Annotated in this window: 37 protein-coding genes and 1 riboswitch (2 of these 38 only partly in view); of the genes, 26 read left to right on the forward strand and 11 right to left on the reverse strand. The window is 67.5% G+C overall.

What is annotated here, in order from left to right; genetic code table 11:
• On the reverse strand, positions 1 to 1,324 hold the 5' portion of the coding sequence (locus OXG83_07755; GenBank protein ID MCY3964916.1) for a hypothetical protein. Its footprint begins 68 nt before the window's first position; the window shows 1,324 of its 1,392 coding nt (coding positions 1-1,324); the start codon lies at positions 1,322 to 1,324; its stop codon lies off the left edge, out of view.
• A gap of 425 nt (positions 1,325 to 1,749) precedes the next feature.
• Here OXG83_07755 and OXG83_07760 point away from each other — a divergent pair, with 425 nt between their 5' ends.
• The 5 genes from OXG83_07760 to OXG83_07780 all read left to right on the forward strand — a co-directional run bounded on the left by OXG83_07760 (position 1,750) and on the right by OXG83_07780 (position 6,655).
• The gene (locus tag OXG83_07760) at positions 1,750 to 2,952 is read left to right on the forward strand and encodes a YjgN family protein (GenBank protein ID MCY3964917.1); all 1,203 of its coding nucleotides are present in this window, start codon (positions 1,750 to 1,752) and stop codon (positions 2,950 to 2,952) included.
• A gap of 83 nt (positions 2,953 to 3,035) precedes the next feature.
• Positions 3,036 to 4,025 carry a M48 family metallopeptidase gene (locus tag OXG83_07765; protein ID MCY3964918.1) on the forward strand — a complete coding sequence of 330 codons (990 nt, stop codon included), beginning with the start codon at positions 3,036 to 3,038 and terminating at the stop codon, positions 4,023 to 4,025.
• Positions 4,026 to 4,121: 96 nt separating this feature from the next.
• Positions 4,122 to 4,970: a phytanoyl-CoA dioxygenase family protein gene (locus OXG83_07770; protein ID MCY3964919.1), complete on the forward strand. Its 849-nt coding sequence runs from the start codon at positions 4,122 to 4,124 to the stop codon at positions 4,968 to 4,970.
• A gap of 32 nt (positions 4,971 to 5,002) precedes the next feature.
• Complete coding sequence (locus OXG83_07775) at positions 5,003 to 5,968, forward strand: M28 family peptidase (GenBank protein ID MCY3964920.1); 966 nt, start codon at positions 5,003 to 5,005, stop codon at positions 5,966 to 5,968.
• A gap of 18 nt (positions 5,969 to 5,986) precedes the next feature.
• Entirely contained in the window at positions 5,987 to 6,655 is a 669-nt protein-coding gene (locus tag OXG83_07780; GenBank protein ID MCY3964921.1) for a hypothetical protein, read from the forward strand.
• Between the two features lie 16 nt (positions 6,656 to 6,671).
• Here the strand turns inward: OXG83_07780 and OXG83_07785 are convergent, their stop codons facing one another.
• Entirely contained in the window at positions 6,672 to 7,355 is a 684-nt protein-coding gene (locus OXG83_07785; protein MCY3964922.1) for a glutathione S-transferase, read from the reverse strand.
• Between the two features lie 73 nt (positions 7,356 to 7,428).
• Here OXG83_07785 and OXG83_07790 point away from each other — a divergent pair, with 73 nt between their 5' ends.
• Positions 7,429 to 8,373 (forward strand): hypothetical protein, encoded by a 945-nt coding sequence (locus OXG83_07790; GenBank protein MCY3964923.1) that lies wholly within the window; start codon positions 7,429 to 7,431, stop codon positions 8,371 to 8,373.
• A gap of 34 nt (positions 8,374 to 8,407) precedes the next feature.
• On the opposite strand, the gene OXG83_07795 is transcribed toward OXG83_07790, so the two are convergent.
• Genes OXG83_07795 through aceE form a run of 5 tightly spaced genes read right to left on the reverse strand, consistent with a single transcriptional unit; the run spans position 8,408 to position 16,470 of the window.
• Positions 8,408 to 10,240 (reverse strand): ABC transporter substrate-binding protein, encoded by a 1,833-nt coding sequence (locus OXG83_07795; GenBank protein MCY3964924.1) that lies wholly within the window; start codon positions 10,238 to 10,240, stop codon positions 8,408 to 8,410.
• A gap of 37 nt (positions 10,241 to 10,277) precedes the next feature.
• Positions 10,278 to 10,643 (reverse strand): S4 domain-containing protein, encoded by a 366-nt coding sequence (locus tag OXG83_07800; protein ID MCY3964925.1) that lies wholly within the window; start codon positions 10,641 to 10,643, stop codon positions 10,278 to 10,280.
• A 13-nt stretch (positions 10,644 to 10,656) separates the two neighbouring features.
• Positions 10,657 to 12,471: a dihydrolipoyl dehydrogenase gene (gene lpdA, locus OXG83_07805; GenBank protein ID MCY3964926.1), complete on the reverse strand. Its 1,815-nt coding sequence runs from the start codon at positions 12,469 to 12,471 to the stop codon at positions 10,657 to 10,659.
• Positions 12,472 to 12,484: 13 nt separating this feature from the next.
• Positions 12,485 to 13,804 carry a dihydrolipoyllysine-residue acetyltransferase gene (aceF, locus tag OXG83_07810; GenBank protein MCY3964927.1) on the reverse strand — a complete coding sequence of 440 codons (1,320 nt, stop codon included), beginning with the start codon at positions 13,802 to 13,804 and terminating at the stop codon, positions 12,485 to 12,487.
• Entirely contained in the window at positions 13,801 to 16,470 is a 2,670-nt protein-coding gene (gene aceE, locus OXG83_07815; protein ID MCY3964928.1) for a pyruvate dehydrogenase (acetyl-transferring), homodimeric type, read from the reverse strand. Before aceE ends, aceF begins: the two co-directional genes overlap by 4 nt.
• Positions 16,471 to 16,609: 139 nt before the next feature.
• Positions 16,610 to 16,741, forward strand: a riboswitch (TPP riboswitch).
• Between aceE and thiC the strand changes: the two genes are divergently transcribed.
• The 5 genes from thiC to OXG83_07840 all read left to right on the forward strand — a co-directional run bounded on the left by thiC (position 16,732) and on the right by OXG83_07840 (position 23,851).
• Entirely contained in the window at positions 16,732 to 18,636 is a 1,905-nt protein-coding gene (gene thiC / locus OXG83_07820) for a phosphomethylpyrimidine synthase ThiC (GenBank protein ID MCY3964929.1), read from the forward strand. It overlaps the preceding riboswitch by 10 nt.
• A 29-nt stretch (positions 18,637 to 18,665) precedes the next feature.
• Complete coding sequence (locus tag OXG83_07825) at positions 18,666 to 19,724, forward strand: phosphotransferase (protein MCY3964930.1); 1,059 nt, start codon at positions 18,666 to 18,668, stop codon at positions 19,722 to 19,724.
• Between the two features lie 39 nt (positions 19,725 to 19,763).
• Positions 19,764 to 21,062, forward strand: a complete 1,299-nt coding sequence (locus tag OXG83_07830) for an ABC transporter permease (protein MCY3964931.1) — start codon at positions 19,764 to 19,766, stop codon at positions 21,060 to 21,062.
• Positions 21,059 to 21,817 (forward strand): ABC transporter ATP-binding protein, encoded by a 759-nt coding sequence (locus OXG83_07835; GenBank protein MCY3964932.1) that lies wholly within the window; start codon positions 21,059 to 21,061, stop codon positions 21,815 to 21,817. The genes OXG83_07830 and OXG83_07835 overlap by 4 nt, the downstream gene beginning before the upstream one ends.
• A gap of 12 nt (positions 21,818 to 21,829) precedes the next feature.
• Entirely contained in the window at positions 21,830 to 23,851 is a 2,022-nt protein-coding gene (locus OXG83_07840) for an ABC transporter permease subunit (GenBank protein ID MCY3964933.1), read from the forward strand.
• Here the strand turns inward: OXG83_07840 and OXG83_07845 are convergent.
• Positions 23,844 to 24,632, reverse strand: a complete 789-nt coding sequence (locus tag OXG83_07845; GenBank protein ID MCY3964934.1) for a hypothetical protein — start codon at positions 24,630 to 24,632, stop codon at positions 23,844 to 23,846. The two genes, OXG83_07840 and OXG83_07845, sit on opposite strands and share 8 nt — an antisense overlap.
• Before the next feature lie 102 nt (positions 24,633 to 24,734).
• Here OXG83_07845 and OXG83_07850 point away from each other — a divergent pair, with 102 nt between their 5' ends.
• Entirely contained in the window at positions 24,735 to 25,328 is a 594-nt protein-coding gene (locus OXG83_07850) for an HDIG domain-containing protein (protein MCY3964935.1), read from the forward strand.
• The gene (locus OXG83_07855; GenBank protein MCY3964936.1) at positions 25,325 to 26,785 is read left to right on the forward strand and encodes a sulfatase; all 1,461 of its coding nucleotides are present in this window, start codon (positions 25,325 to 25,327) and stop codon (positions 26,783 to 26,785) included. The genes OXG83_07850 and OXG83_07855 overlap by 4 nt, the downstream gene beginning before the upstream one ends.
• A gap of 26 nt (positions 26,786 to 26,811) precedes the next feature.
• Here the strand turns inward: OXG83_07855 and ispG are convergent, their stop codons facing one another.
• The gene (gene ispG, locus OXG83_07860; protein ID MCY3964937.1) at positions 26,812 to 28,053 is read right to left on the reverse strand and encodes a flavodoxin-dependent (E)-4-hydroxy-3-methylbut-2-enyl-diphosphate synthase; all 1,242 of its coding nucleotides are present in this window, start codon (positions 28,051 to 28,053) and stop codon (positions 26,812 to 26,814) included.
• 100 nt (positions 28,054 to 28,153) lie between these two features.
• Between ispG and OXG83_07865 the strand changes: the two genes are divergently transcribed.
• The 6 genes from OXG83_07865 to OXG83_07890 all read left to right on the forward strand — a co-directional run bounded on the left by OXG83_07865 (position 28,154) and on the right by OXG83_07890 (position 45,534).
• A complete protein-coding gene (locus OXG83_07865; protein ID MCY3964938.1) occupies positions 28,154 to 31,177 on the forward strand; it encodes a sulfatase-like hydrolase/transferase in 3,024 nt (1,007 codons plus the stop codon).
• Positions 31,178 to 31,188: 11 nt separating this feature from the next.
• The gene (locus tag OXG83_07870; protein MCY3964939.1) at positions 31,189 to 34,185 is read left to right on the forward strand and encodes a sulfatase-like hydrolase/transferase; all 2,997 of its coding nucleotides are present in this window, start codon (positions 31,189 to 31,191) and stop codon (positions 34,183 to 34,185) included.
• Positions 34,186 to 34,328: 143 nt separating this feature from the next.
• Entirely contained in the window at positions 34,329 to 36,605 is a 2,277-nt protein-coding gene (locus tag OXG83_07875; GenBank protein ID MCY3964940.1) for a hypothetical protein, read from the forward strand.
• Between the two features lie 41 nt (positions 36,606 to 36,646).
• Positions 36,647 to 39,688 carry a sulfatase-like hydrolase/transferase gene (locus OXG83_07880; protein ID MCY3964941.1) on the forward strand — a complete coding sequence of 1,014 codons (3,042 nt, stop codon included), beginning with the start codon at positions 36,647 to 36,649 and terminating at the stop codon, positions 39,686 to 39,688.
• The gene (locus OXG83_07885) at positions 39,685 to 43,074 is read left to right on the forward strand and encodes a sulfatase-like hydrolase/transferase (GenBank protein ID MCY3964942.1); all 3,390 of its coding nucleotides are present in this window, start codon (positions 39,685 to 39,687) and stop codon (positions 43,072 to 43,074) included. The genes OXG83_07880 and OXG83_07885 overlap by 4 nt, the downstream gene beginning before the upstream one ends.
• The gene (locus OXG83_07890; protein MCY3964943.1) at positions 43,075 to 45,534 is read left to right on the forward strand and encodes a hypothetical protein; all 2,460 of its coding nucleotides are present in this window, start codon (positions 43,075 to 43,077) and stop codon (positions 45,532 to 45,534) included.
• Here the strand turns inward: OXG83_07890 and OXG83_07895 are convergent.
• Both OXG83_07895 and hutI read right to left on the reverse strand, forming a co-directional pair.
• Positions 45,509 to 46,690 (reverse strand): M20/M25/M40 family metallo-hydrolase, encoded by a 1,182-nt coding sequence (locus tag OXG83_07895; GenBank protein MCY3964944.1) that lies wholly within the window; start codon positions 46,688 to 46,690, stop codon positions 45,509 to 45,511. The two genes, OXG83_07890 and OXG83_07895, sit on opposite strands and share 26 nt — an antisense overlap.
• A 13-nt stretch (positions 46,691 to 46,703) precedes the next feature.
• Positions 46,704 to 47,933, reverse strand: coding sequence for an imidazolonepropionase (gene hutI, locus OXG83_07900; GenBank protein MCY3964945.1), 1,230 nt, complete (start codon positions 47,931 to 47,933; stop codon positions 46,704 to 46,706).
• 68 nt (positions 47,934 to 48,001) lie between these two features.
• Here hutI and OXG83_07905 point away from each other — a divergent pair, with 68 nt between their 5' ends.
• The 7 genes in view from OXG83_07905 to OXG83_07935 are tightly spaced (at most 56 nt apart) and all read left to right on the forward strand, a layout consistent with a single transcriptional unit that may run on beyond the window.
• Positions 48,002 to 49,360, forward strand: coding sequence for a formimidoylglutamate deiminase (locus OXG83_07905; protein MCY3964946.1), 1,359 nt, complete (start codon positions 48,002 to 48,004; stop codon positions 49,358 to 49,360).
• 14 nt (positions 49,361 to 49,374) lie between these two features.
• On the forward strand, positions 49,375 to 51,051 hold the full coding sequence (locus OXG83_07910; GenBank protein ID MCY3964947.1) for a urocanate hydratase: 1,677 nt from the start codon (positions 49,375 to 49,377) through the stop codon (positions 51,049 to 51,051).
• Positions 51,048 to 52,568 (forward strand): histidine ammonia-lyase, encoded by a 1,521-nt coding sequence (gene hutH / locus OXG83_07915; GenBank protein MCY3964948.1) that lies wholly within the window; start codon positions 51,048 to 51,050, stop codon positions 52,566 to 52,568. The genes OXG83_07910 and hutH overlap by 4 nt, the downstream gene beginning before the upstream one ends.
• A 39-nt stretch (positions 52,569 to 52,607) precedes the next feature.
• Entirely contained in the window at positions 52,608 to 54,470 is a 1,863-nt protein-coding gene (locus OXG83_07920) for a DUF3604 domain-containing protein (GenBank protein MCY3964949.1), read from the forward strand.
• Between the two features lie 56 nt (positions 54,471 to 54,526).
• Positions 54,527 to 55,588 (forward strand): hypothetical protein, encoded by a 1,062-nt coding sequence (locus OXG83_07925; protein MCY3964950.1) that lies wholly within the window; start codon positions 54,527 to 54,529, stop codon positions 55,586 to 55,588.
• Positions 55,589 to 55,636: 48 nt separating this feature from the next.
• The gene (locus tag OXG83_07930; GenBank protein MCY3964951.1) at positions 55,637 to 57,364 is read left to right on the forward strand and encodes a TldD/PmbA family protein; all 1,728 of its coding nucleotides are present in this window, start codon (positions 55,637 to 55,639) and stop codon (positions 57,362 to 57,364) included.
• Positions 57,365 to 57,366: 2 nt separating this feature from the next.
• Positions 57,367 to 57,671, forward strand: partial view of a metallopeptidase TldD-related protein gene (locus OXG83_07935; GenBank protein ID MCY3964952.1) — the 5' portion only. 1,498 nt of this gene lie beyond the right edge of the window; the window shows 305 of its 1,803 coding nt (coding positions 1-305); its start codon is at positions 57,367 to 57,369; the stop codon falls past the right edge of the window.

The following is a 57,671-nucleotide window of genomic DNA, read 5'->3' on the forward strand; positions in this document are numbered from 1 at the left end:
CGGCCCCGGCTTCAGCTTCCTGGATCCGCAACTCGGTGACGACCAGGCCCTCCACCGCGATCCGGATCTTCCCCGGCACCATCAACCCCCCAGCGTCCATGTAGTTGCTGATCGTCACTTCGATCTCTCCCGTCGACCCCAGGAACGACCCCTCGAAGACGATCCGGCGCTCCAGGAAGTCCTCCCCGCCGAGGTAGAGAGCGCGCGCTTCGCCGTCCGCGGTCGTGACGTCCAGCCGGTAGGCCTCGTCGCGCTCGACCTTCTCGATACCCGCCAGCGAGGCCTCGAAGCCCGATCCCTCGCTGTCGGCGAGCCGGCCCCACATGAAGTCGGAGAGGATCCCCAGGGCCCCGATCGTCTCCGACGGCAGCGGCGTCGGCTCGAGGGCACCCGTCATCGGCGACACGTTCCACGCCGTCTCGCCGTCGTAGGCGATGACCATCGGCAGACCCTGCATGTCGATGTCGACGCGGAGTGACTCGGGGCGCGCGAAGGCCGCCGTCATCGGCACTTCGAAGCCGAGCATGACGATCGTGCCGGCGGCGCTGAGGGTCTGCACCTCGGCGGCCGAAGCCCCGCGCGTGTTCCGGTAGCGCGACAGGACCTCGTCCAGGCCGAGTGAGGCGTCGGCCATCTGGCCCGGCATGAAGAAGATCTCGGGATCGATCTCCGGGTTGATCTCGAAGGAATCCAGGATCAGGGGCATCTCGCCGATCGCACTGCCCATGATCTGCCGGTGCGCCAGCATCAGGCCGTCGACCTCCCGGTAGTCCTCGAACCGGACCGTCGCGTCCTCCAGCCCGAAACCGAAGTCCGCCGGGTAGATCCTCTTCTTCTCGAGCCCGTCGTCGGTGCCGAGGAAGACCTGATGCGTCACGCCGCCGGGCGCGGTGACCACGAGCTTCCAGGCTTCGCCGCTCTCGATCTCCTCGCGGCCGGCGAGTTCCACCTGGTAACCCAACTCCGTGTACTCGAACCAGGGGCTGCTCAGCGCGGAGTCGGCGGCCTGCGCCGCCGCGGCCTCTCCTTCGAGCGCGCCCGGCTTGGCCTGGCCGGGCTGCTGGACCCACGCCTGCTGGCCGTCGAACGCCTGGATGAGGGCCATGCCGCCGAAGTCGCCTTCGACGCGACTCTGATTCGGCCGGCGCAGGTGAATCGTGAACGGGGCCTCCATGCCCTGCACCGACATCGTCCCGCTAGCCCTCACACTCTGAATCGAGCGCAGCTTCTCGAGACCACCCCGGGCCTCGTAGTGCATGGCCAGCACGCGGTCGAGTTCGCTGACCTCCTCCGCCTCCTGAGCCCAGACCGGCCCGACCGCCACGGCAAGCGCCACCAGCGCGAGACACGCCCGGACTCGATGCTCTCGCCACCTGTACCGTACGCCGCGCCCCGTTTCCGCGCGAGCTATTGAGCCGATCGGTGCAGATCCCTTCATCTCATCCTCCGCTGGCCGTCCGCCGCGAGGCCCGCCGGTGACCGCCAAGCCGGCTCGCTACCCCCAAACTGTGCCGGCATGATAACCGAACGGGGCTCGCCGCGAGCGCCGCAGCCAGTGCCTGCAAGCCCAGCATATCGATTCGGCGGCTTCACGCAACCGTTGAAAACAAAGAAGTTAACGCTCTCGCCGAGGTCACGGCGAAGATCGTCGGCCGACTCACCGGCGGAGTCACGGCCTGGACCTAGTAGGGTGGCCGACCGAAGCTCTGGGCGCGGAGATTCGGGCCCTGCATTCGCCTCAACCGACTCATGACGAACGAGCCCAGACACGACGCGTTCAACGAGCGGTCCGGCCGGGACAGCGCCAGCGGCGACGATCCCGACTCCATGTCGCTGGGCGATCTCCTCGATCAGGGCGGTGAGATCGGCGGACTCGTCGGTGAACCAAGCGAAGACGACACCAGCGGCGGTTCCCAAGCTCGGAAACTCCGCTTCACGGCCGACGGCCGGGAGTACTTCCGCATCTGGATCGTCAACGTCGCCCTGACGCTCCTGACGCTCGGGATCTACTCGGCCTGGGCGAAGGTGCGAGCCAGACGCTACCTCTACGGCAGCGTCTGGCTCGGCGACGCCGCCTTCGACTACACCGCGAACCCGGTTGCCATCCTGCGTGGACGGATCCTCGTTGCCACCGTCCTGGTGCTTCTCTGGGTCGCCCAGCTCTTCTCCATCGTCTACTACTACGCGGCGCTTCTCGCCCTGATGCCGCTCGTGCCATGGGTCGTTGTGCGCGCCCGGTCCTTCCAGATGCGCAACTCCAGGCATCGCGGTATCGCCCTCGACTTCCGCGGCAAGTACTGGGACGCCGCAGTCTGGTATCCGTTGTCCTGGGCCGCATCGCTCGCGACCCTGGGCCTTGCGAGACCTTTCACGGTCTTCGGGCGCGACCGTTTCCTGGTCGAGGAATCCCGTTTCGGCGCCGAGCCGTTCAGCTTCGCCGGCAAACCCCGGCCCTACTACGGGATGTACGTAGTCACCGCGATTGTCGTCGGCGTCCTGTACGTCGGCGGACTCGTCGCCCTGTTCGTCGCAATCACCGCGTCGATCATGGCTACGGGTTCCGATCCTGGCGATGCCTCACTCGACATGCGCCTCTTTCTCCTCGCCATGGTGGCCATCGCTGCAGCGATCAGCCTGTTCATCCTGGCCTACCTGCGCACCCGCCTGCTCAGCTACCGGTGGAGCAACACCCGGCTCGGCGAGGACACCTTCAGCCTGGCTCTCTCCTTCTCGAAGATGTTGTGGCTGTACGTGAGCAACGCCGCCCTGATCATCGGCACGTCCGGCCTGTTCATTCCCTTCGCCCGCATTCGGGTGCTTCGGTACGTCGTGGGCCAGTTCTCCGTCATCCAGACAGACACCGAACGGATGTTCGAGGCAGGCGAAACCCAAAGCGTAGCTGCGACCGGCGCCGAGGCCGCCGGCGAGTTCGGACTGGAGATCGGCATTTGACCGGGATTCCCTGTCGCTACTACGACGGGCGCACCTCGCGGTGCCGTGCCGCCACTCTCGCGCTCACGACTGGAGGCGGACTCGTGATCGCACGTGAGGGTCTGGAGGAACTTGTCGTCCACGAGAACGTCCGGATACCCGCTCGCGTCGCCGACACGCCGCGCTACATCCACCTGCCGGACGGCGGCGTGTGCGAAGTTCAGGACAATGACGCTCTGGACGCCGCGCATGCTCGCACCCGCCCTGACGCCGAATCGCGAGCCGATCGTTTCGGGCGCCTGCGCCATCGGCTGGACAGCACCTGGCGGGGCGCGGCGGCCGCACTGGCGGTTACCGCGGCGATTCTCTACTCGTTCACCGAATGGGGCGCGCCGGCCGTCGCCACAGTCGCCGTCGCGGCAACACCACCCGAAGTGGAAGCCGTCATCGGCGACAACCTCCTGACCCTGTTCGAACAGCTTCGGTTTCTCGAGCCATCCGAACTCTCGCCGAACCGTCGCAACGAACTCCTGGCCGCCTTCGAGGAGATGTGCAGGGAGACTGGAATCGAGAACGCGGACCTCCGGTTCCACTCCGTCGGAGCTCCCAACGCATTCGCCGTACCGGGCGGCACCGTCGTTCTCACGGACCTCCTGGTGGAGTTGGCCGAGGACGACGAGGAAATCATCGCGGTTCTCGCCCACGAATTGGGGCACGTGTCGGGCCGCCACGTGATGCGAAGGGTGGCCCAGACGTCCTCGATGCTAGTTCTGTGGACGGCGTTCACAGGCGACGTGTCGGTCGCCACACTCTCCATCCTGGGGCCGGATCGGTTGCTGGCCCAGCGCTACTCGCGCTCCTTTGAACGTGACGCCGATCGATTCGCCTTCGACTATCTGCTCAGCGCCGGGATTCCGCCGACCCGACTCAGCGACATCGTGGGTCGGCTCAGCGGTGCCGGCCGGGAAGCGGGCGCACGAGCGGGTGGCAGCCCGCTGGACTGGCTTTCCAGCCACCCGGGCGCTGCAGAGCGCGCCCGCAACGCGGAAGAAGCCGCGAAGCAAGCCGACGGCGGCGAACCTGCCGACGAGTGACCATCGCGGCCGAGCCGGCATACTCTCAGGAAACACGACCGAAGCAAGTGACACTGGCCCGGATCGCCCACGGGGCCCGAGCAGGAGGCAACCGTCATGGAGAAACTGACCCACGCCCAACGCGAACAATGGGCGATCGACGGCTACATTCGCGTCGAACAGGCGCTGTCACCGGACCAGGTCGCGTTCTTCGACGCCGAGCTCGACCGTGTCCGCCAACTACCAGGTTGGGAGCCGAGCCCGGACGGACCGTTGGGCCACTACGCCTGGCTCGACCACGCCGTCGACCGTGACCCCGAGGGCTTCATGGACCGCCGGGTCCTGCTCCACTACGACCAGGCCTTCCTCGACCTGATGGACGCGTCTCCCGTCTTCGACCTGATCAGGGACATCATGGGCCCCTACGTCGTGCTCAGCATGACCCAGGCGATCGTTCGACCGTCCAACCCGCGCTGGCCGGGCTACACCCACACCGACGGCGGTGAGGCGCTCCGCCGCATCCGCGTCACCGAGACCAGTCTGCCGCTGGCGATGAAGGGGATGTACCTGCTCTCCGACATCACGGACGAGGACTGCGGCAACTTCACCGTCTTCCCCGGCAGCCACATGCGCCCGTTCCCCGACCGGCCCTACCCCGCCCCGGGCCCGAAGACGCCGGGCGCCGTCCAGCTCAAGGGCAAGGCCGGCGACTGCATCCTCTTCCCGCACTCGCTCTGGCACGGTCCGTCCGTCAACGCGTCGCCTCGTGCCCGCAAGACGATCCTCTACAACTACTGCCAGTTGTTCCTGCGCACGTACGATCCGGAACCAACGCCCGAAGTCCTGGAACGCTGCACGCCGCGGCAGCGCCGCCTGCTCGGCGACCTCGGTTACGACTTCCGGCCGGGCTCGTACTTCTACGCGCCCCAGGACCAGGTCGACGTGATCGTCGGCGAGGACGCCTGACGGCCACGAAACGGGAGGATCTCACGAGCGCAGTGCACCCCGGCGGCCACTCCGCCCACCAGCGCCGGCTGGCAGGCGCCGCGCTGTGCGCTTGCATGGCGCTGGCGTGTTCCAGCATCGCCGGCCCGGGCCCGGAGCGCCCGGCGCTCCCCGCGGAACCACGGCAAGGCCCGCTGACCGGCCTGCTCGACGATCTGGGTCGGATCGTCGGCCGCGAGACGGTGGATCGCGGCGACGAACTGCTTCGCATGTTCCAGGAGCGCGGGCTCGAACCTTCTGTCCAGGAGTTTCCGGCTACCGCAACAGAGCGGCAGCCGCGAGAAAGCGGGAAGAACCTGATCGCCACGGTCGGTGAAGGTCCTCGCGACATCGTGGTCGGCGCGCACTACGACGTGGTCCGGCTCCAGGACGGCACGGTCGTCGGCGGCGCCGTGGACAACGGCGCTGCCTCGGTCGTCCTGACCAGGGTCGCGGAAACCCTGGGGCGACATGAGTTGAGCCACCGCGTCCGGGTCGTTCTCTTCGACCTTGAGGAAGCCGGGCTCCTCGGCTCTCAGGCCTACGTGCAGGCGGAAGGCGCCGCTCGCGTCGCCGCCATGGTCAACGTCGACGTGGTCGTCGGCGACGAGACGCTGATGTACGGACCGACCTCCCACGAGGGAAACGACACCGTCTACCGCAGCCTCCGCGTCGCCTGCGCCGCGCGCGAGATCGCGTGCATGGGTTTCCCCCGCTATCCCCCGAGCGACGATCGCCCTTTTCAGGCCGCGGGCATCCCCAACGTCTCGCTCGCCATGAACGGCGCCACGGCGTCGCATCAGATGTGGCTCGCCCTGAACGCGGGGCCCGAGTCCGGGCTCCGCGAGGGCTTCATGCCCGAGGTCTTCGGGATCATTCACTCGAGCAGAGACACCATCGAGCACGTCAGTGAAGCTGCGATGAACCATCTTCACGACCTGGTCGTCGCTCTCGTGCTTGAACTGGACAGGGCTCTCTGAGGAGGAGACGTGTCGGACATGGAGCGGCAGGAAACCGGGCAAGTCCCGCTCCGCGAGTGGCTGCGAAGCGGCAAGTGGCTGGCCGGCTTGGCCGGCGGCGCGATCGCCGCTCCCATCGGGATCCAGCTTCACGAACTGGGACACTTCGCCGTCAACGTCGCATGTGGATTCCCAGACAACGTCCTGCGCTACGCCTCGGTCAGTTGGACAGGTTCCAGCGAGTTCCGCCGGCTCTGGCGCGCCGGAGATGTCGAGGCGGCGGCCGCGATTGCCGAACCGTGGCAGGTGGCCTTGAGCGCCGCCGCGGGACCGATCGTCTCCTATCTGACGGCCATCGGCTTCGTGCTCTGGGTCCGGAGATACGGCCCCGGTCCGCTTTCTCTGGTTCTCGGAAGCGGATTCGTCGCTCCCCTGCAAGGTGTAGCGGCGATTCCGGTCATCGCCATCGACCTGTTTGGTGGCGGATTCAGGGGAAACCAGGACGAAGCCAACTTCGCGGCGATCACGGGAATCCCCGCGTCGCTCGCCGTCCTCCCCGGCCTCATCTGCCTGGTGTTCGGCTACTGGTTCCTCGTGACTGCGCTTCCCAGGGGCCAGAGATCGCGCGCCGTCGGCCCACCGCTGGTCGGCGTCGCCCTGGGCATCGCCCTGTGGGGCTCGGTTCTGGGGCCTCAGGTTCTTCCCTGATCGGCGGGCCGTCTCCTCAGGGCGGGTCGGCGTAGGGTTCGTCCATGGGCACGAACTCCGTCTCCAGCCGGGCCGCCGTGCTCCACCGGCGCATCGCCATCGTGTCGAGCAGGGCGCGGCAGTAGTCCTGGGCCTCCGCCGGCAGTGGCGGCTCGTAGGTCGCGAACCGTGAGGCGACCGGCAGGAAGTAGGCGTCGGCGGCCGAGAAGTTGCCGAACAGGTACGGGCTCCGCGTGCCGAACTCGGCTCGGGTATCGCGCCAAAACGCAGTCAGTCGTTCGATTTCGGCCATGACCTCCGGCTCCTGGCCCTTACCCGGATGGTGCGAGCGAATGTTCATCGGCATGGCCGAGCGCAACGCCGGGTAGCCGGAGTGGAAGTTCGCGACCAGGGACCTGGCGCGGGCCCGGGCCCGGGCATCCACCGGCCAGACGCCACGATCCGGATAGAGCTCCGCCAGCCTCTCGACGATCGCCGAGGTATCGAACGTCGCGAACCCCCGTCCGGGTTCACCCTCCCACAGCACGGGCACGAGCCGCGTGGGCGACAGGGTGTCGATGTTCGCCTCCCAATCGGCGGAGTCGAACTTCACCATTCGTTCTCCGAACGGAACGCCGAGCTCGGTCATCAGAGCCCAGGGTCGGAGCGACCAGGAAGAGTAGTTCTTGTTGCCGATGACGAGGGTGAGCGGCGCCGCCATCGCGCGAGCATAGAAGAGATCCGCGACGTCCGGGGATGACGGACGCGAGTCCAGGCGCTATCCTGAAAAACAGGTGCTCCGATCACGCAGCCCGGGCCTCCTGTTCGCGCTGGCCGCCGCCCTGGTGGCTGCGGCGTCGCTGAGCGCGCAGGCCGACCCGAACTGGACCCCGCCCGGCGACATCGACGGGCTGTGGGACTTCGCCACGGCAACACCGCTGCAACGCCCTTCCGCTCACGCCGACAAGGAGTACTTCACGGCCCAAGAGGCCGCCCAGTTCGAGCGCGACACGATCGCGCGCCGCGCAGAGGCCCAGAAGAGGAGCCCGAGCGTCCACGCGCCCTACTGGCTCGACCACGGGCGCCACGTGCAGGAGTCCCGCCGCACGTCGCTGATCTTCGACCCTCCGAGCGGCCGCATTCCGCCGATGACCGAGGACGGCCGGCGCCGCGCACAGGAACGGCGCGACGTGCGCGCCAGTCCGCCGACCGGACCCGAGGATCGGAACCTCTGGGAACGCTGCCTGATGGGTTTCAACGCCGGACCGCCGATGAACCCGGGCGGCTACAACAACAACGTGCTGATCCTGGTGACGCCCGACACCGTGGCGCTCCTCAACGAGATGGTCCACGACACCCGGATCGTCCCGCTCGACGACCAACCCCGACTGCCCGAGCACCTGCGCCAGTTCAAGGGCGATTCACGCGGCTACTGGGACGGCGCAACCCTGGTCGTCGAGACCCGCAACTTCGACCCGCGAATCAGCTTCGCCGGCTCCGGCGGCAACATGCGACTCGTCGAGCGCTTCACCCGCTTCGACGAGACGACTCTTATCTACGAGTACACGATCGACGACCCGGAGTCCTTCGAGCGCCCCTGGAGCGCACGGGTCGAAATGAAGCGGTCGGATCAGGCGATCTTCGAGTACGCCTGCCACGAGGGCAACTACGGCCTGCTCAACATCCTCGAGTACGCGCGCACCAACGAGCAGCGGGCTAACGAGGCTCCAGCAGAGTGACGCCAAGCAGCCGCGGGCGGGTCTAGCCGCCGCCTCAGCCGCCGGAGGCATACGCGGCGACATCGTCGCGGTGCGTCCACCAGCCGGGGCTGGTCCACCAGTCGCTGCCGGGGGGCGGTGTCGGCTGGAACAGGAAGACGCCGGAGGGCGCGAACTCGATGCCGCGGAGGCGCTTGCTGAAGGCGCGGATCTCGGAGTAGTTCCACATCATCGTGAACGGCTGGTCCTCGGCCACGACGTAGGCCAGTTCGCGGTAGATCGCGGCGCGGGCCTCGGGGTCGAATTCGCGCCGGCCGCGCTCCAGCAGATCGTCGACCCGATCGCTCTTGTAGCCGACGTAGTTGCGGGCGTTGTCGTAGCTCGTCGAGTGGAGCCGGATCGTCCACTGGTCCGGATCGGTCGTCACCTCGTCGGCGTCCGCGTGAGCCTGGAACTCGTGCTCCTGCAGGTGCCGCTCGTGGGTCGCGTTCTCGAACTGGCGAAGTGTCAGCTCGACGCCGATGCTGCGCAGATCCTCGCGGTAGATGTCCGCCATCTTGACCGCGTCCGCGAAGGTCTGGGCGATCTCCAGCTCGAACGAGAACCTGACCCTCTCGCCGCCGATCTCCTTGTAGCGCCAGCCGTCGTCCGAATCCGGCAACCAGCCGGCTTCGTCGAGTAACTCGCCGGCGCGCTTCAGATCGAACGGGTACTTCGGCACGTCCGGGTTGTAGCCCATGTGCTCCTTGTCCCAGAGCTGGTCGGTCTCCAGGTAGACCCCGTAGGCGACGTCCCGGATCACGCGCTTCTGATCGTAGGCGTGGGTCATCGCCCGCCGCACCCGCACGTCGGTGAAGAACGGGTTGCTGCCGTCCTGGTTCCAGCCGATTCGCGAGATTCGCCGCGCCGGCGCCCAGCCCTTGATGCCGACCCGCTCGAACTCCTCGTCGTTGCTCTGGGTGGCGAACTGCTGGGGCGTGAACCAGTACTCGTCGAGTTCGCCCTTCTTGAACAGCAACAGGCCCAGGTTGCGGTCGCTTTGCGGGCGGTAGATCACGCGCCTGAAGGGCGCGATACGTACCGCGTCGGGGAACTCGTCCCAGCGCTCGACCACGATCTTGTCGGTCAGGGTCCAGGACACGAACTTGTACGGCCCCGAGCCGATGACTTCCTCGCGCGCGTAGTGGTTGAAGTACTCGCTGCTCCACATCGTCGGGTCGTTCGCGAGCTCTTCCGGGTTGTTCCAGATGTGGCGAGGAATCGGGGGCACCCGCATGGCGAGCATGTTCGTGACCAGGGCGTCCTTGAAGTGGAACACGACGGTCAGATCGTCGACCACGTCGATCCGCTCGACCTGGTCGACGTCGTGCTTGTACATCGCCGCCGGCACGTCGTCCGAAGCCACCATGTCGTAGGTGAACTTCAGGTCGTGCATCGTCCACGGCTTGCCGTCGTGCCAGGTCAGCCCCGGCCGGATGCGCACGCGGGCGCTCATCCAGTCGTCCGCGATCACGGCCTCTTCGACCACGGTCTGGTTCCACACCATCGTCATGTCCGCATTGCGCGTCGTCAGCGACTGGAACAGCGCGCCCGACAGATAGTAGTCCTCCCAGAAGATCGCGAAGATCGGGTTCAGCGTGCGCGGGTCGCCGAACATGTAGCGAACCAGCGTGTCGTCCCGGGCCACAACCTCCGGCCGGTCGAACGGGTACGGCTCGGTCAGTGTCGGCGGGTTGACGAGCGGGTCGGTCCGCGGGTCGTAGGCCGGGCCCGAGGGCGCGGTCGAGCGCTCCGGCAGCGGGCCAGTGCAGGCGGCGGCGCACAGGGCGAGGAGTGAAACAGGGACGAGGGCGGCGACGGGTCGGTGCGGTGCCGGATTCGTGGGCATAGGCACGGAACTGTAGCGCGGCGTTGGCTACTCCCGGTCAGCGCAGGCGGTCGATCAGTCGCCGGTCCCGCTTGGTCGGACGGCCGGCGCCACGGCGTCTCCGCGCCGGCTCCGGGGCCAGGAAAGGATCGCGCCTACGCGGCTCCGGCTTCGGCGGACTCAGATCCTCGTAGAGACGCGGCGCCTCGGCCTTGGGCAGCGGTTTGTCTCTCAGTTCGCGTACGACGAGGATCCGCTTCCAGTCCCGGATCCTGAACTCGATCCGGTCGCCGACCTTGAGTTGGCGGTGGGCCTTCGCCTGCTGGCCGTTGACCGTGACCCGACCGGCAGTGCAGGCCGCGGTCGCCTTCGAGCGCGCCCGGAACATCCGCGACACCTGGAGCCACTTGTCGAGGCGGTTCACGTCGACGGCGGCGTCACCGCTTCCCGCGCCGCGGCAGGTAGAGATCGGTGATCGTCCCTTCGTACGCCTCGGCGGCGAAGGCGACCGTCTCGGAGAGGGTCGGGTGCGGGTGAACGGTCAGCGCCAGATCGGTGGCGTCGGCGTTCATCTCGATCGCCAGGGCCGCCTCGGCGATCAGGTCGCCGGCATTCACACCGACGATGCCGGCGCCGAGGAGCCGCCCACTGCCGGGATCGAACAGCAGCTTGGTCAGGCCTTCGGGCCGGCCCAGCGTCAGGGCGCGGCCGGAAGCGCCCCAGGGGAACGTCCCCTTGTCGTAGGCAGTGCCGTTCTCGCGCGCCTCCGTCTCGGTGAGGCCTACCCACGCCACCTCCGGGTCGGTATAGGCGACGGACGGGATGACCCGCGCCTCGAAGCCGCTCTTCTCCCCCGCCGCGACCTCCGCCGCGACCTTGCCCTCGTGGGTCGCCTTGTGCGCGAGCATCGGTCCGGGCACGAGGTCGCCGATCGCGAAGATGTGCGGCACGTTGGTCCGCTGCTGATCGTCGACCGGCACGAAGCCCTGCCCGTCGACGTGGACACCGGCCGCCTCCGCGCCGAAGCGGTCGCCGTTCGGACGGCGGCCGACCGCCACCAGGACGCGACCGAACAAGCCGGACCGCGGAGCGTTCTCGCCCTCCATCGAGACCACCAGGCCGTTCTTCTGCGCCTTGACGGCCGTCACCCGCGTGTTCACGTGGATGTTCTCCAGGCGTTTCGCCAGACGTCGCTGAAGCGGTCGGGCCAGGTCCCGGTCGACGCCGGCCAGCAGTTCCGGCAGCAGTTCGACGACGGTCACCCGGTAGCCGAGGGCGGCATACACCGTCGCCATCTCGAGGCCGATAGTGCCGCCGCCGATCACCAGCAGGCGGCCGCCGGGATCGAAGTCGGAATCGAGTTCCAGCGCGTCGGTCGAGTCCCAGACCCGCGAATCGCCGACCGGCAAACCCGGAATCATCGCCGGACGCGAGCCGACCGCGACGATCGCCTGGCCGAAGGTCAGGGTGCGGCGGCCGCCGTCGACGTCCTCGATCTCGACCTCGTGGGTGCCGGTGAAGCGGCCGTGGCCGCGCACGACGTCGACCTTGCGCCGCGCGGCGAGCTGCGCCAGACCACCTGTCAGCCGCCCCACGACCTCGTTCTTCCAGCCCCCGAGCTTGCGCCGGTCGATGGCCGGCTCGCCGAAGTCGATGCCGTGGGCCGCGAACTCGGCCGCCTCGTCGATCACGCGGGCAGCGTGCAGCAAGGCCTTGGATGGAATGCAGCCGACGTTCAGGCAGACGCCGCCCAGGTTCGCGTGCGGCTCCACGAGAACGACCTGACGGCCCAGGTCGGCGGCGCGGAAGGCCGCCGTGTAGCCACCCGGGCCAGCGCCAAGGACCAGGACTTCGGCGTCGACATCAGGCGGCGCCACGACGGTGGGCGCCAACGTCGCCGCGGCCGCCTGAGGCGGCGCCGGCTCTTCCTGCGAGTGCTGCGCGGCCGCCTGAGGCGGCGGCGCATGCGGATGCCGCGGACGCTCGACGCGATGGTCCGGGTGGGACTCGTCGTCGGCGTCGAGGATGACGATCAGGTCCCCCTCCCCCACCTTGTCGCCGAGCGAGACGGCGACCTCCAGGACGACGCCGCAGTGAGGCGACGGCACCTCCATCGACGCCTTGTCGCTCTCGAGCGTGATCAGGCCCGCATCGACATCGACATGCTCGCCCGGCGAGACGAGCACCTCGACCACATCGACCGAGTCGAAGTCGCCGATGTCGGGTACTACGATGCGGATCGGGTCGGCCATTCGGGCTCAGGACTCAGAGCACGATCCGGCGGATGTCGGCCAGCACCGAGCACAGGTGCGACGTGAATCGCACGGCATAGGCACCGTCGATCACCCGGTGGTCGTACGAGAGCGAGATCGGAAGCATGAGCCGCGGCGCCAGGCCGGCGCCGACGTAGACCGGCCTCCGCACGGAACGCGAAACGCCAAGGATGCCGACTTCGGGAGCGTTGACGATCGGCGTGAACGCGGTGCCGCCGATGCCGCCGAGACTCGAGATCGTGAAGGACGCCCCTTGAATGTCGGCAGGCCGCAGCTTGCGCTCGCGAGCGCGGCCGCTGACCTCGGTCAGCTCCTCCGCCAGTTCGTACACGCCCTTCCTGTCCACGTCCCGCACCACTGGCACCACCAGGCCGTCCGGCGTGTCCACGGCGACGCCCAGATGGATGTAGCGCTTGAGGATCAGCGATTCGCCGTCCGGAGCAAGCGACGAGTTCATCTCCGGGAACTCGTTGAGCGACACGGAGGCCGCCTTCATCAGGAAGGCAAGCAGGGTGAGCCGGACACCGCGCTCGCGGGCCTCGTCGAGATGCGCCCGGCGGAACGCCTCCAGCTCCGTGATGTCCGCCTCGTCGTGCTGGGTCACATGCGGCACGTTGAGCCAGCTCCGATGGAGGTTGGCCGCCGCCAGCTTGCGGATGCGGCTGAGCGGTTGCGACTCGACCGGGCCGAACTTAGAGAAGTCGATCTGCGGAACCGGCGGAATGCCCGCGCCCGCCGTTCGTTCACCGCCCGTCATCACCTCCTTGACGAAGGCCTCCACGTCCTCGCGCAGGATGCGACCCTTGGCGCCCGTGCCGGAGACCCTGGTCAGGTCGACGCCGAGCATGCGGGCGAACCGCCGAACGGCCGGGCTGGCGTGCGGCGGGGCCGACGTCGTCGCCGACTCGGCGGCCGCGGGGGGCGGTGGTCGACGGCCGCGCCGCGGCGGAGGTTGGGGCGCCGGACCGGCCGGCAGGCTCTGCGCCTCCGAGGCGCGAGGCTGCGGCGACGGCGTGGCGACGGTCGCGTCCTCGGCACCGGCCTCCTCTGCCTGGACGTCCGCAGACACATCCGCCGGCTCGATCGTCAGGATCAGGTCGCCCTCGCCGACCTGGCCGCCGAGTTCGACCGCGATCTCGACCACGCGACCGGCCGCCGGCGACGGCACCTCCATCGACGCCTTGTCGCTCTCGAGCGTGATCAGGGATTGATCGACCGAGACCTCGTCGCCGACCCCCACCAGGACCTCGACGACATCGACGGACTCGAAGTCGCCGATGTCGGGGACGACGACGGAGAGGGTCTCGCTCACGCGCTGGCCGGGTTCGGAGCGTTCGGGTCGATGCCGTAGGCGGCAATCGCTTTCTCCGGCGCTTCGGAATCGACTTCGCCGGTCTCAGCCAGCGAGGCCAGCGCCGAGACGACGATGTGCCGGCGGTCAACCTCGAAGAAGGCCCGCAACTGCTCGCGGGTGTCGCTACGGCCGAAGCCGTCGGTTCCGAGCGTGCGGTACGGACCCGGGACGAAGGCGCGGATCTGGTCCGTGTAGACCTTCATGTAGTCGCTCGCTGCGACCGTCACGCCGCCGCGCCCAGTCAGGCATTGGCGGACGTAGGACACTCTCTTCTCTTCGCCCGGGTGGAGGCGGTTCCAGCGCTCGACCTCGATGCCGTCGCGCCGCAGCTCGTTGAAGCTGGTCGCCGACCAGACCTCGGCGGAGACCTTCCAGTCTTCCTCCAGCATCTCGGCCGCGGCCTCCGCCTCGCGGAGGATCGCGCCCGAGCCGAGCAGCGTAGCGCGCTTCCGGTGCCGCGAGCCAGGTCTGATCCGGTACAGCCCACGCCGGATTCCGTCCTCGGCGCCCTCGGGCATTCTCGGGTGCTCGTAGTTCTCGTTCAGCGTCGTCAGGTAGAAGAAGACCGGCTCCTCCTCGGCGTACATCCGGCGCAGGCCGTCCTGGAGGATCACCGCCAGCTCGTAGGCGTAGGTCGGGTCGTACGAGACGCAGTTCGGCACCGTCGAGGCGGCGAGATGACTGTGACCGTCCTGATGTTGGAGGCCCTCTCCGTTGAGCGTCGTCCGTCCCGATGTGCCGCCGATCAGAAAGCCCCGCGCCTGCATGTCGGCCGCGGCCCAGATCAGGTCGCCGACGCGCTGGAACCCGAACATCGAGTAGAAGATGAAGAACGGGATCATGTGGAACCCGTGGTTGGAGGCCGAAGTCCCCGCCGCCATCCACGAGCAGAGCGAGCCGGCCTCGTTGATCCCCTCCTGGAGGATCTGTCCGTCACGGGCCTCCCTGTAGGGCGCGATCTTGTGCGCGTCGACCGGTTCGTAGAGCTGGCCGGTGGGGGCGTAGATGCCGAGTTGCCGGAACATCCCCTCCATACCGAACGTGCGCGCCTCGTCGGCGACGATCGGCACGAGGCGGTTGCGGATCGCGGGATTCCGCGTCAGCAGCGTGAACAGGCGCACGAACGCCATCGTGGTCGAGAACTGGCGCCCGCGGCTCGACCGCAGCAGGGCGTCGAAGGCGTCCAGATCCGGCACGTCGAGCGGTGTCGCGGCAACGGTCCGCGCCGGGAGGTAGCCGCCCAGGGCCTCGCGGCGCTCCTTCATGTAGCGGATCTCGGGGCTGTCGTCCGGCGGCCGGTAGAACGGAGTCTCCTCCAGTTCCTCGTCCGAAACCGGGATGTCGAGCCGGTCCCGGAAACCCATCAGCGCCCGCAGCCCCATCTTCTTCTGCTGGTGCGTGATGTTCATCCCCTCGCCGGCTTCGCCCATGCCGTAGCCCTTGACCGTCTTGGCCAGAATGACGGTGGGCTGGCCGGTGTGCTTCATCGCCGCCGCGTAGGCCGCGTAGATCTTGTGCGGGTCGTGGCCGCCGCGGTTGAGCCGCCAGATGTCCTCGTCGGTCAGGTGGGCGACCATCGCCTTGAGTTCCGGGTCCTTGCCGAAGAAGTGCTCGCGTACGAAACCGCCGTCCTGGCTCGCCTTGTAGGCCTGGTACTCGCCGTCGACCGCCTCCTCCATGCGTCGCCGCAGCAGCCCGTGGCGATCGCGCGCGAGCAGCGGATCCCAGTACGAACCCCAGACCAGCTTGATCACGTTCCACCCGGCGCCGCGGAAGACCGCTTCCAGCTCCTGGATGATCTTGCCGTTGCCCCGGACCGGCCCGTCCAACCGCTGCAGGTTGCAGTTGACGACGAAGATCAGGTTGTCGAGGTTCTCGCGCGAGGCCAGCGAAATGGAACCCAGGGACTCCGGCTCGTCCATCTCGCCGTCGCCCATGAAGGCCCACACCTTGCGGCCCTCCGTGTCGACCAGGCCGCGGTTGTGGAGGTACTTCATGAACCGCGCCTGGAAGATCGCCATCAACGGCCCCAGGCCCATCGACACGGTCGGGTACTGCCAGAAACCCGGCATCAGCCAGGGATGCGGATAGGACGAGAGGCCCCCCGGCCGTGCCTCGCGCCGAAAACGGAGCAGCTCCTCCTCGCTCAGACGGCCCTCGAGGAAGGCGCGGGCGTAGATCCCGGGCGAAGAGTGCCCCTGGATCATGACCAGGTCACCGCCGTGGTCCTCGGACGGGGCGTGAAAGAAGTGGTTGAAGCCGACGTCGTAGAGCGTGGCGGCGGAGGCGAAGGACGCGATGTGTCCGCCCAGCCCCTCGTAGTCGTGGTTGGCGCGCACCACCATTGCCATCGCGTTCCAGCGGATGATGCTCCGGATCCGCCATTCGAGATCCGCATCTCCCGGCAACGGCTCCTGCGCCTGCACCGGGATCGTGTTCAGGTAGGCGGTCGTCGCCTTGTAAGGCAGGTAAGCACCGGAGCGGCGAGCCTGGTCGACCAGGGCCTCGAGCAGGAAGTGCGCCCGTTCCGGACCCTCGCGGTCCATGACAGCTTCGAGCGCCTCCAGCCACTCGGCCGTTTCGGCCGGATCGATGTCCTGGCGGGCCTTGAGAGTGGGGTCCATGAACATCTCTTTGCTACCCAAGGGCTTCCGGCGCACGCTCCGCGCGACCCAGGGACCTCCGATTCTACCCGCCCGAGACCCCCCAAGCGGGTTCGGGGCAACAGCGCGGAGCAGCGCCAGATTCCATGACTGCTATGGTTTAGCGCGCTGGGTGTGGCTGGAACGACAGCCTGAGACCGCGTTGGATCGGCTCCGTCGCCGGGACTGGACGCGGAAGCCTTCGAACCTGAAACGGTTGACACCGACGTAGGGAATGCAGCCATGACGATCGCCGACCGAATCCCGCAGACCGCGGCTCCCCTGCTGAGCCGCGAGCCCCTCCCCAACTCGCGCAAGGTCTACGTCGAAGGATCGGACCCCTCGATCCGCGTCCCGATGCGCGAGATCAGCCAGTCGCCGACGACCGCCGGCGCGGGCCCGTCCGCCGCGAGCGGCCTGACCGCGCTGGGACCGAAGGAGCACAATCCGCCGGTCGTTGTCTACGACACATCGGGGCCGTACACGGACCCGGCCGTCGAGATCGACGTCCGTCGCGGCCTGGAGCCCCTGCGCCGATCCTGGATCGAGACGCGTGGTGACGTCGAGGAACTGGACCACATCTCCTCCAGCTACGGACGCGAGCGGGCCGCGAACCCCCGGCTCGACCACGTCCGCTTCGTCGCCGGCCGGCGGCCCCTGCGCGCCAGGGACGGCGCCCGCGTGACCCAGATGCACTACGCGAAGCGCGGCGAGATCACGCCGGAGATGGAGTACATCGCCATCCGCGAGAACCAGCGTCGCGAGCAGATTGCCGACGAGATCGCGGCCCAGCACGCCGGCGAGAGCTTCGGCGCCGCGATCCCGCAAACGATCACGCCCGAGTTCGTGCGCGCCGAGGTCGCCCGCGGGCGCGCGATCATCCCCGCCAACATCAACCATCCCGAACTCGAGCCGATGGCGATCGGCCGGAACTTCCTGGTCAAGGTGAACGCGAACATCGGCAACTCGGCCGTCACCTCGTCGATCGAAGAGGAGGTCGAGAAGATGGTGTGGGCGATCCGCTGGGGCGCCGACACGGTGATGGACCTCTCCACGGGCCGCAACATCCACGAGACCCGGGAGTGGATCCTGCGCAACTCGCCGGTGCCCATTGGCACCGTGCCGATCTACCAGGCCCTGGAGAAGGTCGACGGCCGGCCCGAGGAACTGACCTGGGAGATGTTCCGGGACACCCTGATCGAGCAGGCGGAACAGGGCGTCGACTACTTCACGATCCACGCCGGCGTGCTGCTGCGCTACGTGCCCCTGACCGCGAAGCGACGCACCGGCATCGTCAGCCGCGGCGGCTCGATCATGGCCAAGTGGTGCCTCTCCCACCACGAGGAGAGCTTCCTCTACACCCACTGGGACGACATCTGCGAGATCATGGCCGCCTACGACGTGTCCTTCTCGATCGGCGACGGGCTGCGGCCCGGCTCGATCGAGGACGCCAACGACGAGGCCCAGTTCGCCGAGCTCAGGACCCAGGGCGAGCTGACCCGCCGCGCCTGGGAGTTCGACGTCCAGGTGATGAACGAGGGCCCCGGTCACGTGCCGATGCACATGATCAAGGAGAACATGGACAAGCAGCTCGAGTGGTGCGACGAGGCGCCCTTCTACACCCTCGGGCCGCTGACCACAGACATCGCCCCCGGCTACGACCACATCACGTCCGGCATCGGCGCCGCGATGATCGGCTGGTTCGGCACCGCGATGCTCTGCTACGTCACGCCCAAGGAGCACCTCGGCCTGCCCAACCGCGAGGACGTCCGCGAAGGCGTGATCACCTACAAGATCGCCGCCCACGCCGCCGACCTGGCCAAGGGCCACCCCGGCGCACAGGCCCGCGACAACGCCGTCTCCAAGGCCCGCTTCGAGTTCCGCTGGGAGGACCAGTTCAACCTCTCGCTGGACCCCGAGCGCGCCCGCGCCTTCCACGACGAGACCCTGCCCCAGGAAGGCGCCAAGGTCGCCCATTTCTGCTCCATGTGCGGCCCCAAGTTCTGCTCGATGGAGATCACCCAGCAGATCCGCGACTACGCTGCCGAGAAGGGGCTCGAGGACGCGGACGCCCTGGAAGCCGGGCTCAGGGAGAAGGCCGGGGAGTTCCGGAAGGCCGGCGGCGAGGTCTACCTGCCGGCGAAGTGAGCCGGACGGCGCGCTAACATGCGCCGCCGATGACGGAGAGCCGCCAGGAGAAGTTCTCGGGGACCAGGGAGGTCGCCGAGCGCCTCAGCTTCGACCTCGCGCCGCTGCAGCGGTACCTCGAAGAGCATGTAGAGGGATTCTCGAGCGAACTCCACGTCCAGCAGTTCAAGGGCGGCCAGTCCTGCCCAACCTACCTGCTCGAGGCCGGCGGCAAGAGCTACGTGCTGCGCCGCAAGCCTCCCGGCAAACTGCTGCCGTCCGCGCACGCGGTGGACCGCGAGTACCGGGTGATGACCGCCCTCCGCGACACCGGCGTGCCGGTGCCGCGCACCTACTGCCTGTGCACCGACGAGTCGGTGGTCGGCACGATGTTCTTCGTGATGGAGCACGTGAAGGGCCGGATCCTCTGGGAGGCGCTGCTGCCGGGCATGGAACCGGCCGAGCGGTTCGCGATCTACGACGCGATGAACAGGACCCTCGCCCGCCTGCATGCCGTCGACTACGAGGCGGTCGGGCTCTCCACCTACGGCAAGCCCGGCAACTACTTCGCACGCCAGATCCACCGCTGGACGAAGCAGTACCTGGCCTCGGAGACCCGGGATATCCCGGCGATGAACGCGCTGATCGAGTGGCTGCCGGCGAACATCCCGGACGGTGACGAGACGACGATCGTCCACGGCGACTTCCGGCTCGACAACATGATCCTGCACCCGGAACGGGCCGAGGTCATCGCCATCCTCGACTGGGAACTGGGCACGCTGGGTCACCCGCTTGCCGACTTTAGCTACCACACGATGCAGTGGGAGATTCCGAAGGAGAAGGGCGGACTCAAGGGCCGCGACCTGGAGGCGCTCGGCATTCCGACCCTCGAGACCTACCGCGACGCCTACTGCCGCCGGACCGGCCGCGACGGCATCGCGCACTGGAACTTCTACCTCGCCTACAACCTCTTCCGCAGCGCCGGCATCGCCCAGGGCATCGCCGGCCGGGTCCGGGACGGCACGGCCGCCAGCGCCCACGCGAAGGAGGTCGGCGAATCGGTGCCGCGGACGGCCGGACTGGCCTGGGACGTCGCACAGCGGGCCTGAACCCCGAGCCCGCTTCCTCCGTAGAAGACAGCGGCCCCCATGGACTGGACCGCCATTCGTCTGCTCTACCTGAGCGAACTCCGCGCCGCGATCCGCGAGCGGGCCGTTCTGATCAACGGAATCCTGATTCCGCTGCTGATGTACCCGCTGATGATGTGGGTCATGTTCTCGGGCATCCTCTTCGTCACGGCGCGTTTTGAGAGTTTCGCGTCGCGCGTCGAGATCGCGGACCTCCCGGCGGAGCATCGGGGCCTGCTCGAGAGACTCGACGAGGATGAAGGGCGGATCGAGATCACGGAGGTCGAGGCGCCGGCGGGAACCGCCGCGGCCGCGTACCGGGAGGACGTCGAGAACCGTCTGCTGGCCGGCGAACTCGACGCTGCCCTGATCTTCGAGACCATCGTCGATCCTCCGGGCAACGCCGAGGTCCTGCTGCTGAGCAATGGCTCGAGCGACCAGTCGCAGGCCGCCCGGGGCCGGTTGGAGAGAGCGCTCTCGGCGGAACGATCGGCCTGGCTGGACCGGATCGCCGAAGAACACGGCCTCGATGGCGCCGAATGGCAGGTCTTCGAGGTGCGCTCGAACAACCTCGCCACCGGCCGCCAGATGGGGCAGTTCGTGATGGGGATGATGATCCCGCTCTTCTTCGTCCTTATGATCGCGAACGGCTGCGTCTACCCAGCCATCGACTCGACCGCCGGCGAGCGCGAGCGGAACACCTGGGAGACCACGAGCACGCTCGCCACCCGACGCATTCACATCGTCACCGCGAAGTACCTCTACGTGGCCACGATGGGCCTTGTCGCCGGAGCCCTCAACGCGGCCGCCATGGTCGTTTCCTTCCGCTCCTTCCTCGGGCCACTCCTGGCCCGGATGGGAGGCGGAGGCGGAAGCGGCTTCGCCTTCGAGCTGCCTCTGACCTCGCTGCCGGTCCTATTCCTGACCGCCGTCCTGCTGGGAGCCCTGATCGCAGCCGCGATGATGATCCTCGCCGCCTTCGCCCGTACCTTCAAGGAAGGTCAATCCATGGTCACGCCGGTGATCCTGCTGGTCATCTTCCCGGTCCTCGTGCTGAACGACCCGAGCATGGAGTTCACGCCGGCGCTGGCCGGCATTCCGGTCGTCAACGTCGTGCTGCTGCTCCGCCAGGCGATCGCCGGCAATGTTCTGTGGCTGCAGCTCGGAATCACCGTCCTGGCGAACGGCGCCGCCATCGCGGCCTGCCTGTGGCTTGCATCGCGCATCCTGCGGGTCGAGGAGATCGCCACCGGCTCCTTCGAGGGCAACCTGTTCCAGTTCCTGCGCCAGCACTGGCGACCGGCGGGAGGTAAAGCGTGAGCACAGTCCAGGTCGAGGTCCAGGGCCTCTCCAAGAACTTCTTCGATCAGTCCCGGGGCGAGGTGAAGGCGGTCCAGGAGGTGAACTTCGAGTGCCGCAGCTCCGAGATCTTCGGCCTGCTCGGCGCCAACGGAGCGGGCAAGACGACGACGCTCAGGATGATCTCGACCGTGCTGCAACCGACGGCCGGAACCGCCCGCGTGCTGGGACACGACGTCGTCTCCGACCCGGTCGAGGTGCGCCGCAACCTCGGCTTCTACTCCGCGAGCACCGCGCTCTACCCCCGGCTGACGGCCCGCGAGACCCTGACGCTGTTCGCCCGCGTCAACAAGTACCCGGCCGAGCGCACGAGGAGCCGGGTCGAGGAGATGATCGAACGGTTCGGCCTCGGTGATTACGCCGGCGCGCGCATCGAGAAGCTCTCGAGCGGCATGAAGCAGAAGGTGTCGATCGCTCGCACGGTCGTCCACGATCCGCCGGTGCTCATCTTCGACGAGCCGACCGTCGGCCTCGACGTGCTGAACGCGCTCGACCTGCAGAAGGCGATCCAGGAACTGCGCGAAGACGGCAAGGCGATCCTGTTCTCGACCCACATCATGAGCGAGGCCGAGCGCCTGTGCGACCGGATCGCGATCATCGACAAGGGGCGGATCCGCGCCTGCGACGACCTCGAGGGGCTCCGGGCCGCGACCTCCCAGCACTACCTCGAGGACATCTTCGTCCACTACGTCACCGGCAACGACACGACGGCATAGGGCGGAGCCGCGATGAACCGCCGGACCGTCACCGCGCTGGTCGTCAACGACCTGCGCCAGCTCGCCCGCAATCCTCGGGTGCTCGTGTTCGCGGTCGCCCTGCCGCTCGTCCTGTGGCCGCTGATGTGGTTCCTGACCTCGCTGACCACGGAGCGCCGGCAGGAACGGATCGAGAGCCGCACCTACAGGTACGCCGTGGCCGACGAAGCGGCCAACGCCGCGGGGGCCGCCGACGCGCGGATGTGGCTGGACCGTGCTCTGGCCGTCGTCGGCGACGATGGCCGGGCCGAGGGCGACGAGCCGACGGACGGTCCGGCGGTTCGGTTCGAGCGAGTCGAAGCCCCGGACGACATCGCGGCCGCACTCGACGAAGAGCGACTCCACGTCCACGTGGCCTGGGAGGCCGGAGGCGACGGAGACCTCCCGGCACCGCGCATCGTCCTGTCGCACCGCGCCGACCTCGACGCCTCGGACTCCGCCGAGGGGTTTCTGAGGCGGGCGCTCGAGCGCACCCGCACGGAACTCCGCGAACAGCGGCTCGCCGCGGCCGGCTTCGCGTCGGCGCCGGATGACCTGCTGCCGCTCGAGCGGATCGAGACCGCCAGTGAGGAACAGACGTCCGGGCTGCTGCTGGGACGCCTCCTGACCGCGATCATCGTGATGATGATGCTCGCGGGCGGCTCGATCGTGGCCACCGACGCGCTCGCCGGCGAGAAGGAACGCGGCACGCTCGAAACCCTGCTGACGACAGCCGCCAGCCGGGTCGAGATCGTCACGGCGAAGAACCTGTCGATCCTGGCCGTCGCCTTCGCCACCAGCGTCCTCAACATTGCCAACATCGTCGTCTGGATGCAGCTCGACGTGATCGCGCCGCCAGCCGGTCTGAAACTCGTCATTCCGGTCGGCGCCGCCCTGCTGCTGCTCCTGCTGTACGCGCCGGCCGCCGTGCTCCTGTCGAGCAGCCTGCTGCTCGTCTCCGGCCGGTCGAAGACGTACAAGGAAGCCCAGTTGCTGTTCGCGCCCGTGATGCTCGTCGCCATGTCCGTCGCGGCGATACCCGTCCTGCCCGGCGTCGAGCTGCGCAGCGCGATCGTCCTGTTGCCGATCGCGAACCTCGGCGTCGCGGCCAGGGAGATCCTGACCGGCCACTACGACTGGCCGCTCCTCGCCGCCGCCTGGGCGGTCACCAGCGGCGCCGCCGCCCTGCTCGCCCGCGCTTCCTTGCGCACATTGTCGGCAGAGAAGCTGATCACGGCCAGCGAACTCGACGCCGCCGACCTCGCCGGCGGGCCGGCGCTCTTCCCGCGCCGCGTTGCGCGCTGGTTCGCCGTTCTCTGGGCCCTGCTCCTGGTCTGGCAACTAAACATCGGCGGCATCGACAGCCGCCTGCTGATCTCGATCAACATGGCCATCTTCGGTGCCGCGGCCTGGCTGATGATCGCCCGCTACCGGCTACCGGCGCGGGAGGCGTTGTCACTGCGGGCACCGCCGGCCGGAGCGTGGCTCGGCGTCCTGATCGGCGCTCCCGCCGGTCTGTTGCTGGCCGACGGCGTCGTTCGGCTCGCCAGTCTGGCGATGCCCATTCCGGAGGCATGGATCGAGGCGATGGCCGAGAACATGGGAGCCGGCCTGCCGCTCTGGCAGATGCTCATCTTCTTCTCCCTGATGCCGGCGCTCTTCGAGGAGATCACGTTCCGCGGCGTCCTGCTCCACGGCCTGAAGAACCGCCTGACCACCCTCCAGCTCGTCCTGGTTGCCGGCATCGCCTTCGGCTTCTTCCACGTCGACCTGTTTCGCATTCCGCCGACTTCGCTCCTGGGCATTTTCCTGGTCGTCACCGTCATCCGGTCCGGCTCGATCTTCCCCGCCATGGCCTGGCACGCCCTCCACAACGCGCTGGCCCTGGGCAGCGCCCGCGTCGAGCAGATCGCCCTGCCCGAGCAACCGACCTGGTGGCACTACGCGCTGGCCGTGTTGGCGATCCTGCTGGCCTTCCGGTTGATGAAGCGGAGGACGAGAGCCGCCTTCAGTTGACCCAGGGGCCGCGGTGAACGCGGTCATCGTCCTTCGGCTTCTTGCCGCCCGGCACGACGCGGAAGCGGCGGCGGCCCCGGTTCAGCTTCTGCTTGACGTACCAGCGCTCGTAGCGGAGCCGCATCTCGCGCATCAGGCCCTTGGTGCGTCCGGGCCGCAGCAAGGCGACGACGGCGCCGACCGCGGTGCAGATGCCGATGAAACCGGCAAAGTCGCCCGTCTGCAGGAAGAGGACCCAGGCGAACGCGATTTCGATCCAGATGAACCACCTCGCCCGGATCGGGAGGACGAAGAACAGCATGATCGTTGCGTCGCGGCGGATGACCGCGAAGCCGGTGATCGCGATCGCCAGCAGCATCTGCTGACCCTGCATGACGACGAAGGCGTTCGAAGCGGCACCGCCTGCCAGCAACTGGACCAGACAGGCCGCCACCGCCGCGACCGCCGCCGACATCCAGAGCAGGTTCCAGAACCGCTGCCTGCCAAGGGCCCAGCGCACGTCGTTCGCGAACATGTAGAAGATCAGGAGGCCCACCAGGAACCAGATCGACGGTCCGCCCCAACCGGCAGCCGGATAGGTCACGAGCTGCCAGACCATCCCCTGCTGCCACACGGAACTCGACAACCGCATCAGCTCCGGCACGATGGCCAGCCCTTGCAGGAACTGCATCGAGAAAGTGACGAACAGCACGGCTACCAGCAGCAGCAGATCGCGCGCGTGGGGTCCCGAGAGTCCGCCGAAGCTGATCCTCCGCGCGTACGGTCCTCCACCCATCGTCATGGCGTCAGGATTGTAGCTACGCCCAGCTGTTCAGCGACCGGCGTCGCGCCGGGAAGCGCGTAGAATCCCCCGCCAATCAAGGGAAACGGGAGATCGACCGGGATGGACCGTGAAGCAGCGTGGCGGACCGTGCAGGAGTTCGTGAAGGCTCCGGGACTGCAGAAACACATGCTGGCCGTCGAGGCGGCGATGCGCTGGTACGCCGAGCAGCTCGGCGGCGACCCGGAGTCCTGGGGCCTCGCCGGCCTTCTCCACGACTTCGACTGGGAGATCCACCCCACGCTCGAGCAGCACCCGGCCGACGGCGCGGCGATCCTGCGGGAACGCGGTCTGGACGAGGACATCATCCGCACGATCCTCTCCCACAACACGGAGGGCACCGGCGTCGAACGGGAGACCTCGCGCGACTACGCGCTCTTGGCCTGCGACGAGATCACCGGCCTGATCAGCGCCGCCGCCCTGATCCGCCCCAGCAAGGACGTGCGCGACGTTCCGCTCAAGTCCGTCCGGAAGCGCTGGAAACAGCGAGCCTTCGCCGCCGGCGTCGACCGCGAGCACGTCGAGGAAGTCACCGCCGACTTCAGCCGCGAGTGCTTCGACGGCGAGCTCGAACTCTGGCAACACGCCGGCAACGTGCTGGCGGCGATGCAGGGTATCGCCGCGGAGCTCGAGCTCGACGGCCGCCTGGCGAAGTGAACTTCCTGGCTCTGTTTGCGTTGCTCGCGGGGACCGCGGCGGCGCAACCGGAAACCGCCCGGCTCAACGTCCTCTGGATCGACATCGACGACCAGTCGCCCTGGTACTCGAGCTACGGGCACGACCTCGTCGAGACGCCCAACATCGACGCGCTGGCGCGACAGGGAGTGCTGTTCGAGCGGGCGTACGCGCCGACGCCGGTATGCAGCCCCACCCGTTCCTCGCTGATCACCGGCAGCTACGCCATTCGGATCGGGGCGCACGACCATCGTTCGGGACGGGTTCCCGGCTACCGGATCCATCTGCCGGAAGGGGTCGTGACCGTTCCCGAACTGTTCCGGGCCGCGGGCTACGAGACCTACAACGCCAGCAAGGACGACTTCAACTTCGTCTATGACCGCACGAAGCTCTACACGATCGGCCCCGAGCCCTCGGAGATCCCGTCGTGGAAGGGTCCGCAGGGCGGTGGACACTGGCGCGACGTGTCCGAAGGCAAGCCGTTCTTCGGGCAGACGAAGGTGGCCGGCGGCAAGGGCGTCGCGGACATCGCCGGGGAGTTGAAGGCGCTCGGTCTTGGGCCCGTGGATCCGGCGGATGTGCCGGTGCCGGCGCAGTATCCCGACATTCCCCAGGTGCGCCGGCACATCGCCGACCACTACAACTCGATCCTGCGCACCGACCATCAGGTAGGCGAGCTCGTGGCGCAACTGAAGGCCGACGGACTCTGGGAGAGCACCGTCCTCGTGCTCTTCTCGGACCACGGCTCCGATCTGCCCAGGAGCAAGGAGTTCTCCTACGACGAAGGCCTGCGGATTCCGCTGATCGTCGTCGCGCCCGGACTTCCCGAGATCGTGAAGCCGGGTACGCGACGGACGGATCTCGTCAGCCTGATGGACATCGCGGCCACGTCGCTGGCGCTCGCCGGCCTCGACGTGCCGGAGTTCATGGACGCGAAGGACATCTTCGGTCCGGGCTACCGCCGCGACTGCGTGTTCACTTCGGCCGACCGCATGTCGAATGTCATCGACCGGGTCCGTTCGGTGGTGGGACCGCGTTTTCACTACATCAGGAACTTCATGCTGGACCGACCGCTCATCAACTGGGGCCATCGGGAGATGATCGACCTCACACGCGATCCGGATGACAGCAGCTTCCTGACGATCCGGCGACTGGCCGAGAAAGGCAAGCTGACGCCCGCCCAGGCCGCCCCCTACGGACAACGCGTCGCCGAAGAGCTCTACGATCTCGAGAACGATCCGGACGAAGTGGTCAACCTGGCCGAAGATCCCGCCTATGCCGGCGTGCTGAACGAGATGCGCGAAGCGCTGGCAGGCTGGATCGAAGACACCGACGACAAGGGCCGGTACCCCAGGTCCCGGGCCGCGATGGACGAGATCACGGAGCGCTTCGCCGAGGACTGGCTTCGAAGCCCCGAGTTCCGCGATCTGCCGAAGTAGGGGCAAACAACAGCCCGCCGAACCGCCTACACCTTCGACGGATACCGGCTCTCCACGTACTCTCCGACGATCCTGGTGAACTGCTCGGACAGTTCCGCGGCGGTGCCCCGCAAGGTCGTGAACTGCCGGCCGTCGACGTAGACCGGGCAGGTCGGCGCCTCGCCGGTGCCCGGCAGCGAGATGCCGATGTCAGCAGCTTTCGACTCGCCCGGACCGTTGACGACGCAGCCCATGACCGCGAGCTTCAGTTCCTCGACGCCGTCGTAGCGACGGCGCCACTCCGGCATGTTCGCGTCGATGAAGTCCTCGACCTGGAGCGCCAGTTCCTGAAACGTCGTGCTCGTCGTACGGCCGCAGCCGGGACAGGCCGTGACGCTTGGCGCGAACGCGCGGAGCCCCAGCGCCTGAAGCAGCTCACGACAGGCGTGAACCTCCTCCCGGCGGTCGCCCCCGGGTCGCGGAGTCAGCGACGTTCGGATCGTGTCGCCGATGCCCTCCGTCAGCAGGACGGACATGGCCGATGACGACCAGACCAGCCCCTTGAGCCCCATGCCGGCCTCGGTCAGGCCGAGGTGAAGCGGCTGCCTCGTGCGGCTCGCCAGGTCGCGGTAGACCTCGATCAGGTCCCTGGGCGAGGACGTCTTGCACGAGATGACGATCTGCTCCTCCGTCAGGCCGCAGTCGAGCGCCAGCTCCGTCGAACGGAGCGCCGACAGCACCATGCACTCACCGACGATCTCCTCCGACGTCTTACCGAGGTCCCGGTCTGTGTTCTCTTCCATCTTTGACATCAACAGGTCCTGATCGAGCGATCCACCGTTGACGCCGATCCGCACCGGCTTGCCGAGCCTCCGGGCCACCTCGCAGATCGCCGCGAACTGCGGATCGCGCCGGCCGCCACGGCCCACGTTGCCCGGGTTGATCCGCAGCTTCGCGAGCGCCCGCGCGCAGTCCGGGTGGCGCTCGAGCAGAACATGGCCGTTGTAGTGGAAGTCGCCGACCAGGGGCACGCCGCAGCCCTCCGCGTCGAGCCGGGCCCGGATCTCCGGCACGGCGACCGCCGCCGCATCCACGTTGACTGTGACCCGGACAAGTTCCGACCCCACTTCGGCCAGCGCCAACGCCTGCGCCGTCGTGGCCTCGACGTCCGCGGTGTCCGTGCTGGTCATCGACTGCACGACGACCGGCGAAGCGCCTCCGACGACCACGCCGCCGATGTCGACCCGGTGGGTCGTGTCGCGGTGGGGTGCCGGTGCGCCAGCCACCATCATGACGGCAGGCTAGCAGTCCGGCCTGGACGCCGGGCAAACCAAGCCCGGGGCCCGGCCAACGCTCCGACCGCGAGGCATACGGATAGCATCGCGCCCCATGCCGGATACGCACCCGAACGCTTCCAGGCGCGACCGCCAGGAAGAACCGAGACGCTCGAAAGAACCGGCCGCCACGCCCGACGCCGACCCAAGCGGACTGCGCCGGGGCTTCGGCGCCGGCATTCTGGCGATCGCCGGTCTGAGCAGCCTCGCCTTCGCACAGCCGGTCTACGATCTGCTCCGACGGGCACCCGAGTTCTTCGCCATCCGTGATCTCTCTCTGGGCGATCTTCTCGCGCTTGTCCTGCTGTTGGCGATCGGTCCGACGCTTGCGCTCGCGACACCGGCAGCCGTGTTTCGGTGCCTTCATCCATCCTGGATGCGCCACGCGATCGCGGCCCCGGTCGGCCTCCTCACCGCTGTCGTCGCGCTACAGGCGATCCGGGGTCTGCCTGCGGCTGTTGCCACCATGCTCGCGCTGGCGGCCGGAGCCGCCGTGGCCACGGCCTACATTCGGTTTCCGGCGGTGCGCTCCTTCGCAACACTGTTGTCGGCGGCCGCGGTCCTCGTACCGGCACTGCTTGTCTTCGACGGTCAGGTTCGGCGGAGCGCGGCCAGCCCCAGCCAGGCGATCAAGGCCGACCTTGGCGACACTGGCGCTCGCGCACCGGTCGTCCTGGTGATCTTCGACGAGTGGTCAGTCACTTCGATCCTCGACGCCGAGGGAGTAATCGACCGCGAACGGCTTCCCAACCTGGCACGTCTGGCCGATCGGGCCACCTGGTTTCCGAACGCCACCGCGGCGGCTGACATCTCCGAACTCGCGGTTCCGGCGATGCTGACGGGGCAACGGGCCGAGCAGGGGCGGCTTCCGACCCTTGCCGACCAACCGGTCAACCTCTTCACGATGCTCGCCGCCAGCCACGACATCTACGCCATCGAGCCGATCACGTCCCTATGCCCGCCAGAAGTGAACCTGCTCGCCGAGCAACGGGCCGTCTTCAGCGAGCGCTTCGGCCTCCTCCTCTCCGATCTCTCCGTGGTCTGGGCCCACCTCACGGTACCGGAGGTCTGGACGGAACAGCTGCCAGAGATCACACACAACTGGAGCGGCTTCGGTCGGGATCAAACCCCGGCAGCGGAGGCAGATCGAACCGATTCCGCAGCCCGACGGGCTTTACGCCACCTGCGAGACGCTGACCGTGCCGCGGAGTTCCGTTTCTTTGGCGATTCGGTCAGGCCACCCGGACGGCGCCCGGGCTTCTACTTCCTGCATACCCTGCTACCCCACCGCCCGTGGGAGTACCTGGCCTCGGGACGCACCTACCGGTCCACCCAGAACCGGACTCACGGACTCCAACGAGAAATGTGGACGACCGAGCCCTGGCCGGTCCGCCACCACCAGAAGCGGTATCTGCTGCAGGTGCAGTTCATCGACCTGCTGATCGGAGAGCTCATCGACAAGTTGGAGGCACTCGACCTGTTCGATCAAAGCGTCATCGCGATCACTGCGGACCACGGCGTCGCCTTCGCACCAGGACAGTCGCGGCGAGTGTTGGATACGAGCGATCCTGCGGGATACCAGCCCATGGACCTCGCCGCGGTGCCCTTGATCATCAAGGCACCGTTTCAGGAACAGGCAATCATCGACGACACCGCTACTTCCCTGGCTTCCCTGACGCCACGGATCCTCGAACTCGCCGGGGCCGACCCGGATTCCATCCCGGAGTTCCGGGACACCGGAACACCCTCACTGGTTGGCAAGTACGTAGTCAACCTGCAACTTCCGATCGACCGGGAACCCTGGCGGCAGGCACGGCTCACGGAACAGACGACGATGCTGGGGGAAGAGAACGACCCGATGGCGATCGGCGCCGTGCCCGGCCTGCACGGTCGGACGATCTCCGAACTGCCGCAGCAGGGTAGCGAGATCGGCATCCGGCTTGTATCGCCAGACCTCTGGGATGACGTCGATCCGGCCGGGGCAGCGTTGCCAGCCATCGTCCACGGAATCCTCACGGGGCCGGAGTCGCTCCTCGAACGCTCCGTTGCCGTGGCCCTGAATGGGGTCGTCGCTGCCTCTGTACGCCCCCACCAGACCAACTCTGGCGAGATCCGCATCGCGGCGATGCTGCCGGAGCGCCTCTTTCAACCTGGACCCAACCAGCTCGATGTCTTCCTCGTCTCGGACACGGGCGACGTCGTGACGCTCGAGCACGTGAACCGTCCCCGGAGGTTCGTCTATGAACTCGCCCGGGACGACGAAGGTCAGGAGGAGCTGCTGCGGCGTCCCAGGAGCGGCTTCGACTCGGACGTCGAGAGGATTCCCGTGGTCCTGGACGAGACGAAGCCGATCGGCTTCCTGGAGGGTGGCCACCGCTCCGGCGGCGGCTTCGGGGGCTGGGCCGTGGATCTTGCCGATCCCGGCGGCATCGAGGAGGTGGTCGCCTTTCTCGACGGAAGCCAGGTCTGGACCGGAAAGACGACATCCGAGAGACGGAGCGTGGCCAACCGCTACGGTCCGGATCACCTCTACAGCGCGTTCTCCCGGAAGCTTGGACCCGGGGCGGAGCCGGACGCCGAGAGCCTGGAGACGATCCGGCGCCAGGGCTTCGAGGTCTTTGCCGTGTCACGCCGGGGCGTAGCCGGTCGACTGCGGTTCCTACATGCGCCGATCGAGGAGGAGGGCGCTGAAGAAGTCCTGCCCATCAGCGATGGCCGACGGCTGCCGGTGCTGGCGCACGGCGGCCGATTCGACGGCTCGGTCGATCTGATCACCAGGACCGGGAAGTCGACCTCCATCGAGGGCTGGGCCGGCGATCTGGAAGACGGCGAGCCTCCCCGCCGCATCTTCGTGTACCGCGACGGCAAGTATCTGGCCGCTCTGAACGCAACCAACAAGCGCCTTGACGTTGCCGAGCACTACGACGACCAGCGACTGCTGCGGACCGGCTTCCGAGGCAGGGTTCCAGGCGGTCCCGACCCCGCCACGTTCGCCGAACGGCATCGCGTCTTCGCCCTGATGTCCGACGGCTCAGCCGTCGAACTGCCCATAGAAACGGCGCCCGGCACAGAAGGATAGAGTCCGCCTCCATGCGCGGTCGCGCCCCTGCCTCTGGAGCCGAGGAACGCAAGCCGGGGCACGGCCTCGGAGCCGGAGTACTCGCAGTAGCGGGTCTGAGCAGTCTCGCCTTCGCGCAGCCGGTCTACGACGTGCTGAGAAGGGCGCCCGAGTTCTTCGCGATCCGGGACCTGTACATGGGCGATCTACTGGCGCTGGTAGCGGTGGTCGCCGTCGTTCCGACTCTTGCGCTCTCGACACCCGCGGCGGTTCTTCGCTTCGTTCGGCCTTCCTGGATCGGCCCTGCGATTGCTGCTCCCATCGGCCTGCTCACGGCGGTGATCGCGCTGCAAGCGGTCCGTTCCCTGCCCGCTGCGGCAGCCACGCCATTTGCGCTGGTGGTCGGCGGCGCCGTTGTCTGGGCTTATCTCCGATTCCGCGCCATCCGCACCTTTGCTCTTCTGCTGTCCGCCGCCGCAGTCGTCGTGCCCGCCCTCCTCGTTCTTGATCGTCAGGTCCGACGGAGCACTGCTGACACCGCTCGGGAGGTTCCAGGCCGCCTCCCCGACACGGGTGCCCGGGCTCCGATCGTTCTGGCCATCTTCGACGAGTGGTCGCTGACCTCGATCCTGGATTCGGAGGGAAGGATCGACCGCGAGCGACTTCCCAATCTGGCCCGGCTCGCCGACAAGGCCACCTGGTACCCGAACGCAGCCGCCCCGGCCGACGCGTCGGAACTCTCCGTCCCAGCCATGCTGACCGGTTTCAGGGCGGGGCAGGGCCAGCTACCGATTCTCGCCGAGCATCCAGTCAACCTCTTTACGGTGCTTGCTCCAAGCCACGACATCTACGCCCTCGAGCCCGTAGCCTCGCTTTGCCCGCCCGCATTGAATCTCCTGGCCGAGCAGCGCCCCGCCTTCGGGCAACGATTCGGTTTGTTGATCTCCGACCTCACCGTTGTCTGGCTCAGCCTGACCTTGCCAAAAGGCTGGAGGGAGCAACTGCCGAACGTCGAACGAACCTGGAGCGGTTTCGGCCTGGATCAACCGGCTGGAAGGCGTGAGCCCTCGGCTGACGAGCCAGTCCGGCGAGCCCTCTTCAACGTCATGAACTCCGACCGGGCCGCCAGCTTCCGTCGGCTCGTGGCTTCGATCGGGGCTCCCTCAGACCGGCCGAGTCTCCACTTCGTGCACTCTCTCCTGCCGCACACTCCCTGGGAGTACCTGCCGTCGGGGCGCACCTACCACTCCAACCGGGGCCGCATCGAGGGACTGGAAGGGCAGCGGTGGACAACAGACCCGTGGCCGGTCCTCCACGCGCGGAAGCGCTACCTCCTCCAGGTCGAGTTCGTCGACCAGCTGATCGGTGAGTTGACGTCCCGGTTGGAATCGCTGGGCCTGTTCGACGAGAGCCTGATCGCTATCGCTTCCGACCACGGCACCTCCTTCCGCCCCGGCGAATCGGCTCGGTTCCCCGATCCGCTGAATCCCTCCGCTGACCAACTCCTGGACGTGGCCATGGTCCCACTCTTGATCAAGGCGCCCTTTCAGGACGAGGCCCGGGTAGACGAGCGGCCTATCTCCCTCGTCGACTTGACGCCCCGCGTGCTGGAACTTGCCGGGGCCGGCGCCGACGAGGGCAGGAGCCCTCAGGCCGCTGATCCGTCAACCATGGTCGGAAAGTACGCGGGCAACGTGGACATCCCGCTCCAGCGCGAGTCCTGGAGGATGAGGGAAGCCCGCGAACAGGCGAAGCTCCTGGGTGAACCGAACGAGCCGGCGGCGATTGGTGTACGCCCCGATCTCCACGGCATCGAAGTCGCGGAACTGACATTGCGGGACAGCGACGTCGGGATCCGGCTCGAGGCAGCAGATCTTTGGGACAGCGTCGATCTCAGTCGTCCCGTACTGCCGGCTCGCGTTCAGGGTGTTCTCACGGGGCCGGAATCGCTGCTCGACCGTTCTGCCGCCATCGCCCTGAACGGTGTAGTCGCCGCCACTGTCCGCCCGCAGCAAGACATTGACGGCACGATCCGGCTCGCGGCGCTCCTGCCGGAACGTCTTCTCCGAGCCGGGTTCAATCAGATCGAGGTGTTCCTGACCTCGAACGATGTCAACGTCTCCACGCTGGAGCATGTGAAGCGCCCCCCCGGCTTCATCTACGAACTTGCCTGGGCCGAACAGGGCCGCAGCGAAGCCCTCCTGCGCCGCCCGAGAAGTACTCTGAACGCCGATATCGTCAGCATTCCAATCCTGCGACGGGCCGACTCTCAACTGATCGGGTTCCTTGAGGGCGGCCATCGAGCCGGCGCCGTCCACGGTTGGGCTACCGATCTCACCGAGTCCGGCACGACCCTGGAGGTCGTCGCGTTCCTCCAGGGGGAACAGTACTGGGCCGGCACCACGACCGTCGAACGAGAAACCGTGGCCGATCGCTACGGTCAGGGACACTTGTACAGCGGTTTCTCCCGGAAGCCCCGTCCTTCTTCCGTGCAAGACAAGGAAGCGGAAGCCGAATCTCTGAAGACGATCCGGCGCGAGGGTTTCGTCGGCTACGCAGTGTCGCCCCGGGGCGTAGCGACGCGCCTTCGGTTCTTCTACGCACCGCTCGAAGACGAGGACGGCACCGAGGTACTGCCGATCAGTGACGGTCGCCGGCTACCCGTGATGAAGGCCGGCGGGCGCTTCGAGGGCGCGGTCGACCTCGTCTCGAAGCCGGCGAAGCGGACGTTGATCGAGGGCTGGGCGGCAGACCTCGAAAGCGGCGAACGACCCCGCCAGATCGTGGTGTATCGCGATGGCAAGTTCCTCGTCGCATTGGGCACCAACCGGGTCCGCCCCGACGTTGCGGAGAAGCACCGGGATCCCCGGCTGCTGCGCACCGGCTTCAGAAGTTCTGTCCCGGGAGCTCCCGAACCGGCAACCTTCGCCGACGGTCACCGGGTCTTTGCCCTGATGCTTGCTGGTTCCGCCGTCGAGCTGCCGATCAGGGAGGTGGCAGAGACCGGGTCACAGGAACCGGTTTCTTGAAGGGCCCGCCTTCGACCCCTACGCCGCTGTCGGGAACGCGAACGCCCGTCTCCAGACTGTTCGATCACCTCCCCATCAAGCCCGAAGCGGTTGGCTGGGCGGCCTTCAGCCTCTTCGGACTCTGGTTCGCATGGAGGCTGATCGTGACCTGGGCGGGAACCGTCAGGCTCGAGGATCAACTGATCGTTCTTCGCTACGCGCGCAATCTGGTCGAGGGCAACGGCCTCGTCTACAACGTGGGGGAGCGCGTGATGGGGTTCACGACCCCTCTGTGGACCCTGCTCAGCAGCCTCTTCGTTGCCTTCGGAGGCGACAACGCTCCCGCCTGGCAGAACACGTTTGGAGTCTTTTGCCTGCTTGGGACGGCGGCGTTGGCAGTAAGGCTGCTCATCCGAATCGGTGCCGGAATGGCGGCGCCCGTCGCGGTCCTCCTCATCACGTTCGCCGGGCCGTCCATCCCGCGCTACTACTTCCTGGGCATGGAGGTCCACCTCTTCACGCTGCTCTACCTCCTGGCCCTGGACCTGCACTTGAGTCGTCGGGACGCTTCCGCGGGTATTGCCACGGGCGCACTGTTCCTGACCCGTCCCGAGGGTGCTCTCCTGGCGATCATGCTGCTCATCCACAACTGGATTTCGACCCGGTTGTTACCGCTTCGCCAGGCATTCGCCGCGGCCCTGACCGTTCTCCCCTGGCTTGCGTTCGCCACGGTCTACTTCGGGGCATTCACCTCGGAGACTCTCAAGGCCAAACGGGGGATCTACACGGCGGTCGACTACATCGACCATGTGGCGGGGAACTTCAACCAGGCCGCGAAGTACGTGGTGGCTGCCTACACGAGCTGGACACCGCTGGTCGCAAGCGCGGGGTTCCTGTTCGGTGTGCTCACATGCGTCGGTATCGTCGACCTGCTACGCCGAAGGCCGGACCTGTGGCCCCTCCCCGCCTTTCCCCTGGCGATCGTACTGGGCTACGCGACACTCGGCGCCTGGCCGGGATTCACCTGGCACTTCTACCCGGTGTTCATAGCCGTTCCGATTCTCCTGGCACTGGGTCTCCATGCCACCCTGTTCGAAGGCACGCGGCTCGTCAGAAGCTCGATCCGTCGCTTAAAGACGCAGTGGCTCATGAGACGCCTTGCGAACCTGAGTGACACCAGCCTCGCTGCAGCCGTGACCGTGGTCCTCCTTGCCCTTGCCGTTCCACTCCTGGTGTACACACAGAACCTGCTCAGGAACCCCCACCAGCCCTCAGAGCGCGACCGGACTCTCGCCGCTCTGGGTAACTACCTGGGCGACCACTATGACGAAGACGTCCGCGTGCTCATCGACGAGATCGGCTACATCGGCTGGCTCAGTCGACTTCACATCATCGACTCGCAGGGGCTCGTCACAGCCGACCTGAACTGGGACGTCCCCCGGATCGAGGCACTCGACCGCTACGTGCCGGACCTCCTCCTGGTCCATGTGGATGCAGCAACGCGCCACGCCATGCGTGAGACCGTGCCCTGGATGTACCGACGAATCGAGGACTTCGACGTGGCGCCGGAGTACCGTCTCTACTCAAGGATCGATCCTGAGTTTCGGTACGCGGCGACGTCCACAGGCGACGCATTGCTGCGCTACCGGACGGATGACGCCACGGCTCGACCGGTGCGAATACCGATTACCCCGGGGCCTGAGCTGGCCGGGTTCCTGGACGAGACCCTGGTGGAAGGCCCCAACGCGGAATCGCTAGGGGAAGACAAGTTCATCCTCAATGGCTGGGCCATCGATCCAACCGACCCCGCCGGCCTCGAGGCCGTCGTCTTCCTGCTCGGCGGCACGACGGCGGGCTCCACCACTGTCGATCTGCCCCGACGACCCGATGTCGCCGCTGTCCACGGACGGGGGTTCGAGTACAGCGGTTTCACTCTCCGCACCGCAGCCAGCCGCGAACTCGTGGAGCGCGGCGGTATCGTGCCTGTAGCGGTGTCCAAACGGGGTCTGGCCTCTCGGTTGGGCTACCAGTATCAGCAACTGCAACACGAAGGTCAGGGCATCGAGATCCTGCCAAGCACTGACGGGCGCAAGCTGCCCATCCAGGCCCCCGACAGCCTCGTAGCCGGGAGCATCGACAGGATCACGACATCGGAAGGCCGGACCCGGGTCGAAGGCTGGGCAGCAGATGTCGAACGCGCGGAGTCGCCACGACATGTCGTCATCTACCGTGACGGCTACCTCCTGGCCAGTCTCGGCCCCAACGGCGAGCGTCCGGACGTTGCCGAGCACTTCGGCGACTCGAGATTCCTGCGCACCGGTTTCAGCATGGACGTGCCCGGTGCGCCAGAACCGGAGACGTTCGCCCGCAACTACAGGGTGTTCGCCGTGATGGAACGAGGCGTCGCAGTCGAACTGCCGGTAGCTCAGCAAGCGATGTAGTCAAGAGGTCAGGGGCAGGAACACAGCTAGAATCGCCGCCCATGTCGGAATCGCACTTGGCCACCTCTGGCCAAGCCCGGAAGGAAGACCAGGGGAACGTCCCAGTACCGACCGCCACGCACGACACGGACCGACGTGGACTGCACCAGAGCCTTGGCGCCGGTGTGCTGGCGATCGCCGGTCTGAGCAGCCTCGCGTTCGCACAGCCGGTCTACGATCTGCTCCGGCGGACGCCGGAGTTCTTCGCCATCCGAAGCCTCTACATCGGGGATCTTCTGGCGCTTGTCGTCGTTCTCGCGGTGGGCCCGACAGTGGCGCTCGCGGCACCGGCCGCCACGCTCCGGTTCCTCCGTCCTTCCTGGATTCGACCCGCGATCGCGGCTCCCGTCGGTCTGCTCGCCGCGGTGATCGTCCTGCAGGCGCTGCGGAGTCTGCCCGCGGCCGTTGCCACGACCGTCGCCCTGTCCACCGGAGCCATCGTGGCCTGGGTCTACATCCGGTTTCGACCCGCTCGGTCCTTTGCAACGCTGGTGTCGGCCGCTGCCGTCGTGGTGCCGGCGCTCCTCCTCTTCGACAGTGAGGTCCGCCGTAGCGCGGCCGGTCCAAGCCACACAACGGCGGTGGACCTGGTCGACACCGGTGCGCGAGCGCCTGTTGTCATGGTCGTCTTCGACGAGTGGTCGCTCATATCCATCCTCGACTCCGAAGGTGCGATCGACCGTGAGCGCCTGCCGAATCTGGCGCGCCTTGCCGATCAAGCCACCTGGTATCCGAACACCACGGCCGCTTCTGACGGCACGTACCTCTCGGTCACCGGGATGCTGACCGGCCAGCCGCCCGAGAGAGGCTGGCTTCCCACGGCCGCCGAGCACCCGGTCAACCTGTTCACGTTGCTCGCACCGAGTCACGACACATTTGCCGTCGAACCGGTCACTTCGCTCTGCCCGCCCGACCTGAACGAACTGCGCGGACAACGGACGTCATTCAGGGAACGCTTCGAGCTCCTGATCGCCGACCTCACGGTGGTCTGGCTCAACTTGACCGTGCCCGCGAGCTGGACCGAGCGGCTGCCGGAAGTCACCCACACCTGGAGTGGCTTCGGGTTGGAACAGACGGATGCACCGACCGCGGAAGCGTCCGCTGTCCCCGGGCAGCGGGCTGTACGTCACCTGCGGGACGCTGATCGTGCAGCAGGGTTCCGCGGTTTCACCGACTCGATCCGGCCGGCCGGCCGGCGACCGGGCTTCTACTTCCTGCACACGTTGCTGCCACATCTCCCATGGGAGTACCTACCCTCCGGCCGCACCTACAACCGCTTCACCCGTGACCGCATCCACGGCCTCGAGCGAGGGGTCTGGACCGGCGACTCCTGGCCGGTCCGCCACGACCGGAAACGGTATCTGCTGCAGGTGCAGTTCACCGACCTCCTGATCGGAGAGCTGATCGAGAGGCTGGAATCGCTCGATCTGTTCGACCGGAGCGTCATCGTGATCACGGCGGACCATGGCGTCGCCTTCGAGCCCGGCCGACAGCGCCGGTACGCGGGCAAGGGGGACGTTTCCGGCTTCCACTTCCTGGACGTCGCGGCCGTGCCTCTGATCATCAAGGCGCCGCTCCAGCGTCAGGCGGCCATCGACAACACAGTCACTTCCCTGGTTTCCCTGACTCCTCGAATCCTCGAACTCGCGGGCGCCAAGGCGGATTCGATCCCGCAGTTCCGGGACGCGGGAACAGCTTCCCTGGTCGGCAGATACGCCGGCCACCTGGAGCTTCCGATCGACCGGGAACCCTGGCGGCAGGCACGGCTCACGGAGCAGACAGCAATGCTGGGGGAAGAGAACGACCCGATGGCGATCGGCGCCGTTCCCGGCCTGCACGGTCAAACGATCTCCGAGCTGCCGCGCCGGAACAGCGACGTCAGCATCCGGATCGAAGCTCACCACCTCTGGGACGATGTCGATCCTGACGGGGCGTCGTTGCCAGCCATCGTCCATGGAGTCCTCACGGGGCCGGAATCGCTCCTCGAACGATCCGTTGCCGTGGCACTGAACGGGATCGTCGCTGCCTCAGTTCGCCCCCACCGAACCAGCTCCGGCGAGATCCGTATCGCGGCGTTACTGCCGGAGCGCCTCTTTCAACACGGATCCAACCAACTCGATGTCTTCCTCATCTCGGACCGGAACGATGTCGCGACACTCGAGCTGGTCAACCGTCCCCAGAGTTTCTTCTACGAACTCGCCCGGGACGACGAAGGTCAGGAGCAGCTGCTGCGGCGGCCCAAGAGCGGCTTCAACACGGATGTCGAGACGATTCCCGTGGTCCAGGATACCGGGGGAATCGTCGGCTTCCTCGAAGGTGGCCACCGCTACAGCGGCGGCTTCGGGGGCTGGGTCGTGGATCTTGCCGATCCCGGCGGCATCGAGGAGGTGGTCGCCTTTCTCGACGGCAACCAGGTCTGGACTGGCAGAACGACCACCGAGAGACAGAGCGTGGCCGATCGCTATGGCCCTGAGCACCTCTACAGCGGGCTCCCCCGGAGGGTTCGATCCGGAGTGGCGGCGGATGCCAGGAGCCTGGAGACGATCCGGCGGCAGGGCTTCGAGATTCTTGCCGTATCGCGCCGGGGGGTTGCCGGTCGACTGCGGTTCCTCCACGCCCCGATCGCGGAGGAGGGCGGCGAAGAAGTCCTGCCCATCAGCGATGGCCGGCGGCTGCCGGTGCTGGCGCACGGCGGTCGCTTCGACGGCTCGGTCGATCTGATCAGCAAGACCGGGAGGTCGACGTCCATCGAAGGCTGGGCCGGCGATCTTGACCAGGGGGAGCCTCCCCTTCGGGTCGTCGTGTACCGCGACGGCAAGTACCTGGCCGCTGTGAACACCAACAACAAGCGGCCCGACGTTGCCGGGCACTACGACGACCAGCGACTGCTGCGGACCGGCTTCCGAGGCAGGGTTCCCGGAGGTCCCGACCCCGCCACCTTTGCCGAACGGCACCGCGTCTTCGCCCTGATGCCCGACGGCTCAGCCGTCGAACTTCCCATACAAGCGGCGCCCGGCACGGAACCCGCACGGCCCAGTTCATGAAGGATCAGGCTCTCCCCAAGAGCGCGGAACAGGGACCCCCTGCGCACGCATCCAGAAGCTGGGTAGACGCTTCACACCTGTTCGCACTCTGGACCTTCGCCGTCGCCCAGCCGATCTTCGATCTGATCGGCAGACAGCCTGACTTCCTGGTGGCCCAACGCCTTTCCGGTGCGCCAATCGTGCTGCTGGCCCTTGCGGGCACGCTGGGAATCCCGGCCTTGCTGGCATTGCCGCTGCTCCTACCCGGAGCAGCCACGAATCGCGCCGCGCGCCTATGGAGCGACGGACTGCGTACGCTGCTCGCCGCCGCGTTCATCCTCCAGTTGTTGCAATGGCTGCCCGCTACCGTCGCGCTGGTGCTGGCGGTCGCTGGAGGTACTGGAACCGCGTTGTGTCTGAACCGGTACCGGGTCCTGTCGAACGCAGTCGCGGTCGCCGCCGTCGCGGCCCTCGTCGCACCGGCCGTGTTCCTGCTCCGGCCCGGCGTTCGCGGCCTTCTTCCGACCGTCTCAGCCTCGCACTTCGAGCCCGACTCCACGATCGCCAGAGCTCCGTACCTTGAAAGCGACCTGCCGATCGTTCTCATCGTGTTCGACGAACTGCCGACGAGTTCCCTTCAACGGCCGGACGGCTCGATCGACGATCGCCGGTTTCCCTCGTTCGCCGCTCTGGCCGAAAGCGCCGACTGGTACGTCGGCGCGGTGACCGCTGGACTCCAGACGGCCAAGTCGATTCCGGCGCTTCTCACCGGCAAACTGCCCCAAGGCGACACCACCGCCTACTACAACGATCACACCTCCAACCTCTTCTCGTGGCTGGGGAGCAGAGGCGGTTATCGAGTCGTAGCCCGGGAGACCATGTCGCAGCTCTGCCCCGCCGCGGTCTGCGGCGAAACACGGGCAGGTGGGTGGACATCTCTCAGGAGCACTGCCGAGGACCTCAGCGTCGTCTACGGCCACTTGCTGCTGCCCGCGGAGCTCCGAAGCCGTCTCCCCTCCGTAAGCCACTCATGGACCAGGTTTCGAGGCGCGAGTTCCAACCAGCAGGACGAAGAACGCAAGGCGCACGCCGGCGCGCTCTTTCAGGACGTACCTCGTCTGCTCGACGACTTCCTGCGGCGCGTTGAGCAGCCGGGGCGAACTCCGACGCTCTACTACCTTCACCTGAATCTGCCGCACCGGCCGTGGAAGTACCTGCCATCCGGCCGCGAGTACACATTGCCCGGCACTCCGATCAGCCCTCCCGGCTTCGAAGCTGCCCGCCTGGCGAAGAACGATCAGTTGGCAACGCACGGCCTGCAGCGCCATCTGCTGCAGGTCGGCTACGCGGATCGCGTACTCGGACAGGTCCTCGACCGCCTGAAGGAAGCCGCGATCTACGACCGGGCCATGATTGTCGTCGCAGCCGATCATGGCCATAGCTTCCGCCCCGGGGAGCTCCGGCGCTCGCCCACCGAGGCGAATGTCGAGGACGTGCTCGAAGTGCCTCTCTTGGTCAAGCGACCGGGACAAACGGAGGGAGCCGTCTTCGACCATGTGGTTCAGACGATCGACATCGTGCCAACAATCGCTGCCACCTTGGGCACAGAGTTGCCTTGGCGCACCGACGGTCGACACCTAAGCGATCGTTCGCCGCGCAACATCAGCGTTTGTTGCTTCAGGGACGACCCGGACGTGCGAGCTTTCCGCACCGACCCCGAGCGCCGCCAGCAGACTCTCGATCGCCTGCACCGGCTCTTCGCCACAGGAACCACTGACAGCCCGTTCTCTGGTGTTTTCTCGGCCGGACCGCGGCCGGATCTTCTGGGACGCGCAACCGTCGGGATGACCGACGAACACTCAACCGACCCTTCGACCGCGAAGGCCATCCTTGCGGGGCCGAGCGCCTTCGAGAACATACGGCCGGAGACCGGCTTCATCCCAAGTCTCGTCAGTGGTCGAATCGAGCCGCCCGTTGCCAACGGCACACCACTGGCCGTCTCCGTGGACGGCATCGTGCGGGCCACGACCGAGACGTTCTTCCACCGAGGTGCAAGCAGGTTCTCGGCACTGGTCGACGAACGCTGGCTCCAGGCCGCAAGCCACCAGATCGGCGTGTTCGCTATCGAGGAGAATGTCCCGTCCGAAGACCAACATCAAACCACTCTGAGAACACTGCTCGGCGGGGAGCCGGCGCCACGACTGCTAACCGAAGCGGACAGAGTGCGCGGCGTGGACCTCGGTGGAGGCATGGTCCTGAAGCAAGTTCATCATCTCTTTCGATGTGAAATGGAGGTGGCCGCCGGCGGCTTCCTCGGTCGCATCCTCTCCAGACCCGGCTTGCCGGCGGACTCCGTGGACGAGTTCTTCGTCTTCAGTGGCGCGGATCTTGTCTACAGGGGCGAGGACGACCGGTCACGTCGTCGAGTACGGCCATACGGCGGCCAACGAGAACAGATGACGTTCCGTATCTCGCTCCCCGCAACCCTCGTGAACGAGAATTCCCTCACTCTCCTTGCCCGAAGCGGCGATCAGGTTCAGGTGCTCTACCCACCACGACCGCGAGGAAGGTTTGAACTGACCCGAGATGCCCAAGGCCGAGACCTCCTGCTGCGCCACCCCCAAGGCATCGCCGGCGCGGAACCCGAGCGCGTTCCCATCGAATCCGCCGGCAACGAGATCATCGGAGCCGTCGAAGCGTGGTCATCGGAGGAAATGCAGATCCGCGGTTGGACCGCCGATCTCGGTGACCTGGGAGTGCACCAGGAAGTCGTCGTCTTCCTCCATGGCCGCGAGCTCTGGGTCGGCCAAACGGGCCGCAGGAATCGGCAGGTGGCGGCGCAAGCGGGTCACTCCTACAGCGGCTTCGTCCTTCCGGACAGCAGGTACTCCGCGTCCGGTTCAACCCCCAGGCTCAGGACCCGCGATCTGGCCGCAATCGAACGACACGGACTCGTCGTGTATGCCGTCTCCCGCCGGAACGTCGCGGCGAGGCTGCCATTCGCCTATCAACCCCTGGAACGCACTGCGGACGACGGCGAGCTTCTCCCGCTAGGCGACGGCCGAAGGCTGAGTGTGCAAGCGCCAGGAGACGGCTTCCGCAGCGCATTTCAGGTCGTGGCCACCCCCGGCCAGGGAACGCTGATCGAAGGCTGGACCGCTGTCAGGGAACGGGACGACCGACCGCGGGAAATCGTCATCTACCAGAGCGGCGAATTCCTGGCCAGCATCGGGGCGGAACCGGATCAGCAAAGCCGCGTCGACCAGGACCACGACCGGCGGCCTCTTCCCGTGAGTTTCCGCGGACTTGTGCCGGGCGCACCGGATCCTGCGACGTTCGCCGAACGGCACCGCGTCTTCGCTCTCGTGTCGAGAGGGTCAGCCGTCGAACTGCACGTAGCGCCGTAGATGACCAAACCCGGAGCCTCAGGCGGCTCCCGTTCCCCTGAGCTTCCGAACCGTCAACGGCGGCTACTCGAACTGACCTCGTGGACCGCCTTCGCGGTCTTCGGCATCTGGTTTGCCGCCCGCCTGATTCCGAACCTCGCCCTGCGACTGCAGTTCGAGGACCAGTTGATCGTGCTCCGCTACGCCCGCAACCTGGCGGAAGGGAACGGCCTGGTCTACAACGCAGGAGAGCGTGTGATGGGCTTCACGACGCCGCTGCACACGATGCTCAGCAGCGCCTTCGTCCTCGGCGGGGGCGACCAGGCACCCGGGTGGCAGAACACATTCGGGCTGCTGTGCATGCTCGGTGCCGCCGCGATCGCGTCCAGGCTACTGATCCGGATCGGGGCCGGTCCCGCAGCACCTCTGGCCGTCGCCCTCGTCACCTTCAACCCGCCAGGCATCTACAACTACCTCTACTTCGGGATGGAGGTCCATCTTTTCGCCCTCCTCTTCCTACTGGCTCTGGACCTCCACCTGAGTGAACGCGCCACCGCGGCCGCGGTCGTGTCCGGTTTCCTGTTCCTCACGCGACCCGAGGGGGCCATTCTGGGTGTCATGCTGATCGGCCATGGCTGGCTGCGCCGGCGGCAGGTCCCCCTGCGCGCGGCGGCGACTGCCCTGCTCGTCGCCGCGCCCTGGCTTCTCTTCGCCACCTTCTACTACGGCAGTCCGCTGCCAATGACGCTGGGAGCGAAGGAAGGCGAGAGCATCACCACGCCGCTGCACTACCTGGACCTGGTTCGAGAGGCCTATGTCGAAGCCGGAGCCACTCTGCTCGCCGCTTACAGTCCGTCGCTCGCGCAGACGACGACCGGCTACGTCCTTCTTGCGACGGTTCTACTTCTAGGCGCTGTCGCGCTCCTTCGTCGCCGGGCCGCTCTGTGGCCGCTGGTCGCCTTTCCATTGACCGCCCTGGCCGGCTACGCGTTGATCGGATCGCTACCGGGCTACACATGGCACTACTACACACTGAGCATTCTGGCCGCGTTCCTGCTCGCCATCGGAATTCACGACGGATTGGTCGGAATCGGAAGACTCGTGCGACACGCGGCGCCGGCGTTGTCGTCCGAACGCGTCGAATCGGGGCAGCGTTTCCCCGGTGCCGCCGTCGTAGCGGTCGCGATCCCGATCGTCCTGCTCGCGGTGCCCATCCTGCGCCACACCTCAGAGCAGATCGGCAACCGCGTGGAACCGACGGCCCGGCAGACTCAACTCCAAAACATGGGTCGATGGCTCGCCGAGCGCTACGAGCCGAGTACGTCCGTTCTCGTTCGCGAGATCGGCCATATCGGCTGGGTCAGCGGGCTGCGCATCGTCGACCGGGGCGGCCTGGTCACGCCCGGCCTTCGCTACGACGTGCCGCGCCGCGTCGCCGTCGAGAAGCTCCTGCCCGACCTGCTGCTGCTGCGGGCGGACAACTACGGCATCCTGGACCACCAGGAAGGCACCGGCTTCCCGTCGAACCTCGGTTACGAACGCGTCGAGGAGTTCGACCACGGGCAGGAGTGGAGCCTTCACTCGCTGATCGAACCCGCCTCCTCCTCCCCGCGCGAAGGGGATCGAATCCGCTACGAGGTCGCCCGGAGCGCCGCCGGCCACCTCGAGGCCGTGCTCCGCTACCGCCTCGTCGAAGGCGAATCCGAACCGCCGAGCCGCATTCCCATCGTTCCTCCCCCCCGCGGCTTCGACGGGGCGCTCGATGCCGTGCTGCCAAGACCCGGGCCCGGGTCGGTCGACGCCGCGGCCGAGTTCGTGGTCAGCGGTTTCATCCGCGACGACCCGCCAAACCTCCGCGGGGTCGAAGCGATCCTCCTGTTCATCGGCGGCGAGATGACCGTGCACCTGCCCGGCGTCCACAAGCGGCCCGATCTCGCCGCCCTCTACGGACCGCCCTTCGAGAACGGCGGCTTCGCGTTTCGCACGTCCGCCGACCGGCATCTTGTCGAGCGCGAAGGCGTCCTCGCCTACGCGGTGTCGCGGCGCGGAGTGGCCAGCCGCCTCCGCTTTGCCTATCTGCCTCTCGAGTGGGAGCCCGGCAATCGCGAGTTCCTGCCGACCACCGACGGGCGCCGCCTGGCCGTGCGACCGCCCGGCGACGGTTACCACGGGGAGCTGGATCTCCTCGTGTCCGGAAACCGGGTCGAGATCGAAGGCTGGGCGGCGGACGCCACACGAGGCGAGCGGCCGCGCCAGATCGTCATCTACCGCGACAACCACTTTCTGACCAACCTGGGGCTTAACCGGGAACGACCCGACATCGCCGAACGCTTCGGGAATCCGGCTCTGCTGCGGGCCGGTTTCGGGGGCGCTGTTCCGGGCGAAACCGACGCCTCTTCCCCTGGCGAGCGCTACCGCGTGTTCGCCATCATGCTGCGCGGCGCCGCCGTGGAGCTCAATCCGCCGCGGACAGCGCCTTGACCAGCCGGTACAGGAACTCCTGCCCTTCGTGAAAGTGGTCGATCCGGATCCGCTCGTCGCGGCCGTGGGCGCGGACGTCGTCCATGTCGCCGAAGATGCCCGAGACCCCGTAGACCGGGATGCCGGCGTTGCGCAGGTACAGGCCGTCCGTGGCGCCTGTGGTCATCACAGGCAGCACGGGAACGCCGGGCCACATCTCCTCGGTCACCCGCTCGATCGCGTCGAGAACGTCGCCGGTCATCGGTGACGGCGGGCTCGGCGTCGCCTCCCGCCTCCGTTCGACCTCGACGCCGAACGGCGAGGCGAGCCGGCGCAACGTCTCCTCGACCTCGTCCGGGTCGTGGCCAGGCAACAGCCGGCAGTTCACGTTCGCCTCCGCCAACTGCGGCAGCGCGTTCTCGCGCACCGGCAGCGAGGAGTGGCCGCCCGGGTTCCTGGCCCTGAACCAGAATGACAGGAAGACCTTCTCGCTTCCCTGCACGTTGTTCGAGACCTTGCGGCCGTCCCGCTCCATGCCGCCGCCACCCTCGTTCAGCGCGAGCGCCGCGTCGATCAGGTCCCTGTGGTCCGCGAGCAGGAACTCGACGCCGTTGCGGGTCCCGCTCTCCTCGTCGGCGGTGAGCGCGATGATGATGTCCCGCTCGGGGACGAAGCCCTCCCGGCGCAGGCGGATCAGGTTGACGGCGTGGATCGCGCACTCATCCTTGTCGTCGGCGGTGCCGCGACCGTAGAAGTAACCGTCCCGCTCCTGGAACTCGAACGGAGGGATGTCGGGGCTCCAGTCCTCGGCCAGCGCCTCCACGACATCGAGGTGGGCGAGCAGCAGGATCGGCTCGGCGTCCGGGTCGCTCCCCCGAAGCCGCGCCACGAGGTTGCCCTTGGTGGGGAACCCATCGGGAACCAGCACGTGGACGTCCTCGGGCGGAAAGCCGGCCTCGAGCAGGGCGTCCGCCACGACCCGGGCGGCCCGCGTGTTGTCGCCCCGCTCTGTGTCCGTCGTGTCGATCTCGATCAGTTGCTCCAGGAGGCTGCTCGCCAGTTCCATGTACTCGGCCGGCGGCAGGTTCCGCGGATTCGCCGTCTGGGCAACGGCCACGGAAGCAACCGCACCGAACCACAGGGCAGCGGCAGCGAGAATGGTCTCGAGGCGTTTCATCGACCCTCCTCCTTTAGGCACTCGTGGCGACCGGCGGCACGGCTCCGCCAACCAGCAGCTCGGCGAGCTGGCTCCGGCCCAGCCAGTAGCTCAGGTCGCGCGGATGGGCGATGTCCCAGATGGCGATGTCGGCACGCTTCCCCGCCTCCAGCGTGCCCCGATCCTCGAGTCCCAGCGCCCGCGCGGCGTGGCGGGTGACACCGGCCAGGCACTCCTCGGGCGTCAGACCGAACAGACGGCTGGCCAGAGCCATCGTTTCCGGCAGGGAGCACAGCGACGACGTGCCTGGATTGCAGTCCGTGGCGATCGCGATCGGCACCCCGTGCCGGCGCAACTCGCCGACCGGCGGGCGGCACGTCTCGTCGAGCGTCAGGCAGGCGCCCGGTAGCAACACGGCGACTGTCCCGGCCTTCGCCAGCGCCTCCACGCCATGCGGCGGCGTGTACTCGAGATGGTCCGCCGACAGCGCTCCGAACCGGGCGGCCATCTCGGCGCCGCCGCCATCGCTCAACTGGTCCGCATGCAGTTTGACCGGCAGGCCGAGATCGACGGCGCGCTCGAAGACCCTGGCCACCTGGGCTGCATCGAACGCGATCCCCTCGCAGAAGGCGTCCACGGCATCGGCGAGGTTCCGTTCCACCGACGCCGGCATCACGTCCGACAGGACCAGATCGATGTAGTCGTCCGCCCGGCCCCGAAACTCGGCCGGCACCGCGTGCGCGGCGAGAAGCGTGGTCCGGATCGTCAGGCCGGAGCGCCGGCCGAGGCGCCGCGCGACCTCCAGCATCCGGAGTTCCGTCTCGGTATCGAGGCCATAGCCGGACTTGATCTCGACCGTGCCGGCACCTTCGGCGGCGAGGGCTCTCAGTCGATCGAGCGCGGCGCCGTAGAGCTCGTCCCCGGTCGCCGCCCGGGTCGCGCGGACCGTCGACATGATGCCGCCGCCCGCATCGGCGATGTCCTCGTAACTCGCTCCGCCGAGGCGCGACTCGAACTCCGCCCCCCGGTCTCCTCCGAAGACCAGGTGGGTGTGGCAATCGATGAGCGCGGGAGTGATCCATCGGCCGTCCAGGGAGCGTTGCTCGGCGGCCTCGCCGGGCGGCAGCCGGGGACGCGGACCGACCCAGGCGATCGTCCCCCCGGCGATCGCCAGAGCGCCGTCCTCGACCGCCCCGTACGCGACGACGCCGTGATGCATCGTCGCGATGCGCGCATCCGTCAGCAGCAGGTCCCAACGGTCCATCCGTCCGATCCTGCCCTGTTGTCCACGCGATTGCCAGACGACGCCGCCAGGCAGTAGCGTGGACCATGGTGACGAGGATCAGGGCACGCCTCGCGCTCCTGGCGCGGGGATGGGCGGAAGACGTCCTGCTGGTCATCGACGGATGCACGATCGTCCGGGCGGAGCCAGGCGCCGCCCGCTGCCCCGCCGACCTGGACGCCGACATCGTCGTTCCCGGCCTCACCAATGCCCACAGCCACGCCTTCCAGCGCGCGCTGGCCGGCAGGACCGAGCACCGCTCGGGAGCCGGCCGCGACAGCTTCTGGACGTGGCGCCGGAACATGTACCGACTCGTCCAGCGGCTCGATGCCGGCCGGTTCGAGGCGATCGCGCGGCAGGCGTACGTGGAGATGCTGGAGAGCGGGTACACCTCGGTCGTCGAGTTCCACTACCTGCACCGTGAGCCGGCGGGAAACGGGAACGCGGAGACGATGTTCGAGGCGATCCAGCGCGCCGCTTCCTCCACCGGCATCCGGTTGACTTACGTCCCAGTGCTCTACCAGCGCGCGGGATTCGGCGACGACGCCGTCACGTCCGGTCAACGGCCCTTTGCCCTGACGACCGCGCGTTTTCTCGACCACCAGGAACGCGCCGCCGGGACCGCGTCCGGGACGATCCGGGTCGGCATCGGTGTCCACAGCCTGCGCGCGGTCGGCGAACGGTCGCTGCGCCGGGTCGCGGCGCGAGCCGGAGAAACCGGCGCGCCGATGCACATCCATGTCGCCGAGCAGCAACGGGAGGTCGACGAGTGCCTGGCGGCCCACGGGCAACGCCCGGTCCGCTGGCTCCTGGACCGTCTCGAGATCGGTGAGCCGTGGTGCCTGGTGCACGCCACCCACATGGACGAAGACGAGTGCCGCGATCTCGCCGCTTCCGGCGCCACCGTCTGCCTGTGTCCGACGACCGAGGCGAACCTGGGCGACGGTCTGTTTCCGCTGCCCGACTATCTGCGGCACGGCGGCCGCATCGCGATCGGCTCCGACAGCCACGTCTCGATCAATCCCTTCGAGGAACTGCGCTGGCTCGAGTACGGGCAGCGGCTTCGCTCGCGGTCGCGGAACGTGGCGTCCATGCAGGACCCGCATGTCGGGCGTGAGCTGTTCGAGCGCGCCCTTGCCGGCGGCGCCAGGGCAGCCGGCCACGGGATTGCCGGCCTCGAGGAGGGAGCGCCGGCCGATCTGGTCGTCCTCGACGCTGGGGATCCGATGCTCGCCGGCCACGAACCGGCCACCCTGCTCGACGCGCTGGTATTCTCGGGCTACCGCCTCCCCATCGAACGGGTGATGGTCGATGGCAAGTGGCGGGTAGCAGGCGGCGAGCACGCCGATCGCAGCGAAGCGGCAAGAGACTTCGCAAGAGCACTGGCAAACCTGGAAGCAGGCCCGTAACCGCGGAGCCCGATATGAAGACCACCCGGATCGAACCGATCAGGGCGCCCACCGGGAGCAGCATCTCGGCGAAGAGCTGGCTTACCGAGGCGCCGCTCCGCATGCTGATGAACAACCTCGACCCGGAGGTCGCGGAGCGCCCCGAGGACCTCGTCGTCTACGGAGGGATCGGCAAGGCGGCCCGCAACTGGGAGTCCTACGAGCGGCTCACCGAAACGCTCCGCGAACTGGAAGCCGACGAAACGCTCGTCGTCCAGTCCGGAAAGCCGGTCGGGGTGTTCCGCACCCACGCCGACGCCCCGCGGGTGCTGATCGCCAACTCGAATCTCGTCCCCGCCTGGGCCACCTGGGAGCACTTCCGGGAACTCGACCGGCTGGGACTGATGATGTTCGGGCAGATGACCGCCGGCTCGTGGATCTACATCGGCAGCCAGGGGATCATCCAGGGCACCTACGAGACCTTCGTCGAGATGGGCCGGCAGCACTACGGCGGCGACCTGTCGGGGCGCTGGATTCTCACCGCCGGACTCGGCGGCATGGGCGGAGCGCAGCCCCTCGCCGCCAAGCTGGCCGGGGCGTCGCTGCTGGCGATCGAGTGCCAGGCGGACCGGATCGATAAGCGGCTCGAGACCGGCTACCTCGACATGCGGGCCGAGTCCCTCGACGAGGCTTTGACCGTGATCCAGGCGTCGGTCGAAGCGCGGTCACCGCTCTCCGTCGGCCTGCTCGGCAACGCCGCTGAGGTGCTTCCCGAACTGCTGGTCCGCGGCGTGCGGCCCGACGCGCTGACCGACCAGACCTCCGCGCACGACCCGGCGAACGGCTATCTGCCGATCGGCTGGAGCGTCGATGAGTGGCGGGCGCGCAGGGAAAGCCATCCCGACGCGGTGGCGACGGCTGCACGCGAGTCGATCGCGGTTCACGTTCGCGCGATGCTCGGCTTCAGCGAGGCCGGCGTGCCCACCTTCGACTACGGCAACAACATCCGCCAGGAGGCGCTCGGAGCGGGTGTCGAAAACGCCTTCGACTTCCCCGGTTTCGTGCCGGCATACATCCGCCCCCTGTTCTGCCGGGGCATCGGTCCCTTCCGCTGGGCCGCCCTGTCCGGCGATCCCGAGGACATCTACCGCACCGACGCGAAGGTCAAGGAACTGATTCCCGACGACCCGCACCTGCACAACTGGCTGGACGCCGCCCGCGAGCAGATTCGGTTCCAGGGCCTGCCGGCGCGGATCTGCTGGGTGGGTCTGGGCCAACGTCACCGGATCGGCCTCGCCTTCAACGAGATGGTGCGAACCGGCGAGTTGCGCGCGCCCGTCGTTATCGGCCGCGATCACCTGGACAGCGGCTCCGTCGCGAGCCCGAACCGGGAGACCGAAGCGATGCGGGACGGTTCCGACGCGGTCTCCGACTGGGCGTTCCTCAACGCGATGCTGAACACCGCCAGCGGCGCCACCTGGGTCTCCGTGCATCACGGCGGAGGAGTCGGCATGGGCTACGCCCAGCACGCCGGGTTCGTCATCGTCTGCGACGGCACCGAAGCCGCCGACCGGCGGATCGAGCGTGTGCTCTGGAACGACCCGGCGACCGGCGTCATGCGCCATGCCGACGCGGGCTACGAGGACGCGATCGAATGCGCCCGCGAGCAGGGTCTCAACCTGCCCATGGTCCCGGGCGCCGGGCCGCGATGAAGCTCCGGCTCAACGGTTCTCCGCTGACGCTCGACGAACTGCGGGAAGCCTGGCGCCTTCCGCTCAGCGTCGAGCTCGGCGAGGACGCCAGGAGCCGAATCGAAGCGGCCGCTGCAGCCGTCGACCGCGTGATCGCCGAAGGCGCCGCGGTCTACGGCGTCAACACCGGCTTCGGGCAGCTCGCCCAGGTGCGGATCGAGGAGGACGAACTCGCCCATCTCCAGGAGAACCTGGTGCGCTCCCACGCCGCCGGCGTCGGCGACGACCTGAGCGACGAGATCGTGCGGCTGGTCATCCTGCTGAAGGTGATGGCGCTTGCCCGCGGCCATTCCGGCGTGCGACTGGAGCTGGTCGACGCACTGAGAGCGCTCCTGGAGCACGAGATCTACCCGTGCATTCCGTCGCAGGGCTCCGTCGGCGCCTCGGGAGACCTCGCGCCGCTCGCCCATCTGTCGCGGGTGCTGCTCGGGGAGGGCGAGGCCCACGTCCGCGGCAGGCTGGTCCCCGCGCCTGAAGCCCTGACCGAGGCGGGTATCGAACCGATCCGGCTGGGCCCGAAGGAGGGTCTTGCGCTGCTGAACGGCACCCAGGTGTCGACGGCGCTGGCACTGGCCGCGGTCTTCCGAACGGAGAACGTCCTGGCCGCCGCCCTGGTGGCCGGTGCGATGGCCACCGACGCGACGAAGGGCAGCGACGGCCCGTTCGACCGGCGAATCCAGGACCTCCGGGGGCATTCCGGTCAGGCCGACGTCGCCACCGCGCTGCGGGAGCTGATGAAGGGAAGCGAGATCAGGGCCTCGCACCTTCAGTGCAACCGGGTGCAGGACCCCTACTCGATCCGCTGCCAGCCCCCGGTCGCCGGCGCCTGTCTGGAAGCGCTCCGCCACGTCTCCGGCCTTCTCGAGACGGAAGCGAACGCCGTCACCGACAATCCGCTCGTCTTCGCGAGCACCGGAGAGATCCTCTCCGGCGGCAACTTCCACGCGGAGCCGGTCGCGATCGCCGCCGACTACCTGGCGCTCGCGGTCGCCGAGATCGGCTCGCTGTCCGAACGCCGCACGGCGCTCCTCATCGACGCCAATCTCAGCCAGTTGCCCGCCTTCCTGGTCCGCAACAGCGGCCTGAACAGCGGCTTCATGATGGCCGGCACCACCGCCGCGGCCCTCGTTTCCGAGAACAAGTGCCTCGCCCATCCCGCGACGGTGGACACGATCCCGACCTCCGCCAACCAGGAGGACCACGTCAGCATGGCGACCCACGGGGCACGACGGCTGCACGACATGCTGGACAACGTGCAGAACATCGTCGCGATCGAACTGCTCGCGGCGGCTCAGGGAATCGAGTTCCGCCGCCCGGACCGGAGTTCCACCGCGATCGAGGAGGCGATCTCGACGGTGCGCGCGATCTCGCCGCCGTACACCGAGGACCGGCCGCTCGCCAACGACATCGCAGGTGTTGCCGCGCTGATCGGGCGAGGCGCCTTCCGCGGCTACGTGGCGTCCTTGCTTGCGCGCTAACCTAGAGTCGCCAACCCGCACTGCAACAAGGAGATCGTCATGCGTCTTGCCCGCGCTGCGCTCGTTTCCGCGGCTCTCTTCTCGCTCGTCCTGCTCGGCTGCGCTGCCGGCGACCAGGAAGCCGGCGCCGGTACGGCCGGTGACGGCGAGGGTCCGGCGCCGAATCCACTGAAGGACGCCTACTTCGGCGACCTTCACGTCCATACGAAGTACTCCTTCGACGCCTACCTGTTCACGACGCGCACGAACCCCGACGACGCCTACCGCTTCGCCAAGGGCGAGGCGATCGACCACCCCAGCGGCCACCAAATCCAGCTCCAGAGCGGCGCCCTCGACTTCCAGGCGGTGACCGATCACGGCCTGTACCTGGGCGTCCTGCCGGAGATGGACAACCCGGAGAGTCCCCTCTACGCGACCGTGCTCGGGACCGATCTCCGCGAAGGCGGCGGCTTCGCCCGAGCGATCCAGGGGCTGCGCAGCGGCGAGTTCGCGGAACTGCCCGAAGACGACGTGGATCAGGCCGCCCGCACCGCCTGGCAGGCGATCATCGATGCCGCCGAGGCCCACAACGACCCCGGAACCTTCACGACCTTCGTCGGCTACGAGTACACGACGTCGTCCGACGACCGGGGCAATCTGCACCGCAACGTGATCTTCCGTGGCAGCAACGTGCCGCCGAAACCGTTCGCGTCGACCGATTCGCGCAATCCGGAGGACCTGTGGCGCTGGCTCGACGAACGCCGGGACGAGGGCATCGAGGGACTCGCCATCCCGCACAACTCGAACGGCAGCAACGGTCACATGTTCAAGCTGGAGACGGTGGGCGGCGAGCCGCTCGACGCCGCCTACGCCGACCTGCGCATGCGCAACGAGCCCCTGGTCGAGATGACCCAGGTCAAGGGCACGTCGGAGACGCACCCGCTCCTGTCGCCCAACGACGAGTGGGCCGACTTCGAGATCTTCCCGTATCGCATCGCCACGACCCTCTACAGCGAGCCGAAGGGCAGCTACGTCCGCGAGGCATACGTGAACGGTCTCGTGCTGCAGGAGACGCAGGGCTTCAATCCCTTCCGGTTCGGCATCGTCGCCGCCACCGACACCCATAACTCCGGCGGCACGCCCGAGGAGGACAACTTCCACGGCAAGGTCGGCGTCGGCGACGGAACCGGCCAGGGCCGCGGCTCGGTGCCGCTCGACGAACCGACCGAAGACGGCGAGCGCTACGCCCAGAACAGCTTCAAGTACTGGGGCGGCTCGGGTCTGGCCGCGGTCTGGGCCGAGGAGAACACCCGCGACTCGATCTACGATGCATTCCGGCGCAAGGAAACCTTCGCCACCAGCGGCCCGCGGATGCGGATCCGCTTCTTCGGCGGCTATCACTACACGGACGACCTGACCTCCGACCCGGAGATGATCGCCACCGCCTACGAGGGCGGCGTGCCGATGGGAGGCGACCTGGTGGCGGACGAGGGCAGAAGCCCGCGCTTCCTGGTCTGGGCCGCCCGCGACGCGGACAGCGCCCCGCTCCAGCGCCTGCAGATGGTCAAGGGCTGGGTCGAGGACGGCGAACCGCGCGAATCGGTCGTCGACATCGCCTGTGCCGATGGCGGCATTCCGTCGGGCGATCCACTCCGATGCCCCGACAACGGCGCCAGCGTCGATCTCTCGGACTGCAGCTACTCCGAGGATCTCGGCTCCGCCGAACTGTCAGCTTTGTGGACCGACCCGGACTTCGACGCGGCGAAGCACGCCGTCTACTACGTGCGCGTGCTCGAGAATCCGACCTGCCGCTGGTCGACCTGGGACGCGCTCCGCGCAGGCGTGGAGCCCAATCCCGACATGCCCTCGACGATCCAGGAACGCGCCTGGTCGTCGCCGATCTGGTACGTGCCGGGAGGGTAGGGAGGCCGTTCTACAATGGCCCGGGTACAGAACGAAGTCGGCTGGGAGGGGCTCGCATGAGCATCAAGGGAAGAATCCGCATTGCCTTCATCCTCACTCTCGCCGTCGGCGCCAGCGGAGCCGCGGCAGGGGACGACATCCCCAGGACCCCGGGCGGCAAGCCGGACTTCTCCGGCAACTACGACATCAGCACGCTGACGCCGGTGCAGCGGAGCCCCGAACTGGGGGATCGCCTCACCCTGACCCCGGAGGAAGCGCAGGCCATCCGGGATCGTGAGGCCCAGAACATCGACGCGAGATCGCGCGCCAGCGATCCGAACCGCGACGCTCCGCCGCTCGGCGGCAGCGTCGGCGGCTACAACTACTTCTTCATGGACCGTGGCACCAGCGCGGTCACCGTCGACGGCAAGCACCGGACCTCCCTGCTCACCGACCCGTCCAACGGCCGTTTTCCGCCGCTCACCGAGCGCGGCAAGGCGCGCCGGGAAGGGATCTACGGATTCTCGAAGCGGAACACCGGCCCCGCCTGGTGGCGCGACCGCGAGGTCGGTCCCTACGACCACCCCGAGTCCCTGTCGATCGCGGACCGCTGCGTCTTCTCCCTGGAAGCGACGATCCCGATCTACCCGAAGAACTACAACAACATCAAGACGATCGTGCAGACGGACACCCACCTGATGATCCTGATCGAGTGGATGCACTACGCGCGCGTCATCCCCCTCAGCCCGTCCAGGGAGGAAGCCCGGCATCTACCCTCCCGGATCCGCTCCCGGGCCGGCGATTCGGTGGCCTGGTGGGAGGGTGACACACTGGTCGTCGACACGACGAACTTCCTGGAAGAGAAGTGGGGGGCGACCACGCTCTTCGGCGAGCCTTCCCCGCCCGCCGACCAGCATGTGGTCGAGCGCTTCTCGTTCCAGGACGAGAACACCCTGCTCTACCAGTTCAGGCTCGAGAGCGGCGACTGGGAGACGCCCTACGGCGGCGAGTACACCTGGCCGGCCACCGACGCCAAGCTGTACGAGTTCGCCTGCCACGAGGGAAACTACGCGACCGGGAATACCCTTCGCGGAGCCCGCCTTGAAGAGAGGGAAGTCGCAGCGCAAACGGGCGGGTAACCAGCTCCGTACAAACAACCGGACCCACCGACGAGGGGAGGCGTGTGTATGTCCGAAGTTCAGTGGAATCGTGAAGGCGGCCGTGGCAGGAGCAGACGGCTCCTGCGTCGCCTGCTGATCAGTCTCTGCGGCATCGCTCTCGCGGCGGCGCCGGCGGCCGGCCAATCGAGTGTCCTGGACGCGATGAAGGCGGAGCTCGACCGCTCGATGGAGCTGCTCGGCGAGGAGGAGACGCCGCCGTACTTTCTGAGCTACGAGATCTCGGAAAGCCGGAGCGCGTCCGCCTCGGCCTCGTTCGGAGCTCTCACCGGCACGGACGAGAGCCTTGAACGCCTGCTGGACATCGACCTCCGGGTCGGCGACTACTCCCTGGACAACACGCGCCCCATCCGCGACAGCTTCAGTCCGTTCTCCTTCCTTCCCATGGGCCGCACCCAGATGCCCGTCGACGACGATCCGGCGGCGATAAGGAGCATCCTGTGGAGCGAAACCGACAAGCAATACAAGCGCGCCCTGGAACAGCTCACTCAAGTCCAGACGAACGTGCAGGTAAAGGTCGAGGCCGAGGACCAGTCCGACGACTTCTCCCGCGAAACCCCGTCCAAGGGCGTCGACGAGCCCCGGCCCGTTGAGTACGACCGCGCCGAATGGGAGGACAGGGTCAGGCGCTACTCGGCGCCGTTCGCCGAGCATGGGGAGTTCCTGCGGGCCTCGGCGTCCCTCAACGCCGGCACGGACACCCGCTGGTTCGTCAACAGCGAGGGTTCCGAGATTCAAACTTCGGAAACCAGGTACCGCCTCTCCGTTTCGGCCATGACGAAGGCCGACGACGGCATGGAACTGCCGCTCTACAAGAGCTACAGCTCCTTCACGCTCGATGGACTTCCGGACGACGAAACCGTCGAGCGGGACGTTCGCAAGATGATCGAAGTCCTCCTGGCGCTCCGCGAAGCCCCGCTCGTGGAGCCCTACACCGGTCCGGCGATCCTGTCCGGCGAAGCCAGCGGCGTCTTTTTTCACGAGATCCTGGGACACCGCCTCGAGGGTCATCGCCTGAAAGAAGCCGATGACAGCCAGACGTTCCGGGACCAACTGAACCAGCGCGTCCTGCCGGAGAGTTTCTCCGTGCACTTCGATCCGACGATCAGGACCTACGGACCCTCCGACCTGGTCGGCAGCTATCGCTACGACAACCAGGGCGTGTCCGCTCAACGGGTGACCGTGATCGACAAGGGGATCCTCAAGAGCTTCCTCATGTCCCGATCTCCCATCGAAGGCTTCCCGAACTCCAACGGCCACGGCCGCAAGCAACCCGGAAACAAGCCTGTGGCCAGACAGTCGAACCTGATCGTCGAGGTGGAGAACCCCCTGACCGGCGACGAGCTCAAGGAGAGATTCGTCGAGTCCATCCAGGCGGCGGACAAGCCATTCGGCCTGCGTATCGAGGAAATCCAGGGCGGATTCACCTTCACGGGACGGATGATGCCGAACTCCTTCAACGTCACGCCGCTTCTCGTCTACCGGGTCTATCCCGATGGCCGCGAGGAACTGGTGCGCGGCGTCGACCTGATCGGCACGCCGCTCACGACGTTCAGCCGCGTGGTCGCCGCCGACGACAGGATCGGCGTCTTCAACGGCCTCTGCGGCGCCGAATCAGGCATGGTGCCGGTTTCCGCGGCCGCACCGTCGGTCCTGGTATCGCAGATCGAAGTGCAGAAGAAGGAGAAATCCCAGGATCGACCACCCATCCTTCCAGCACCCGTGGGAGACATCTAGCCATGCTTCGGTCAAGGCAAGACCGGCGGGCGCGCGTCGTGCCGCATCCCCTTCTGGCCACCTTCGTGGCCCTGCTACTGCTCCCGCTCCCCGCGGCGAACGCACAGGAAACGGCCGAACTCAACGTCATCATGCAGGCCATGCGCGACGAACTGGCGCGCAGCACCGAGCAACTCGAGTTGGAGGGGCTGGAAAAGCCCTACTTCCTCGCATACACCGTGCGGGAGAGCGAGCAGTTGAATGCCGCCGGGAGCTTCGGGGCGTTGCTGTCGAGCACCGAGAACAGGAGCAGGCTGCTGAGCGTCGA

This window comes from Acidobacteriota bacterium (assembly GCA_026707545.1).
In the GTDB taxonomy this organism is placed as follows: domain Bacteria; phylum Acidobacteriota; class Thermoanaerobaculia; order Multivoradales; family Multivoraceae; genus Multivorans.

Excerpts from the sequence above, each read along its gene's own strand:
- OXG83_07760 (MCY3964917.1), top strand. The coding sequence starts at position 1,750 with ATGACGAACGAGCCCAGACACGACGCGTTCAACGAGCGGTCCGGCCGG.
- OXG83_07770 (MCY3964919.1), top strand. The coding sequence starts at position 4,122 with ATGGAGAAACTGACCCACGCCCAACGCGAACAATGGGCGATCGACGGC.
- OXG83_07780 (MCY3964921.1), top strand. The coding sequence starts at position 5,987 with ATGGAGCGGCAGGAAACCGGGCAAGTCCCGCTCCGCGAGTGGCTGCGA.
- OXG83_07785 (MCY3964922.1), bottom strand. The coding sequence starts at position 7,355 with ATGGCGGCGCCGCTCACCCTCGTCATCGGCAACAAGAACTACTCTTCC.
- OXG83_07795 (MCY3964924.1), bottom strand. The coding sequence starts at position 10,240 with ATGCCCACGAATCCGGCACCGCACCGACCCGTCGCCGCCCTCGTCCCT.
- lpdA (MCY3964926.1), bottom strand. The coding sequence starts at position 12,471 with ATGGCCGACCCGATCCGCATCGTAGTACCCGACATCGGCGACTTCGAC.
- aceE (MCY3964928.1), bottom strand. The coding sequence starts at position 16,470 with ATGGACCCCACTCTCAAGGCCCGCCAGGACATCGATCCGGCCGAAACG.
- thiC (MCY3964929.1), top strand. The coding sequence starts at position 16,732 with ATGACGATCGCCGACCGAATCCCGCAGACCGCGGCTCCCCTGCTGAGC.
- OXG83_07825 (MCY3964930.1), top strand. The coding sequence starts at position 18,666 with ATGACGGAGAGCCGCCAGGAGAAGTTCTCGGGGACCAGGGAGGTCGCC.
- OXG83_07830 (MCY3964931.1), top strand. The coding sequence starts at position 19,764 with ATGGACTGGACCGCCATTCGTCTGCTCTACCTGAGCGAACTCCGCGCC.
- OXG83_07840 (MCY3964933.1), top strand. The coding sequence starts at position 21,830 with ATGAACCGCCGGACCGTCACCGCGCTGGTCGTCAACGACCTGCGCCAG.
- OXG83_07845 (MCY3964934.1), bottom strand. The coding sequence starts at position 24,632 with ATGACGATGGGTGGAGGACCGTACGCGCGGAGGATCAGCTTCGGCGGA.
- OXG83_07850 (MCY3964935.1), top strand. The coding sequence starts at position 24,735 with ATGGACCGTGAAGCAGCGTGGCGGACCGTGCAGGAGTTCGTGAAGGCT.
- ispG (MCY3964937.1), bottom strand. The coding sequence starts at position 28,053 with ATGGTGGCTGGCGCACCGGCACCCCACCGCGACACGACCCACCGGGTC.
- OXG83_07865 (MCY3964938.1), top strand. The coding sequence starts at position 28,154 with ATGCCGGATACGCACCCGAACGCTTCCAGGCGCGACCGCCAGGAAGAA.
- OXG83_07870 (MCY3964939.1), top strand. The coding sequence starts at position 31,189 with ATGCGCGGTCGCGCCCCTGCCTCTGGAGCCGAGGAACGCAAGCCGGGG.
- OXG83_07880 (MCY3964941.1), top strand. The coding sequence starts at position 36,647 with ATGTCGGAATCGCACTTGGCCACCTCTGGCCAAGCCCGGAAGGAAGAC.
- OXG83_07885 (MCY3964942.1), top strand. The coding sequence starts at position 39,685 with ATGAAGGATCAGGCTCTCCCCAAGAGCGCGGAACAGGGACCCCCTGCG.
- OXG83_07890 (MCY3964943.1), top strand. The coding sequence starts at position 43,075 with ATGACCAAACCCGGAGCCTCAGGCGGCTCCCGTTCCCCTGAGCTTCCG.
- OXG83_07895 (MCY3964944.1), bottom strand. The coding sequence starts at position 46,690 with ATGAAACGCCTCGAGACCATTCTCGCTGCCGCTGCCCTGTGGTTCGGT.
- hutI (MCY3964945.1), bottom strand. The coding sequence starts at position 47,933 with ATGGACCGTTGGGACCTGCTGCTGACGGATGCGCGCATCGCGACGATG.
- OXG83_07910 (MCY3964947.1), top strand. The coding sequence starts at position 49,375 with ATGAAGACCACCCGGATCGAACCGATCAGGGCGCCCACCGGGAGCAGC.
- hutH (MCY3964948.1), top strand. The coding sequence starts at position 51,048 with ATGAAGCTCCGGCTCAACGGTTCTCCGCTGACGCTCGACGAACTGCGG.
- OXG83_07920 (MCY3964949.1), top strand. The coding sequence starts at position 52,608 with ATGCGTCTTGCCCGCGCTGCGCTCGTTTCCGCGGCTCTCTTCTCGCTC.
- OXG83_07925 (MCY3964950.1), top strand. The coding sequence starts at position 54,527 with ATGAGCATCAAGGGAAGAATCCGCATTGCCTTCATCCTCACTCTCGCC.
- OXG83_07930 (MCY3964951.1), top strand. The coding sequence starts at position 55,637 with ATGTCCGAAGTTCAGTGGAATCGTGAAGGCGGCCGTGGCAGGAGCAGA.